Here is a 56,225-nt window from a genome sequence, read left to right on the forward strand (position 1 = left end):
TCGTCGCGACCACCGTGATCTCATCGAAGCTTTCGACATCGAGCACCATCGTATGGCCACCCGAAATGAGCAGCACCAGCATCGGGAAGATCGCCTCTTTTTCGATGAAAAGCGAGTAGATATGCGCCTTGAGATGGTTGATCGGGATGATCGGCAGTCCCTTGGCAATGCTGAGTGCCTGTGCCATCGCCACCCCTTCGAGCAGTGTCACCGACAGGCCCGGGGCGTTGGTGACGGCCACCGCTTTGAGGTCGTCGAGATAGGGTTTCGCCTCCTCCAGAAGTTTCGGCAGATCGACCGCATGCAATCGACTCGCAAGCTCCGGTACGACACCACCATATTTGGCGTGTTCCGCCTCTTGGGAAATTTTCCGGTGAAAGAGAATCTCTTTCGTAACGATATCGGTCACGGCGATCGAACTGTCGTCGCAGCTGCTTTCGATGCTTAAAATCATCTATTTACACCTTCTTCCTCGGAGCATATCATGCCCGTTTGTAGATACTCCAGAATCCATGGCCACTCCCCGTAGCCGCTTTCGGCATTGATATGGCCGGCGTTTTCGATCACCTTCATGGGAATGCCCAACGCCTCCTGTAACCTCCACGCCTCTTCGAGAGGCATATAGGGATCGTTCGTCGAGACGACGAGCGTGGCGCTTTTGGCGAAAAGGTTTTTCGGGGCTTCGACCGGAAAGAAACTCTTGATCGTCTCGATTTCGCAGTCGAGCCTGGGCGGTGCGACGAGAATCAGCTTTTCGACCGGTTCGATCTCGCCTTCGTTGCAGAGGTGAAACCAGAGGGTGTTGGCGAGCGAGTGGCAGATGACGGTATGCGGCCTGAAATCCGCCAAATACGCCTTAACCTCTTTTTTCCAGCGGTTCAGGTGTGGAAAATGGGGATGCTGAATAAGCGGAAAACTGACAGTGCCGTACGCTTTGGCCAGTTCACCGGCCAGCCACGCCTGCCAGTGCGGATAGTCGCTGCCGCCCCAACCATGCAGAAGCAGTCTCTTATCGCGTTTCACACCATCTCCTCACTTCACGGTCGATTTCGAAAACCTCATCGATACTCTGCGGGTCGACACCGCTGAAGTGTTCATACGCAGCAATCGTAAGCCTAGGCAAATCGCCGAAAGCGATCCTCCCCTCCACAAATTTCGTGATCGCCGCTTCATTGGCGGCATTGACGACGACACCCCGTTTGGGGTGTTTCAGCAAATCCTCTTTGATGGCCCAGATCGGGTAGCGGTCGGGGATGATTTCGCGAAACTCCAGCGAACCGACCCTGAGCAGATCGACCGGTTCGAGCACCGGAACGTTCACCTCCTGCATCAGGGCGTAGGCGATCGGCAATTTCATGTCCGGATGGGCCATCTGCGCCGTCGTCGCACCGTCGGCAAATTCGACGAGGGCATGAATGACCGATTTGGGCTCGATGATCGCATCGACGTTTTCGCAGCCATACAACCAGCGTGCCTCGAGGAGCTCGAAGAGTTTGTTGGTCATCGTGGCGCTGTCGATCGTAATCTTCGCCCCCATACTCCAGTTAGGATGTTTCAGGGCGTTTTCGAGTGTCGCATGCTCGATTTTTTCGATCGGCCAATCACGGAAGGCGCCGCCACTGGCGGTAATCGTCATCTTTTTGGGTATTCGGCCATTCAGCAGGTACCAAAGACCGAAGTGCTCGCTGTCGATGGGGCGCAGATGTTTGGGATCGATAAAAGCTCCCGCCGCCACCAACGACTCTTTGTTGGCCAGTGCCACCGTCTTGCCCTCTTCGATCGCGACGATCGTCGGACGAAGGCCCAGGAAACCGACCAGTGCATTGACGACGATGGACGAACTGCTGTTGCGGATCGCCTTTACGATCCCCTCTTCACCCCAGAAAACTCTGGGATGGTCGATCTGTTCGGCCAACTCTTTGGTCGCAACCGAGACGAAACAGGGCTGAAATTTCACAATCTGCTCTTTGAGCAGTGCGATGTTGTTGCCGGCGACCAAAACTTCGACACGGATGTTGAACCGCTCCGCCACCGCCAGTGTATTGACCCCGATGGAACCGGTCGAACCCAACAGTACCACTTAGATGAGCCCCCTCAGCAGCAACACCATCACAATACCGCCAAAAAGATAGCCGTCGACACGATCGAGCGCACCGCCATGGCCCGGCAAAAGGTCGCCGCTGTCTTTGACACCGGCCTCCCGCTTGAGGTAGCTTTCGAAAAGGTCGCCGAAAATCGACGCCACCGAAACGCCAAGCGAAATAAGCAGCGCCTGTGGCCAGTCGACAAGCACACTGCCTGCGAAAAAGCCCGCGAAAGTGGCGATCAGCACACCGCCGACCACCCCTTCGATCGTCTTGTTGGGGGACGTGGGACAGAAAGGGCGACGGCCGGCCAGCTTACCGGTAAAGTAGGCGCCGATATCGGTTAGCGCCACGACCACGAGAAGCCAAAAGAGCGATCCGACGCCGAAATCGTGGTAGAGAGCCAGCAGAAAGAGAAACGACGCCGTCGGATAGAGAAAGGGCAAAAAGAGTTTCTTGTCGAACTCCCTGGTATAGGCCAGCAGCGAAGCGAAAATGACGGCGATAAGAAAAAAGAGGTCGTCGGGATTGGGGTAGATGAGCGCCAGAAGCCATATCGCCACGGCATAGGCGTACATCTGATTGTCACTCTCTACACCGAAGAGACGCATCGCCTCGTAAAAGGAGAAGAGATAGACGATGCCCAAAAAGAGCCATATCAGGAAAAAGTTGTCGATCAAACCGATCGAAACGACGACCGCGACAAGCACGGCCCCTGTCAGAAAGCGTGTTTTGTTTTCGGAAACGATGGAGAAAAGACCCATAAAGCACCCTTTTTCAATATGCTTTTAGTATATCGGATAAAAGGTTAAACCGACGTTACGCACCCTATGGCAGTCAAACGTGAATATCGAGATGCGGGTTTCCATCCTCGTCGATCGTGAAACCTTTGTCTTTATGGGTTTTGGGTTTTTTCTTCGCGGCTTTTTCCCGTTCGCGTTCCTGCGCTTCGGCTTCCTGACGCGTATGTTCACGCTCTGGGTCGATGTTATGCAGTTCTTCGGCCTGGCGGGTCTCCTCGATCGTTTTCTCTTTTTCGTTGACCATCGCCTGCGCCGCGACATTCTGCATGTCGTACCGGTTGAACTGCATATTCTGCACCGATGCCGCGACATGCATGTTCTGGTTGACGAAGATGATGTTGGTAAGCGGAGAGATGGCCATCGGGTATCCTTCTTACTCTTTTTGGACCTTTATCGTATCGTAGTTGACATAATTGACATGCGCACCTTTGACGATTTTCACATTGCGCCTATTGGTAACATCGACCAGATAGCTGCCTGGTTGAGTGACGCTTGTCTCGACACAGATTTTGGCCGCCTTCTCGATCACCTCTTTGGGCACCTGCTTTCGTCCGCCGCTTTGGACAATGCAGTGCGAAGAGGGACGGTCTTTGAGATGGAGCCAGATGTCGCCGGCTTTGGCGTTTTTCAGGACCCACTCGTTCTCACGCTCGTTGCGCCCGACCATAACGCGAAACGAATCGATCCAGAAGATTTCGCACTGTGCTTTGGCCTGCCGTTTTTTCCGTTGCTGTTTCGGTGGAAAGAGCAGCGAAATCTCCCCTTCGTTCCGCGCCCGCTGCAGGTTCTCCAAAAGCCTCCGGTAGAAGGCGATACGGCTTTTGAGATTCTCCTCTTCGATATGCAGATGTGCCGCCTTGTTGGCCGCCCGTTTCGAAAGGGCGTAAAAGTGCTCCCCTATCCGCTTTGGATTCGGAAGCGCCGGAAGCTCGATCGCCACAGGGTTTCCTTCGAAATCTTCGGTCCGCAGCTCTGTATCGTATGGCTTGATCTCATGAAGGTGCGCCAGCACGATCGAAGCGTACATCGCATACATCTGCGCCCTGTTCTCCAGTTCCGCTTTGTCGGGAAGGTGCTGCAACGCCTTCTCGAGACGTTCGATCTTTTTTTCGAGGGTCTGGGCATGGCGCGCTTTGAGCTGAACGAGACGCCGTTCGCTTCGCACTCTTGCACGCTCTTCGAGCCATGCTTCAACCTCCACGATCTCACCTTCTGCACGCTTGCCACGGTAGGGCACCAGCGGCTTGAGCTCCACCCCTGGCTTGACGATCCGGTAGCTTGCATCGCTGTCGACATGACGCAGCGCTTCGAGAACCACCCCGTTTTCATCCAGAATGATCGCATTCGTATGACGGCCGGTGAACTCGAGTTGCAAAAAGCTTTTTTGCGCCTTGTAGGCTCCTTGCAAAGAGGCTTCGATACGAATGATCTTATCATCCTGCGGCATATCGACCCGAATGATCTTCGCACCGTTGAAACGCTTTTTGAGCATCGTGTCGAACGGCGCATGGTAACTTCGAACAGCCGCATTCACTCTCGCCGCAAAAATTTCGCTGCGGCCACGCGAAAGGTCGAATCCGACAGCATCTTCTCTCTTGAAAACCAGCCGGATGACATTGTCGTCGATGCGTTCGGCAGATCGTATCTGCCCAAAACCGTTCAAATATGTCGCTATGGCTTTCAATTCATAAAATTTCATACGCTCTTCGCTTGATTTTTTCTCTCTGGCCTATTTATAATTTCTTATATTCACCGATTATAGTGACGTATAGAATCCCCCTTTACAGGAAGAACAAAACATATGAAAACGACTCTCGCACTTTTTAAAACGATCCGCGCCAAATTCATCGCGAATCTTGTTCTGTCGGTCATCGCCATCTTTATCAGTATCATTGTAGCATACTCTCTCGCCGTCAAAGATGTCGATACGATCATGAAAACCGACATCGGTTCCGTTGCGGACGCCCTGCAGCAGGAGACGCTCTACATCGCCGAAAGAGATCCGAAAGGGTACCTCGACCCTGCCTTCAAAAAACATATCTACGACATTAAAATCGGAAAGAGCGGCTATGTCTATCTGATGGACGAAAAGGGGACGTTCGTCGTACATCCGAAAAAAGAGGGGAAAAACTTCGCCGGCCACGACTATGTCGACAAAATCCGCCAAGACAGAAGAGGCGGTTTCCTCGAGTACACCTCCGCCGCCACGGGCCAGGAGAAGATCGTCGCCTATCGATATATCGCTCCGTGGAGACTCTGGATCGTCCCGGGTGTCAACAAAGCGGACTATTTCGAAAATATTCAAAAAAGCTTCATGCTGTGGTTCAGTATTCTCGGGATCGGGATGGTCGCACTGCTGACACTGCTCAACTACATCACGGGAATGAGTATTCTTGGCCCTATCCGGGAGCTCGACGACGTCGCCAAAGACCTGGCCGAAGGTGAAGGCGACCTGACCAAACGCCTTCCGATCAAAAGCGACGACGAGATCGGACTGGCCGGCCGCTACGTCAACCAGTTCATCGAGAAGATCCAGCAGCTTGTCAGACAGGCAAAACGCAGCGGCCTGGCGACGATCGAAAAGATCGCCATGCTCGGCAAGAAGATCGATGCGGTGACGAAAAGTGCCCAGGAGACCTCCGAAGCGACGGCACAGACACAGCATCTGGCCGACGAGATCCGCCGAACCGTGGATGCATCGTTGCATCTCAGCAGAGAGACCAAAGAGCGGATCGACACCATCGCGGGCGAGATGCATCTGGTAACCGAATCGATCGACCGCATCAACAACCGTATCAGCGAAACGGCCCACATCGAATCGGATCTGACGGTTCAGTTTGCCCACCTCAAGGACCAGGCGGGGTCGATCACCGAAGTGTTGCAGATGATATACGAAATCGCCGACCAGACCAATCTTCTGGCACTCAACGCCGCGATCGAAGCGGCTCGGGCGGGGGAACACGGACGCGGCTTTGCCGTCGTAGCCGACGAAGTCCGAAAACTGGCCGAACGGACCCAAAAGAGTCTGAGTGAAATCAACGCCACGATCACGGTCGTCACGCAATCGATCGCAGATGCGGGAACACTGATGGGCAGGAATGCCGCGAATATCGAAGCGCTGCTCCAGCAAAGCGGCAATGCCAAAACGACCATCGAAGCTTTCTACGGAAAACTCGACGAAACAGCTAAAATGAGCGACACCAACTTCGAAAGTACCCGGACGATCGTAGAAAAGATAGAGAAGATTCTGCAGAGCATCGATCGGATCGATTCGCTCTCGTCCGCCAATAGCGAAGAGGCGGAACAGATGCGCCGTATCGGGCAAGAGCTGGAGGCCCAGGCAAAAGAGCTGCAAACCCTGTTGGATACCTTTAAAAGTTAATCAGCCCCTTTTTGCTATAATCGCGCCAGTTTACTCTAATGGCGCGTTGCGCCTTCCAGAAGGATTTTCATGGGACAGACCATTACCGAAAAGATTTTCAGCGAGCATATCGGACGCGACGTCAAAGCGGGCGAGATCGTTCGCTGCGACATCGACATGGTGATCGGCAACGACATCACGACGCCGATCTCGATCCGTGCGTTCGAAGAGAGCGGCGCGACGAAACTGGCCAATCCCGACGGCTTCTCGATCGTCATGGACCACTTCATTCCGGCCAAGGATATCGCCAGCGCCAACCAGGCGAAGATCAGCCGCGAATTCGCCTACAAGCATGACCTCAAACACTTTTTCGACGAGAAGGATATGGGGATCGAGCATGCGCTGCTGCCTGAAAAGGGGCTTGTCGTACCAGGTGACGTCATCATCGGTGCCGACAGCCACACCTGCACCCACGGCGCACTCGGCGCTTTCTCGACCGGGATGGGATCGACCGACCTGGCCTTCGCGATGATCACGGGCGGCAACTGGTTCAAAGTGCCCGAGACGATCAAGGTCGTTTTCACCGGAAAACCGGGCGAGCACATCTATGGCAAAGACCTGATCCTGGAGCTGATCCGCATGATCGGTGTCGACGGCGCGCTCTACAAGGCGCTCGAGTTTACCGGCGACACCATCGAATACCTCAGCATGGACGACCGCTTCAGCCTCTGCAACATGGCGATCGAAGCGGGTGCGAAGAGCGGTATCATCGCTGTGGACGAGGTTACAAAAGCGTTTCTTGCCGACAAACCACTGGCGCGCGAGCCGAAGTTCCACTACTCCGACCCCGATGCCAAATACTGCCAGACGATCGAGATCGATGTCAGCAAGCTCGAACCCGTCATCGCCTACCCGCACCTGCCGAGCAACGGCAAGCCGATCAGCCAGGCCGTCGCGGACGATCTGAAGATCGACCAGGTCTTTATCGGAAGCTGCACCAACGGGCGCCTCGGTGACATCAAAATCGCGGCGGAAATCGTCAGAGGCAAGCGTGTCGCACGCCATACCCGCATGATCGTCACGCCCGCAACCCAAAAGATTCTCAAAGCAGCCGAGAAAGCGGGCTACATCGACACACTGATCGATGCAGGCGCCGTCGTTTCCAACCCCACCTGCGGCGCATGCCTGGGGGGCTACATGGGAATCCTCGGCGACAATGAGCGCTGCATCTCCACGACCAACCGCAACTTCGTCGGCCGCATGGGCGCGCGAAGCAGTGAGATCTACCTCGCCAACTCCGCCGTCGCAGCCGCCAGCGCGATTGCGGGAAAAATCGTCGACCCACGCGATATCTAATGCCCCGGATCCCTCTCCCCTGCGTCATCTTCGCCGGCGGCAGGAGTTCGCGCATGGGGGAGGACAAGGCACTGCTCCCCTTCGGCGGTTACGCTACACTCGCCGAGTATCAATACCGACGCGTTTCACCTCTTTTCAAGCATACCTGCATCAGCACGAAAACCGATAAATTTCCCTTCAAAGCAACACTTGTATTCGATAGCAAAATGCGCCAGACCCATGCCCCGACCTCCGGGCTCATCGCCGTATTCAAAACACTCGAAGAGGATGCTTTCTTCGCCCTTGGCGTCGACACCCCCTTCGTAGACGAATCCGTTATAAAAAAGCTTGTCGAAGCGTATGAAAAAGAGGAGGCCGATGCCATCATCGCCAAGAGCCCCAATGGCATCCACCCGATGTGTGGCATCTACACGAGAAAGATGTTACCCAGACTCGAAGAGATGGTCGCGAACAACCAGCATCGGCTAGGCTATCTGCTGAAACTCTCGAATACACTCTTCGTCAATTTCCAAACGGACGAACCGTTCTTCAACCTAAACTACCCGGAAGAATACAGAACGGCCCTGAAAAAATCCCGATAACCGTGATGGAAATATATATGGAGCGAGGGAGCGCTGTCAGCGCTCCAATATCTTGCCCAGCTGCATTCGCGTAAAGTAGATAAACTTGTTGAGTAGAGAAGTTTTGTATTTGTCTTTATGGTAAATCAGAAGAAACTGCCGTTCGAACCTCAGTTTTTTGATCTTCACCTCGAAGAGATCTTCGCGTTCGAGCTCTTTCATCACACTGATACGCGGCAGACAGGTGAGACATTTGCCACTCTGGATCAGCATATTTTTGATCGATTCCGGGTGCCCGAGCTCCAAAAAGAGGTTGAGCTGTGTCGCCATGTCGCCAAGATGGGTCAAAAAGACTTCCCGCGTTCCGGATCCCTCCTCCCGAAGGATCCACCGTTTGTCCAGAAGTTTGTCGATATAATACCCCTCCTCATTCGAGGCGAGCTCTCTGTCTCCCGTCACGACGATCAGTTCGTCGAGCCCCACAACCTCCTGTTTGATCGAGGTCGAATCGACATTCCCTTCGACGAATCCCAAGTCGATGGCACCGTTTTCGATCATCTCCACGATATTTCTGGTATTGCCGATTTTCAGATTCACTTTCACCCGCGGATAGCTCTTCATATAGTCGCAGATGATCGGAGGGATCAGGTAATCGGCGATTGTCGTACTCACCCCGATCAGCAGCTCACCGTTATTTTCGTCGTTTTTGAACTCCTCCTCGATATCGTTGAGCTTGCTGACAAGCGGCGCGATCGCCTCCGCGAAGGCCCTTCCCTTTTCATTGAGCGCGAGTTTCTTGTTGATGCGGTCGAAAAGTTTGTACCCGATGATATTTTCGAGCTCCTTGATCGACATCGACACCGCCGACTGACTGAGCCCCATCTTTTCGGCTACTTTGGTCAGATGGCCGGTATGAGCCACCTCGAGAAAAATCTCCATTTGGCGCAGTGTTGCTTTCATTTTTCTTATCCGTTCTCTCACTAATGTCAAATTTTTTTATTATTGTATCATATTTTGTTTATTTTGTTTATAAGTATTTTTATACTATAATAATGAGTGATACTTATCTCAGTCCAATAATTCCAACAGTAATCCTGATAAATAACACCTCCAACAGACTGAAAGGATCGACATGGCATTTTCACCCGAAAAAAGAAAAGGTACCATCAGCGGCATCATTTTCGTCGCACTCGTCGCAGCCTCCGCAACCTACATCGCAGGTCTCGGGCCGGTACAGAAACTCGGCATCTCCCCGCTTGTCGTCGGTATCGTCATCGGTATCTTCTACGCCAACACACTCCACAACCATTTCCCCGCGGCATGGGAGACGGGTATCGTCTTTTCAGCCAAGAAGATTCTTCGCTTCGCAATCGTTTTCTATGGGTTCAGGATCACCTTCCAGCAGATCGCCGAAGTGGGTATCGAAGGGTTCATGGTTTCGCTCATCATGCTCTCGACCACCTTCATCATGGGAACATGGCTCGGCCACAAAATCTTCAAACTCGACCGCGACACGGCGATGCTGACCGCATCGGGTGCCTCTGTCTGCGGTGCTGCCGCCGTTCTCGCGACCGAACCCGTACTGAAAGCCGAAGAGCACAAAGCCGCCGTCGCCGTCTCTATGGTCGTACTTTTCGGTACGATCGCGATGTTCCTCTACCCGGCACTCCTGAAAGCAGGTATCTTTCATATGACACCGCAGGAGTTTGGTATTTACGCCGGTGGCACCATTCATGAGGTGGCGCAGGTCGTCGCCGTCGGTTCCATCGACGGCCCCGATACCGAAATGGCCAAAGCCGCCGTCATCGTCAAGATGACCCGTGTCATCATGATCGCCCCGATGCTGATACTATTGGGCATCTACCTCTCCTATACTGCGAAGAAAACGGGTACTGAAGCTGGCGGTGTCAAACTGGTCATACCCTGGTTCGCCGTCTACTTCATCGGAATGGCAGGCGTCAACTCACTGATCCAGGGATATGTCGAAAGCGGCGCATCCGAAAGTATGGCACAGACGATCCAAAGCACCATCGCCAACATCAACGCCATCGATACCTTCCTCCTCACGATGGCGATGACGGCACTCGGAATGGGTACCCGCTTCGCCAAATTCAAAGGGCTTGGCCTCGCACCTCTCTACGCCGCCAGCGCCATGTTCGCCTGGCTCGTCATCGGCGGCTACTTCATCACGAAGTGGGTCGTGGCGGTCTTTTAGGATAAAAAGATTTCGTTTCCCTTGAACGCCATCCCGCTCCCCTGCGGGATGCTTTCATAAAGCAGCGGACTGTCCAGATCCGCATAGCGTATCGTTTCAGGATACGCCATCGCCAATTGAAGCGCCGCCTTGATCGAGGCGGGGCTTTCGAGCATCGAGCCCATCATGCACTTCACACCCCTCGCTTCACACCACTCCACTATTTCCCGTGCCTTGTAAATGCCGCCGCACTTCATCAGTTTGATGTTGATCATCTCGGCCGCTTTCGTTCCGATAACCCGTTTGGCATCTTCGAGGGTGAAGACCGACTCGTCGGCGAGAATGGGGATGGGGCTTTGCGCGGTGACGGCCTGCATCCCCTCGAGATTTTCGGCCGGCAGAGGTTGTTCGATCAGCTCGATGCCAAGATCCGAGACAGCACCGATCATCTTCAGCGCTTCGGTTTCGCTCCATGCCTGGTTGGCATCGACGAGAAGCAGGGCATCGGGTACGGCCCTCCTGACACCTTCAAGTCGTGCGATGTCCCGACCGTCCCTGCCGCCCACTTTGACTTTGAGAATGTCGAAGCCCTCGGCGAGAGCTATCCTTGCATCGGCAGCCATCGTACCGGGATCGTTCAGGCTGATCGTGACGTCGGTTTCGACGGAACGGTTTTCACCACCGAGGAATCGGTAGAGCGGCTGGCACGTCTGCTTGCAAAAGAGATCGTAAAGTGCGATGTCGACGGCTGCTTTGGCACTGGTTGCGCCTTTGCAGCTTGTATGAAGGATCTTTTGCACCTCTTCCATCGTTTCGAAAGGTTTGTGCAGCATATTCGGCGCGATCTTCGCCTCGATGGTCGATCGGATCGATTGAAGATTTTCCCCCGTAATCACTTCGGTGGGCGGCGCCTCGCCGATACCCTGCAGACCGCCGTCCGTGCTTAGCGTCACACGGACCGCTTCGACATTTTCAACACGCCGCAACGCCGTGACGAAAGGCGTCTTGAGCGGTATTTCAACGGTTGAAAAGACGATATCCGTAATCGTCACGATGCGATCCACCGCAGCGTATAGCCGACCAACAGACCGCCGAAGGTACCGATGAGATACCCCATTATCGCCATCAGCACGGCGATACCGATGAGTGCACGATTATAGGCGCCGGCGAGAATGGGAGCCGAAGCGACACCACCGATGTTGGCGAGCGAAGCGACGGCAATACTGAAGAGATCGAGCTTGAACTTTTTGGCCACGATGGCCATCATAAGTGCATGCAGCGCGAGAATGGCAGCGCCGGCAGCGATGTAGCGCGGCACTGCACCAAAGTCGGCAAAATCGGCACGCGAACCGATCAGGGCGACCAGAAGAAGGAGCATCGTGGAGGCCAGCTCGTTCGAGCCGTTGATACGTGAAAGCGGTGTATAGGCACCAACGAGTCCGGCGAAGGTGGCGACGAGTACCGTCCATGTCGTCGTGCCCAAACCTCCGAGATGCATGCCGACGAACTGCGAAACGATGGCGACGGCGAAGGCGGTGCCCAGCAGCAGCCAGTAGCGTTTGGGGCCGATCGTACAGGCGCATCCGAGATCGGAGAGCACAACCGAACTCTCCACCGCGCCACTCCAGCGTGCAAAAAGCGGGGCGATACGCACGAGAGAAAGCAGCAGCATCACCCAAAAGGTATAGTCTACGGCATCGACGACGAGGGTATAGCCCATCATCGTTTCGTTGACATTCAGAGCACTTCCGACGGCGAGCATGTTGGCTGTACCGCCCATCCAGCTGCCGCATAGTGCACCGAAAAGACCCGCCTCATCCCGGCCAAATCCAAAACTCCAAAAGACGAGGAAAAACGCGATGCCAATGGAGAGTGTCGCAGCGACGTAGGCAATGAGCAGCGGCCGGCCGAGTTTCAGAAAACGGCGCAGGTCGACGTGCAGAAGCATCAGAAAGAGCATTGCCGGCAAAAGGTTGTTTTTGGCGGTTTTGTAGACGGCGCCGATCGCTTCGTTGCGTTCCCAAAGTCCCGTCTGCGCCGCAACCATCGCCGCCATGTAGATCAAAACGATGGCAGGCAGGTAGGTAAAGTAACGCCGGGTACGATCGAAGCGTTCGGCAATGCCGAAAACGGCGGCGATCGAGGCGATAGAGACGAGATAGAAGAGCGGCGAGGCGATCATGGGGCCGGTTTGAGTGATGGAAAATGGCGGCGAAGGGCTCGCATGAAATCGTTTCCCGGATCGCTCTTGCGTGTACGGTACCCCGCATCTTTCTCACGCCAGAGCGGGTGCCCTTCGAAACGGCGATACTCATGGTGCCCGATCAGATACTCGATGGTCGGGTATTTTTTCATCAGATAACGCACCAGCTCGATATTCGCCTTCAGCTGCGCCGGCGTCAGATCGCCGGGACCGTGAACGCCTCCGACATTTTCGATGCCGATACTGCAGTGGTTGAGACCAATGACATGGCGCGCCATCGTCGTCTCATCCATCAACTTGTAGACGGCCCCGTTGCGATCGACAAGGAAATGGGCCGAAACGTTGAGTGACGAAGCTCCGGCGATGTCGCCTCGGCCCCCGGACAATCTTTCGTCGACGAAACAGCGATAGGCTCCCTCCAAATCCTCCGTCGCCGTATAATGGATGACGATGATTTTAGGGATGATCCCGATCTCTCCCATTTGAATGCCGTAATGGGTTTTCATATAGGCTTTGGTGAGCGCGACGCGTTCCGGACCGAATGCGATGGGTTTGTCGACGATATCGAGCGCAAACAGCGAGACAAGACAAAGAAGCCAAAGCAGCGGGAACCTCAATACGCTACCCTCTTCTTCTGAAACTCAGCGCCTCCAGAAGATGCGCCTTTTCAATGGAATCGCTTCTCTCCAGATCGGCGATGGTGCGCGCCACCTTCTTTACGTTGGCCACGCCGCGGTGGCTCAGGCCGAAACTGTGGACCGCTTTGTGCAAAACCGCTTCCGCTTCACCCTCGAGACGGCAGAAGCTCTCGATCTCCCGCTCCTCCAGCTTGCCGTTAAGACGCCGCTGCCCCCGCTCCATCTGCCGACAGAAGGTGTCGATCACCTTTTGGTGCATCGATGCGGAATCGACCGAAGGCCGGTCGTCCGGGCCACTCTCCTGCATCTGGACGTAGATTTCGATCCGATCGAGCAGCGGGTCGGAGAGGCGCTGTTTATAGCGTTTGATCTCGATATCGCTGCAGCGGCAGGGTTGCACGGAGCTGAGCAGATTGCCGCAGGGACAGGGATTCTGTGCCGCGACAAACATGAAACGGGTCGTATACGCCACTTTACTGTTGACGCGCGAAATGAGCACCCTGTGATCCTGCAGCGGTTCGCGAAGCGCTTCGAGAACGGTTTTGGAGAAGTGGGGAAATTCGTCGAAAAAGAGGATGCCACCGTTTGCGAGGGCAACCTCCCCGATACGCGCCTGGCTCGATCCTCCTCCGAAGACACTCGGTTTGCTCGCCGAGTGGTGCGGGGAACGGAACGGGCGCAGCGGCTTGAATGTGGGCTCTTCGTCTCCCAGCAGCGCATACTGGTTCGCCTGCAGAATCTCATCGAGCGACATCGGCGGTAAAATATGACACAGGCGTTTGGCGATCATACTCTTTCCGCAGCCCGGGCTCCCCTCCATCAGCATATTGTGCATCCCCGCCGCAGCGATCAGTGCAGCCCGCTTGGCCACCTCCTGTCCTTTCACGTCGTGAAAATCTTCCGGGTACTCTCGCAGAAAGTGAAACCTCTCGGGGCCGATTTCGACCGAGTCCCCCTCGATGGGTGTCGCTTTCACCTCTTTGGGGGCCTGTTCATTTTTGCAGACGGCAACCGCCTCCGAAAGCGTCTCGACACCGATATAGGTAATGCCTGGAATGAGCGAGAGTTTTTCAAGCGATTCCACAGGCACCATGGCCTTGGTGACGAGGTTTTGATTTTTAAGAGAAAGCAGGATGGGAAAAATGGAGCGGGTATCTTTGAGCCTGCCGTCGAGCCCGAGCTCGCCAAAAACATAGAGGTTGTCCAGCTCTGTCGGATCGTTTTGAAGCGCGATGACAAGGGCGATGGCCAAGTCCATATGGCTGCCCGTTTTCTGAAGGTCGGAAGGACTCAGGTTCACGGTGATTTTGAGCGGAGGAAACGAAAAACCGTTGGTCAGAAGTGCAGCCTTGACCCTCTCTTTCGCCTCCTGTATAGAAGAACTGGCCAATCCGACGATGCCGAATGCCGGCAGCCCTTTCGTAAAGGTCGCTTCAACGTCGACGGGCTTGGCATCGATGCCGTCAAGCGTCGCGGAAAGCAGCTGCTTCACGCTACTTCTTTTTCTCTTTCAGCTCTTTCAGCTTCTTTTTCCACTCTTTCTCGAACTTCTTGCGCTTGAGGAAAGAGAGCTTTTCGATAAAGAGGTGCCCGTCGAGGTGGTCCATCTCGTGCTGAAAGGCGATGGCAAGCAGCCCGTCGGTTTCGATCTCCCGGCGTTCGCCATGGCGGTCGTAAAACTCCACCTTGACCCACTCGGCACGCTCGACATCGTCGTAGTACTCCGGCACGCTCAGACACCCTTCCGTATAGGTAGTGAAACCCTTCTTCTCGAGAATCACCGGATTGATCACCTCGATCAGGTTTTCGGGGTACTGGTTTCCCTCCTCATCCGGAAGGTTGATCAAAAGGGCGCGCAGCGGCACGCCCACCTGGATGGCGGCCAAGCCGATACCGTTGCTAGCCATCATCGTTTCGTTCATATCGTCGAGCAACGTATGCAGCGTCTCGTCGAACGCCATCACCGGTTTGCTCTGCTGCTTCAGCCGTTTGTCGGGGTAGACGACTATCGGTCGTATCATTTGTTAAATCTCCACATCCTGCGGGCAGATGCCACACGATTCTTCGGTTTTTTTCGCAATGTCAAGTCCGTCGAGTGCACAGACGATCGTCTGCTCGCTCGAGCGGTCTATGTCGATCCGCGCGATTCCGATATCGACATCGAGCATGATCTCCTGATCTCCTACAAAAAAGTTGGTATTACCGACAAGGTCTTTGAGTCTGTCGGCTGCCTGTTTGGCATTCTGTAACGATGTGTGGCGCATGAGAATCGCGAAAATTCCACCCTCGTAATGGGCAACGAGATCGCTTCTGCGTGAAGTTTTCAGCAACAGCCTCGCTACGGTACGAAGGACGAGATGCTGAACCTTCGGGCTACCCACTTCGCGTAAAACTTTGTCGCTGGCACGTACCATCATAAGCGTACTATCATGCCGGAACTCCTGGATTAGCTTCTCTTCCTGATGGATCTTTTTGAGCAGATAGTGCTTTTTATAGACCCCATACTTCTCTTCATGAATGGCATGTTCTTGAACCTCCGAAACGAGTTCGCTCGTTGCTTCGTAGGTCTCTTTCAGCTCCCCCGCCTCTTTTTTTATGATCTTCGTCATCGTGTTAAGATCTTTTTTCATCGCGTCCAGAAGCGTCGCCATTGCACTTTTGTCTGCAATCGCTTCGGCTTCGAACTGGCGCTTTTCAATCACGGTTTCGAGATGGCGAAGATTTTTATAAAGAAGGTTGATATGCTGAAGGAACTTTTTGACATTGACAAACGCATCTTTGAGATACTGCTCAAGCACGCCCTGATGGTCGTCTTCCCCGCCGTCTTCAAGCTCGAGAAGCTTCAGAATACGTTTACGAAACGCAGCGGGCTTGTCATCGAGGAGTTTGTCGAAATAGGCATCGAAGTTGGAAGGCGTGGGCGGAACGCCTTCGCGGATCATCGCTTCGAGAACCTCTTTCGCATAGGTTTCGAGTTCATTGGTCGGCTCGCCAAGGTTCCGTACGCGATATCTTCCGCCCCGCTCCATCTTCGCCTACTTGAAACTGCGCGTCAGTACTTCGTCGATCAGACCGTACTCTTTGGCCTCTTCGGCACTCATGAAGAAGTCGCGTTCCGTATCTTTTTCGATGGTACGGACTGTCTTTCCGGTACGCTCGGACATGATTTTGTTGAGATACTTCTTCAGGCGCAGAATCTCCCTCGCCTGAATCTCGATGTCGGTCGCCTGCCCCTGTGCACCGCCGAGCGGCTGATGGATCATAATACGCGAACTCGGCAAGGCATAGCGCTTGCCGGGTGCGCCGCACGTAAGCAGAAACGCGCCCATCGACGCCGCCTGCCCGATGCAGATTGTAACGATGTCAGGCTTGATGTAGTTCATCGTATCGTAGACACTGAATCCGCTTGTGATCACACCGCCCGGAGAGTTGATATAAAGGTAGATATCTTTGTCGGGATCTTCCGCTTCCAGAAAAAGCATCTGCGCCACGATCGAAGATGCGACAGCATCGTCGATCGGACCGCTCAACATTATGATGCGGTCTTTCAGAAGCCGTGAATAGATGTCGTACGAGCGCTCTCCGCGTCCGCTCTTTTCAATGACGAATGGAACGTAACTCATGCTTCTTCTTTTTCGGTAGTCTCTTCTTTGTTTTCACTTTTGTCGTTTTTGTCGTTGAGCAGTTTGGTCAACAGTCTGTCTTCGATCATCGCCATCTTGATCGCCGGCAAAAGGTTCTGTTTCTGATAGTATTCGAAAGTCTGCTGCGGATCCTGCCCCATGCTCATCGCTTCGTAGTAGATCGTCTGCATCATCTCCTGATCGTTCACTTCGATCCCCTCTTTTTTGGCAAGAGCGTCGACGATAAAGGTCGCTTTGACACTTTTGGCCGCATCGCCGCGAAGTTCGTCGCGAAGCGCTTTGACCTTCTCCTCGTTTTCACGAAGCTCGCCCAGCTCCTCTTCGCTCATCTGTTGGACCTTGTTGCGCAGCGCCATCTCGATCTCCTGCTCGACGACGCTCTCGGGCAGGTCGAACTCGAACTGCTCGACCAGCGCCTCGACCAGTTGCGGCTTCAGCTCCTCGTTGTAGAGTTTGCTCAATTTTTCACTTCGGATCTGCTCTTTCACCTCTTTTTCGAGCTTTTCGAGCGTTCCGTTTTCATCGCCCAGCAGTTTTTTCGCCAGTTCGTCGTCGATTTCGACCGGCTTCTTGGCTTTGATCTCCTTCAGCTTGATCTTGAACTCGACCTCTTTGCCGGCAAGCTCCTTGTTGCGGTAATCTTCGGGAAAGGTGACTTTGATCGTCTTCTCTTCGCCCTTCTTCATCCCCATCATCTGCTCTTCGAAGCCCGGAATGAACTGTCCACTACCGATACGAAGCTCGAAATCTTCGGCTTTGCCACCTTCGAACGGTTCGCCGTTCAAGAACCCTTCGAAATCAAAGACTGCCAGGTCGCCCTCCTGAAGGCCACGATCCTCTTCGACAGATTCAAAAGGCGCCTGCGCTTCGGCAAGCTCTTTGATACGCTCTTCGACCTCTTTTTTAGTCACGCGCGGCGTTTTGACTTCCGGGATGATGTCACTGATATCGCCGATCTCGATCTCGGGGCGGAGGCTCAGTTTCAGTTCCACTTCGATGAACTCTTCGCCACGGTCGAATTTCGTCACAGCAGGCTCTCCGATGATCTTTTCGGCATCGAGTTCCAGCTCTTTGGAAGCTGTGTTGAGCACTTCGCGAAGCGCTTCGGCTTCAGCATCCTGAACCAGGCGGTCACCGAGACGTTTTTTGACGACCGATACCGGCGCTTTTCCCGGACGGAACCCGTCGATCTTCATCTGTTTCGCCGCCTGCTTGGCGATCTTCTCAACTTTCTTATCGATGTCGGTTTTGGCGATTTTCGCTTCGACACTTACATTGGCACTGTCGGTTTTTTTGGCAGTCACTTCCATAAATTCACATTCCTTCGAAAAAATTAATGCATTATTTTACCCAAAAGTGGCTTCATAAGTCTACAATCATAAATAGAGCTGTTTTTTTACCCAAAAATCGATATACTTAAAGCAAAAAAGCGAGTAGCGTATGTCAAGTGAAAAAGCGAAAAAATTTGAAGAAGCGGTCAAAACGATCCTGGAACTGATCGGAGAAGACCCGAGCCGCGAAGGGCTCGTCAAAACACCGCACCGTGTCTACAAAGCCTTCGACCATCTGTGCGAAGGGTATCGGATGGATCCCAAAAAAGTGCTGAACGACGCTTTGTTCGAGAGCAGCAACGACGAAATGGTTCTGGTTCGCGACATCGAGTTCTATTCCATGTGTGAACACCATATGCTTCCAATCATCGGACGGGTACATGTGGCCTACATTCCAGACGGGAAAGTGGTAGGACTCAGCAAAATCCCGCGCATGGTCAATATCTTTGCACGCCGGTTGCAGATTCAAGAACAGATGACCGAGCAGATCGCGGATGCGATTTTGGAGACGATCCAGCCCAAAGGGGTCGGCGTCGTCGTCGAAGCGCGCCATATGTGCATGGAGATGCGCGGTGTGGAGAAGATCAACTCCACAACGGTAAGCTCGGCACTGAGGGGACTCTTCAAACGCGATGCCAAGACGCGCGAAGAGTTTATGAGCATGGTCAACGCACCCCTTCGCCCACGCTACTGATGCCACTCAAATCACTTCGAAAGCGCATCAAGAGCACGGCGCTCTCCCCTGCATACGGGATGATTCAGAGTATCAACGCCAATGCCATCGTCGCGACGGGACTGAAAGTGAGTATCGGGCAGAGCGTTACGATACTCGCCGGCGACGAACGGCGCCTTGGGATGGTGACCTCCCTGGGAGCAGAGAGTTTTACGATCACTCCGTTCGGTTTCATCGAGGGCATGAAAGTGGGCGATCGCGTCCTTTTGAACCGAAGAAGCCTCGATATCCCGGTCGGCGAGAAGCTTCTAGGCCGCGTCGTCGACCCGTTCATGAATCCGATCGACGGAAAAGGAGCGATCCATCTCGACGATTATGAGCCGATCATGAAGTCACCGATGGATGCGATGAAACGCGGACTCATCGACGAGCACTTCAGTGTCGGTATCAAAAGTATCGACGGGCTGCTAACCAGCGGGAAAGGACAGAAAGTCGGGATTTTCGCCGGCAGCGGGGTCGGAAAGTCGACGCTGATGGGAATGATCGTCAAAGGGAGTGAAGCGACAATCAAAGTGGTGGCGCTCATCGGGGAACGGGGAAGGGAAGTGCCCGAATTCATCGCCAAAAACTTGGGCAACGACCTGACCAACACCGTCATCGTCGTCGCGACGAGCGATGACAGCGCACTGATGCGCAAATATGGCGCCTTCAGCGCGATGAGTGTCGCGGAATACTTCAAGCGCAAAGGCCATGACGTTCTTTTCATGATGGACTCGGTTACCCGTTTCGCGATGGCGCAGCGTGAAATCGGTCTCGCGCTCGGCGAACCGCCTACCTCCAAAGGGTATCCGCCCTCATCTTTGACACTGCTGCCCCAGCTGATGGAGAGGGCTGGAAAAGAGGATGGCCAGGGTTCCATCACCGCCTTTTTTACAGTACTCGTCGAAGGAGACGACCTCAGCGATCCAATCGCCGATCAGAGCCGCAGTATTCTCGACGGCCATATTGTACTCAGCCGTGAACTGACCGACAGAGGTATCTATCCGCCGGTCGACATCCTCTCCTCAGCTTCACGGGTCATCGACGACGTCACGACGCCGGAGCACCTTGCAGCCGCCAGAAAATTTCGGCATCTACTGGCACTGCTCAAAGAAAACGAGATGCTTGTCCGCATCGGCGCCTATCAACGCGGCACCGATCCGCAGCTCGACGAAGCGCTGGCGAAAAAGGAACGGATGGAGGATTTTCTGCGTCAGAGTGCACAGGAGGTACTGCCTTTCGATCAAACCGTCGAAATGCTGAAAGAAGTCGTCAGCTGAGGCGTTCCCTCAGCCGTTTCTCGAAAGGTGCGAAATCGGGAAGTTCGAGTGTTCCCGCCCTTTGCTTTTTACCCCACATCGGCTCCGGGAAATAGCTGTCGTTTTCAAACCGTGCCATCACGTGAATGTGGACCCGGGGCACGTAGTTTCCAAACGAAGCCATATTGATCTTGCTTGGATTGAAATAGTCGATCATCTCTTTTTCGACCACCTCGTAGATGTTCCACAGCTTTGCACGCAATGGCGCGGGCACGTCGGTCAGCTCTTTGTAGGGCTCTTTCGTAAAAATCTTGATCCACGGAATCTCGCTCTCTTCCCATTCAAGATAGATATCGGCATCTTCATAGATCATGATCAAAGCAAATCCCTGATGCCGATGGCATACCAGACAATGACGAGATTGAGCAGAAAGATCAACATCGAACTGCCGCGCGAAACGATGTTCTGGAGTGTTGTCCGCTCGACATTATGCGTTTTGAAGGCAATCGCCATATGGATGATCGTCAGACACGTCAAGACGCCGACGATCATCAGTTTCACACCCATCAGCCTGGCCAGGTCCGAATCGGAAGCATGGGACATTACGTCATCGATACCGAAATGAAAAAACATCGTCAGCCCCGTTGCCCAGAGCAGCACGAGCCAAAAGGTTTCGAAATAACCGTAGATAGGGCCAAGATGGGCATATACGTTTTTCTGTGCCTGCTTGTCCCTCAGCAGGATACCGAGCGCAAAGAGCAGCAGCGAGCCGCCAACCCATGCCGTCGCAGAGAGGATATGGACATACAAAACCGCTTTAATCAATAGAGCCGCCTTTTCGGGTTGTTCATGATATCTTCTGGTTTGATACCGGTCCATTCACGTATTTTTTCCCGATCTTCGGGTGAAAGTTTTGCCTGAGGATGTGCCTGCACATACATACCCAGGGGCATCGCGAGACCGATAGCTGTGAAGATCATCTCTTTCAACTTCTTTTTCTTCGCTTCGTCGTAGCTCTCCCACTCACTGAAGTTGAGCCACTGCCGCCCCACTCTTACATCACGTGCGATGAACCATTTCATCGGTGCGATGTTGCTGTACCAGGGCCAGCGGGTTTTGTTGGAGTGGCAATCGTAGCACGACCGTTCGAAAATTTCCTTGACTTCGGTCGGGGCTTTGATTTCCAATGCCGGATCGCTTTTCGGATTGCTTCGTTCGACCGGAATCAGCTGAATCATGGAAAATCCGATCAAAAATATCAGTCCGAGCATTTTTCCTGCAGACATTTCTCTCCCTTTTATCTCTTTTTATAGGTGCTATTGTAATGAAAACCATAAAATTTTGTGAACAAAATTAAAATTTGTCTCCAACTTTTAGTTAGACCTAAATTTCCGCTCCGTGAATACCTTGAAGTCCTGTGTACAGCATTTACCCTGTGGATTGCGAAGCGAACAGTTGCATCCGGCGGTTTTCGTCTTTGCATTGCGTGCCTCGAACGAGTCGGGCGTGATATTGCCTTTCGTATAGCCGAAACAGTAACAGATACAGGCATCTTCGGAACTGTAGCTTTTGACTCCGATTTCACGTATCATCTCGTCGTGTAGAAACTCATTTTCAAGACTGAAATAGACCACTTCACACTCGGGCGTTCTACAGAAGAAGTACTCCGCGTCATCGAGTTTTGAAAGATCCTTCACATGAACGGCCATCGTCTCTTTTTTAACGCCGCTCCCTTTCCCTTTACACCGGGGGCATATCCCCGGGGCTTTGAAAACAAACATCGCTATAACTTCCTTTCACATAGCTGCACAACCGGACATTCGCTGCAGATCGGTTTTACTGGTCTGCATAGTACCTGCCCGAAACTCACAAGCAGCTTATTCAACCCCTTCTGTTCAGCCGGAGTGAGTTTTTCTTTGAGTATTTTGAGACTCTCTTCCGGTGTTTTCGTGCTGACGAACCCCCACCGGTTCAGAATGCGGTGAACATGGATGTCCACCGCCACGGTTTCCACTCCGAAAGCCGATTCGAGGATGATGTTGGCAGCCTTCGGGCCGATTCCCTTGATTCCCAGCAGTTCCGCCTCGCTTCGGGGTACCTCTCCTTTGAATCGTTCCAAAACGGTATGCGAAATATCCAGAATCGTCTGGGCCTTTTTACGATAGAACCCGACAGGATAGATCACTTTTTCGATCTCTTGCCGGCTCAATTTCACCATCTTTTCAGGCGTGTCGGCCAGCGCGAAGAGCTTCTTGTCCGCAGCCAGCGTCACCTCGTCTTTGGTCCGAAAACTGAGAACAACAGAGATCATGATCGTATAGGGCGTTCGTCTGTATCCTCTCTCGAACCGTTTGGCGGGGGCATCCCAATCTTCATAGGCTTCCTCGAGAAGCTTTACCGCTTTAGCAAAATTTATCTTATTCATAAACGCATTATAATTCAGCTTTAATAAATATTCTTGTAACATTGGAGCAAACGGGGAGAGATTTCTATCGAAAAGGGAATATTATGGTAAAAAAAACGGTACTGGTTCTGGCAGTCGGGAGTCTGCTCTTTACGGGGTGTGCACAGAAAAACCTTGAAGGTACGGCCATATCGGGAAGCGGAACGGAAATGATGATCGAAAAGCGGTTGGAGCACCGTGTCGATGCGGAAAAACTCAAAAATGCCATCGTCAAAGCGGCCAAAAGTATCGGTTGGATGACGACACCGCTGGGTGAACGCAAAATCATCGCCGAAAAGTATTTCAGTGAAACCAAAAACATCGCTGCGGAGATCAGTCTCGGTGCCGAAGGCTACACGATCGAATACAGCAGCGGACAGAATGTTGAAAGCGAAGCGGCGGACCTTCTCGAAGATCTCGAAAATGCAATCGAGAAGGAACTGAAAAAAGAGAGTGAACACGGCCACTGAGAAAATCTCAGTACACCTTTTGATACTCTTCATGGTTGACCGCGACCTTGTAGGTCGGGTCGTCCTCTTCATAGGTACAGTATTTGCCCGCACGCTTGAGCAGCTTCTTGCAATCGTCACTCAGATGGCGGATCGTAAGCTTCTTGCCTGCTTCCTCGTAGCGGCGTGTAATCTTGTCGATCGCCTCGACACCACTTGAGTCCATGACGCGGGCGCGCTTGAAATCCATCACCACTTCATCGGGATCGTTTGCTACATCGAACTGATCCAAAAAACCCTGAACCGAACCGAAAAAGAGCGGACCGTCGAATTCGTAGATTTTGCGCCGTCCCTCGACATAGGTACGCGTATAGACACGCGCATGCTGCCATGCAAAGACGAGCGCCGAAATGATGACACCGATGATGACGGCCATCGCCAGATCGGTGAAGATCGTGACGATCGTGACGGTGGCGAGAATAAAAGCGTCGGTTTTCGGCATCCGGCGCAACCGGTCGATACTCGCCCACTCGAAGGTCTCCACACTCACCATAAACATGATCCCTACGAGTACGGCGATCGGAATCTGCCCGATATAATCGCTCAGCGCCACGACAAAGAGAATGAGTAAAACCGCCGCCGTCACCCCGGAAAGGCGCCCACGTCCGCCGGAAGTGAAGTTGATGATACTCTGTCCGATCATCGCACAGCCCGCCATACCGCCGAAGAGACCGCAGGTTGCGTTGCCTGCACCAAGTGCCACTGCCTCTTTGTTCGCGTTGCCTTTCTCACCGCTCATCTCATCAAGTACCGAAAGGGTCAACAGCGACTCGATCAGGCCGACAGCCGCCATGACCGCCGCATAGGGGAGCACAATCTTGAAGGTTTCGAAACCGAGCGGAACCTCCGGCCAGTGAAAACTCGGAAGGTCCCCTGCAATGCTTCCAAGGTCGGCCACACGTTTGGTATCGAGGTCGAAGATAACGGTGATGAGGCTCAAGACGATGATCGCCACCAAACCCGCCGGGACCGCTTTCGTGATTTTGGGCAAGAAAACCATCGTCGCCATCGTCGCGAAGACGAGGATATACATCACCGGCCCTTCCCCTTCGAACATCGGCAGCTGCGCCAATGCAATGACGATCGCCAGGCCATTGACGAACCCGAGAATCGCCGGCTGCGGTACGAGCCGGATAAATTTGGCCAGCTTCATCAGCCCGAACGCCACCTGGATAAGCCCCGTCAGAATCGTCGCGAAAAAAAGGTACTCCACGCCGTGTGACGCCACCAGTGCGACCATAACGACGGCGACACTACCTGTCGCACCGCTGATCATCCCCGGTTTTCCGCCAACAAGCGCGGTAATGAGTCCCAACAAAAAGGCCGTATAGAGCCCGACAAGCGGAGATACGCCTGCAATCAGCGAAAAAGCGATCGCTTCGGGAACCAGCGCAATCGCAACGACAGCACCCGAAAGAACGTCGTTTTTGACACTGTGGCCCGAATAGGCTTTGAGTAGTTGTGCGAACATGGAAAACCTTTAATGAGTCGTCAGCCGCAACTTTTTCCGAAAGATTCTTGCGACCTGGGGTATGCCGGTGCCGTGCTTGCGACTTGTGGCTAAAATAGGCGCGATTATAGGCTAAATGCTCTTAAAAAGGCTTAAGCTGATTAATGTATAATTATACCTCTCCAAAGGCTCCGGAATCATTATACTTTATAATTCAGCAAATCTTAAACAAACTTGATTTATCATGCAGTAAGTTAATTAAGACAAAAATTGTCCTAATTAGAATTTAGGAGTTTTTATTATGATGAAAGTCTATCTCGACAACAATGCGACCACAATGGTCGATCCCGAAGTCAAAGCTGCGATGGATCCCTACTTTACGGAGATCTATGGCAACCCGAACTCGCTGCACGATTTCGGAACCGCGTGCCATCCGGCATTGCGAAAAGCGATGGATCATATGTACGAGGCACTCGGCGCACGCGACGAGGATGACATCGTCGTCACCTCCTGTGCAACCGAGTCGAACAACTGGGTCCTCAAAGGCATCTATTTCGACCTGATCAAAAATGGCGAAAAAGATCACATCATCACGACGGAAGTCGAGCACCCTTCCATCACTGCGGTCTGCCGATGGCTCGAAGAGCAGGGTGTGCATGTAACCTATCTGCCGGTCAATCAGGACGGTATCGTCGAAGCGCATACGGTTCGTGACTTCATTACCGACAAAACGGCACTCGTGTCCATCATGTGGGCGAACAACGAAACGGGAGCGATCTTTCCGATCGAGCAGATTGCCGAGGTCTGCAAAGAAAAAGGTGTCCTGTTCCACACGGACGGTGTGCAGGCAGTTGGAAAGATTCCCGTCGACGTCATCAAAGCGGGCGTTGACTTCATGAGCTTTTCGGCCCACAAATTTCACGGACCTAAAGGAGTCGGCGGCCTCTACATCCGAAACGGGCATCCGCTGACATCGCTGCTGCATGGGGGAGAACATATGGGCGGACGCCGCTCTGGAACGCTCAACGTTCCGGGAATCGTCGGCATGGGAAAAGCGATGGAGCTTGCGACCTACTACCTCAAATTTGAAGAGGAAAATGTCCGCCGACTGCGCGACAAACTCGAGGATGCGATTCTGGAGCTTCCGGACATCTACAGTGTCGGGCCGCGTGAAAACCGAACACCGAATACGATTCTCGTCTCCGTTCGCGGCGTCGAGGGCGAAGCGATGCTTTGGGACCTCAACCGTGCCGGTATCGCGGCGAGCACCGGAAGCGCGTGTGCGAGCGAAGACCTGGAGGCGAACCCGATCATGACGGCCGTAGGCGCCGACAGTGAGCTGGCCCATACCGCCGTCCGTCTGAGTCTCAGCCGATTTACGACGGAAGACGAGGTAGACTATACGATAGAACAATTCAAAAAGGCGGTCGAACGACTTCGATCGATTTCGAGTTCGTACGCCTATATGCCCGAAAGCATGAAAGATAAGCAAGGAGAAGGAGCGACACATGGCTAAGCAAGATTTGATAGGCGGTAGCATCTGGGAAGAGTACAGCCAAAAAGTACAGGATTTGATGAACAACCCCAAAAACCAGGGGGAACTGACCGAAGAGGATGCCAAGCGTCTCGGCGGCGAACTGATCGTCGCCGACTTCGGAGCAGAAAGCTGCGGCGATGCCGTACGCCTCTACTGGATCGTCGACCCGAAAACCGACAAAATCCTCGAGGCGAAATTCAAGAGTTTCGGTTGCGGTACCGCGATCGCGAGTTCCGACACGATGGTCGAGCTCTGCAAGGGCAAGACAGTCGACGAAGCGGTGAAGATCACCAACATCGACGTCGAGAAAGCGATGCGCGACACACCTGAAACACCGGCCGTTCCACCGCAGAAGATGCACTGTTCGGTTATGGCGTACGACGTCATCAAAAAAGCGGCGTCACTCTACAAGGGTGTCGACATGGAGAGTTTCGAAGACGAAATCATCGTCTGCGAATGTGCACGCGTCAGCCTGCAGACACTCAAAGAAGTGATCAGACTCAACGACCTCAAAACCGTCGAAGAGATCACCGACTATACCAAAGCGGGTGCATTTTGTAAAAGCTGTATCAAACCGGGCGGCCACGAAGAGCGCGAATACTACCTCGTCGACATTCTGGCCGAGACCCGCAAAGAGATGGAAGAAGAGAAGCTCAAAGCGACAGCCGACAAACAGGCCAGCGGCGAAGAGATCTCATTTAACGATATGACGCTCGTTCAAAAGATCAAAGCGATCGACAGCGTCATCGACGAGAGTGTCCGCCAGTACCTCATCATGGACGGCGGAAACATGGAAGTTCTGGACGTCAAACAAAACGGCCAGTACACCGATGTCTACATCCGCTATCTGGGTGCATGTTCCGGATGTGCCAGTTCGACAACGGGCACCCTCTATGCGATCGAGTCGGTCCTGAAAGAGAAACTCGACCCGAACATTCGCGTTCTGCCGATCTAACAAACCTTCCGAAGGTGGAGTTTTTCTCCGCCTTCGGCCCCTCTTTTTCCACTATAATACTCCAGATGGAATACCCACGCTTTTTACCGACATCACAAATCTCGCCTTCAGGCGAAATTTCAGTGAAAGGAATTGCTTCGTGGACACTTGTCTCCGTGAAGAGAGGAGAGACCAAACAATGAAAAAGAATATAGGAATTTTTTTGCTATTCGCCAGCATGGCGCTTTTCTACTGGGGCTATCACGAGTCGCAGCTTGTCAGCGAACCCGTTGCCGGTCTTTTTCAAAAGGACAACGGGACACGACATATTCTCTACATCAACATGCTTGCCATAGCTGTTCTGCTGGTAGGGGGCTACCTGTCGATGGATGAATACAGGTAAACCGTTTCACCCCTGATAAAAGTTGAGTACCATCTTCTGCATGATCGTGATGAGACGGGTCTGCTGCAAGGCGATGTAGCTCTCGATCTTCTGTTTGAAAAAGTGGTTGGGATAGATCGAAAAGATGAGCTGGCCATCTTTTTTCGCCCGAAGGAGCGCCGAAATACGGATATGCGTTTTTCGTTTTTCGCGTTCGGGTAGATCGAACGACAGAACGACATGCCGGTTCTCCTCCTCAAAACATAGCTTTGCCAGATTCTCATCCTCCAGCTTGACCGCGACGGAGTTGACCGCCAGAGAGTGGACGGTTCCGATAAGCTCCTCCCCGTTGGCGCACTCGATCGAGACCTCGATCCGCTCATCGGGCGTCACGCGGATGTTTTCGCGGTCCACAGGCGATTTATCGATAAATCTCAAATTGGTCAGCACGACCTCCGCACGATTGGGAACGGCATTGACGATATCGGCTTTGATCGTATCGGGCAGCAGCGGATGTTTTAGAAAGGTAAAGGGTTCACTCTTCAAAAAAGCGGCCCTGGCAAGCGACGTTTTGATTCGAAGCACCCCGTTTTGATAAGAGAGCACCTTCACCTCTTCGCTGAGCGGCATGCCATTGTAGAAGTTGTAGAGGGTTATGGCGTCATACTCGTCGAAAAAGTTGGCAAATATCTCCTCTTCCCCTCCTTCGGTGCAAAAATCATATTTCGCCGTTCCATAGCATATCTTGCCATTGCCGATCGCTTCGGCCCGGGAGAGATAACGCCGAAGACGTGCGATCAACGCGTCATAATCGTCCTGCTTGTCGATCATCGTCAACGCGCCGTAGGCGATCCCGACATCGAGCTCTTTTTTCAGCATCTCCTGCAGATTCTTTACCATCTGCACACACCGGTGCAGCTGCATATCTTTGATGAACGTCAACAGCGTTCCTTCGTCACAAAGCATAAGCGGTGCAAAGTCCGTCTGCTCCTGGAGTATCATAACGAGACTTTCGACCCTCTCATCCGAGAGTTCAGGCAGGGCCGGCGCCAAACACAAAAGTGCCATCGGAACGCCGCTTTTTTCGACGAATCTCAGATGGGATCCGATAATCCCCCGCTCCATAGCTTTTTGGTTTATGCGCGCCACCCGGTTCATATCGGTTTGACCACCACCATGATGACGATAACGATCATCAGTATGGTCGGGACCTCGTTGTAGGCACGGAAAAATTTTCCGCTTTTGGTGCATGTGCCTTCATGCAGACGCTTTTTGAGCCAACCGAGCGAAAAGTGGTAGGCCACCAGCAGCAGCGCCGCCGTCAACTTCACATGCAGCCACATCCCGGTTTGAAAAAGCTCCGGTGCCAGTGCGATCATCGCGCTTCCGCTAACAATCGTCGCCCACATCGCCGGAACGCCGATAAAGTGGTAGAGCTTGTTCTCCTGGATCTTCACCACTTCGATAAAGCCTCCGTTGTCGGCATGCTCCCGGTGGTAGACATAGAGCCGCGGCTGATAAAAGAGCATCGCCATCCAGCTGATGAAACTCATCACGTGAAATGCCAATATCCATGTATAGTATTCCATCTACTTTTCCCTTTCCAATATCTTCCCGAGAAGCCCGACAAACAGACGGATCATCAGCAGAAGCAAATAGACACCGGCCGTGATATAGATCGGATGCAGCACTCCCAGAGGGCTTCCCGACAACGCGCTCAGGTGCGCAACCGGATGGTCCATCCACTCCTTGAAGTGCATCCCGAGCGCGAGAAGTACAAACAGCCCAAAAAAGACAACAAGCTCTCTTTTCAACCGCTTCATTCACATCCCTTGGTCAATGATTTTTTATACGGTAGCATTTAGCGCGTTAGTTTCTCTTGAATCGATTAAAGTACTCTACCGCCATTTAGGATAGATGTGCATTTTGAGCGCATCTTTGAAGGGAACATCCGGCAGCCGGATGGCATCGTCTTCGATACGGCCTTTGAGAATATCCGGATGGCATGCGTCACAGCTGTACTTCGAATCGACCGCTTTCGATTTGAAAACTTTTGTGGGAATCTCTTTGTGCCGCTTTCTCCAATAGGGTGTCCGTACGATCGAAAGTACGTTTTCTCTGCCTTTTACCGAGGCGAGAACCTTGACGGCCGCTTCCCGTGTGGAGCGTTCGGCACTGTGCCGAAGAAGATAGGCACGGATCGTTTCGGCATCTTCGGTATCGAGATCGAGTTCCTCTCCATAGTGATCCTCCGGTGTATCCATAATGATTTTCCATGACTTTTCCGGAAGAAGGTAGGCAGGAAAGACGATATGGCAATCCCCGCACTCCAGCGCCAGTACAGGTTGCGCCTTTTCATAATCGATATCCGCAAAGCGGCTTTTCACCAATGCATTGTCAGGGGTATGAACGATATAGTAGTAGATCCATACCGAGCCGAAAAGAAAAAAGGCGGCAAAAAAATTCTGTTTCCAGTCGAGATGGACATCGATTCCCTCGGTATCGTACTTGTATCCCGTGAACATCGACCAGATGATCCCCGTATGGTGATAGAGTTGCTCGAAGACCACACCCCCGATATGAATCATCACGACCGCGAGCAGAAGGTAAGCCGAAAAGGTATGGATCAGGCCAATCTGATCCATATAACCGAAAAAGTAGGGGTTCAGAAACGATACGATGCCTCGCCCTTCCTGAATCCCATAGAGCAGAAGTCCGGTCATACCGAGAAGAAACCCCAATACCAGCATCACCATCGCACCCCAGCTCGAGGCAGGATTGTGTCCGGGTGTCTTCTCCTTCTGGCCGAAAAGATGGAGTATGTAGTTGACGAGATGATCGCCTTGGAAATCGAAACAGCGGAAGTTGGAATAGAGTGGACCTATGATGCCCCAGGAGAGCCGGAAAAGTGCCAGAAGTAGAAAGACCATGCCGAATGCCACATGCAGTGTCAAGAGGTTTTCGAACCAGACCAACACGAATGCGGCAAAGAAAGAGAGGGCATAGAGCCAGTGAAATGTACGGATACATAGCGGCCAGACATAAATCTTTCGTTTCAATCACCCTCCCTCGCCGATCTGGCAGATTGTGTAGATTATTCCAAATCCTCCGGTGCGGGGAACTCCACGACGATCGCTCCGCGCAAATCGCCGGAATGAAACCCGTACCCTCTGTCTTGCGGATATTTTTTTGCGAAATAGTTTACAATTTTGGGATCAATCGCCGCTTTGTCGCCATGGCACTTTTTACAGGCTCGGCTATTCATTATCAAAGGAGCATAAAGTTTGAAACTCCCGTCCTCTTTCGCTTGCACGACAGTTTTCGGCATGAACGCTCCGGCTTTCGCCATCATATCCAATGCCTTGAGCATCATCTCTTCATCCTTTTTCGGCGCATTTTTCGGATTTCTGTTGCCAAAACTGATGCGTTTGACATGCAGATCGATTCCATATTTTTCCCCAATGGCTTCAATATCTTTAAAAGAGTTTTCGGCACAATATTCGGCCATCGCTTCGAGCCCGCCGCTCTTTTTAGCCTTTTTCAATTTGCGTTTCATCGTCTTTTTGATCTCTTTGACAATTTTCCCGCCAATCTTCTCGACATCCTTCAGCGAATACTCCGTCGCGCCGGCGATACCGACAATCAACACCGAAAAAAGCAACAGCCGTAATAATCCTCTCATTCCTACTCCTTCAGGCCGACCCACCCCAACAGGAGCCGATCGGCGATATTCATTAATGGTGTTCCGGCATGCTGTCCAGATCGAAAAGTTTCGTGCCCAGGAAATAGAGAATCAGACACAGACCGATCCCTCCGAATCCGATCATCATCTCGGTCAATGACGGAAAATAGTCGACAAAGGAGGGCGGCAGTTGATACTCTCTGATTTTCAGCGTCTGCATCGGAAAGAGCTGCGCATCGTGCACCAGGTCGTAACGCATATAGAAGATCCCGATCATTCCGATGAACGATGCCCAGACCATGCTTTTGATCGCCGTACCCTTGCTCTTGAGAATGACCAGAAAAGGTATCACCATACCACACAGAACCTCTCCGAGCCAGAACGATTTGGTATGCAGAATATGCATGATGGTATCGGCACGCTCAGGCATTCCACCATAGACTCCAGTCAACATTTTCCATGTTTCGAAAAACATCAAAATTGCGAGTAGCAACCCCTGTATTTTAGCGAAATTCGTCAAAGCTTTCGCTACATCTTCAGGGAACGGTTGCCCGCGATATTTGTATCCGTACATCAAAAAGATCAGATAGATACCGGTGATGAACGCCGTCAAAATGAAATAGGTCGGATAGAAAACACCGTTCGCGACAACACGCGCATTCAGGAAACCGAAAACACCTCCGAGGTTGGAGTGTGCCGCAAGACCGACCAGCAGCCCGATCAAACCAAAGATTTTCGCACGCTTCATATCGTTGCGCATCAGGAAGACAAACTCGATGACCATGAAAGTGAGGTAGATACCGTAGAGTGTACCCATCCACCAGATGGCCGATGTAAGGCCCGGACTGATCACATTGTAGATCATCATTCTGACCGGATGCCCGATCTCGAACGCGATGACGGCAAAGCCGGAAAGGATCGTGATGATCGATCCGAAAATCGCACGTTTGCTGACGGCCATATAATCTTTGAAACCGAAAACGTCACCGAACGATCCGACGATACAGAGCCCCGTACTCGAAACGACGAAAAAGATATACATCGCGATCAGAAGCCCCCATGGATGCTCACGTGTAACACCATAGGCGTGATGTCCATGCACCAGATAGATCATGACACCGATCAGAAAGAGCGCCGTAAGCACAATGGCGACCAATGCCATAAATTTATTTTCAGGTACCAGCAGCTCTTTGAGAGACAATTTTCTATACGGAATAATTTTTTGCAAATCCATTATCCACCCCTTAAATCAAATAGAAGAGTTTGGGTTTGGTACCCAGATGGGTTTTGAGCGTAAAATGTTCTCGCTCCCTTAAAACCTGACTGATTTCGCTGTTCGGATCGTCAAGATCACCGAAAATACGTACTTTTGTCGGACAGGTTGCCTGACATGCCGTCGTTACCTCTCCGCGAGCCAAACGCGTATCCGAGCAGAAGTTACATTTGTCGACCGTAACAGTACGGTCGTCGACATAGCGTGCATCGTACGGACAGGCATTCATGCAGTAGCTGCAGAGAATACATTTATCACTGTCGACCCGGACAACACCGTTTTCATCGTAGTAGGTCGCATGCGTTGGGCATACCTCTTCACACGGAGCATTGTCACAATGCTGGCATTGGCTCGGCATGAATGTATTGGAAGCGATGCTCAGCAGAGGAAACTCCCCTTCGATCTCCTTGACACCAACCCAGATGCGGTGTTTATCCGCTCCGAGCAACACACCGTTCTCCTCCTTGCATGCCACTTCGCACGCCTTGCAGTTGATGCAGTTTTTGTAATCCAGGGCCATTCCATATCGTGCCATTTCTTACACCTTTCTTATTTCAACATTGGTTTCATGCATTGCCGCACCGCCATACACCGGTTCTACGGCATCTTCAATCACGGCATTGTCGTTACCGCCACTGCGATACGCCCAGGTCAGAGCCTCCGACTCTTCACCGAAGCCGTGAATGAAAAAGACCTGATCGGGTGCGATCTTCTCCGTCGGATACGCTTTGATGCGCGTTTTTCCGGCACGACTGGAGACTTCGATCAGATCGCCGAACCTGATCCCCATCTTTTTCGCGACACGTTTGTTGATCCAGATGTAGTTTTCATGGATCAGGTCGTGCAGCATCGCATTGTTGGCCGTACCGCTCTGCGTGAACTGTGCATGACGCCCCGTCAGCATCCTGAATTTTCCTTCCGGGACGGTGTATTCGTACTCTTTGCGCCAGGTCGGCATCGGGTCGACACCCTTCTTGGCTATACTTCTGAGATTGCACTCCACCTTTCCTGAAGGCGTTTTCGGTGCACCGCCCTGAACGGAGTAGGCTTTTTTCTCCTCCGGGTAGTAGACATGTTCATTGACCGAAACCTGCTTGAAATACTCTTCGATTTTCGGGTAGAAGACACCGTGCTCTTTCAACGCTTCGTAGGCGCCGGGATAGCCGGAGACCGCATGCTCGTTCAACTCTTCCTGGCTCTGCTTGAACGGAATCGTCAAGTCGTACTCTTTGTAGACATCCTCTTCTCCCCTATCGGCAATCTCGTCCTGCACATCCTCATCATACTTTTTCGTAATTTCGAAGAGCGGTTTGGAGATCTTTTCAGTCAATCCTCTCAAAATCTCGATGACCGGCTTGGTTTCGAACATCGGATCGATCACTTTGTTTCGCACAGCGATCGCCGGTTCGGCACCACCGAACGTTTTGACAGGATCGGTTCGCTCGAGATAGGTGCACTCCGGCAGTACGACATCGGCGTACATCACAGTATCGCTCGGCATCGTATCGATCGTAACGATTAGATCGAGCCCTTTGAGGAATTTGGCGGTCTTCGCGGTATTGGGCATATTCATCATCGGATTGTGTTTGTAGACGAACAACCCTCTGACGGGATAGAGGCTTCTGCCCTCCAACACCCTGTTTCTGAAAGGAACCCATCCGCCGCCGCCGGAGACGATGGCGCAGTCGGCATATCCCGGTTTGCCTTTGGTACGGTCGACATCCACGCCCTCTGCCTGTGCGTACATCGGTGCGACCGTTTCATGCCCTTTGAGAGGAAGTTTCTTTCCGAAAATCAGTCCCCCTTTCGTATCGATACCGCCACCGAGTGCCTGGAAAATCGCCATGGCACGTCGAAGCTGGAAGTCATTTTTCGCAAAGGTACTTCGCCGTCCCGGATAATAGACCGCTTTTGGTGCATACGCCATGAAGTCACGTGCGATTTCATAGATATCTTTGGCGGCAATTCCCGTAATCTTCTCTGCCCATTCCGGCGTATATCCTTCGGCATAGATATGGTTTTTGTAAACATCGAAAGATTTGAAATATTTTTCGACATACGCTTTGTCGTAGAGTTCTTCGTTCAAAACGACATAGGTAAGCGCGAGAACGAACGCCAAGTCTGTACCCGGTTTGATTGGAAGCCACTTGTCCGCTTTCGCCGCAGTATTGGTGAATCGCGGATCGATGCAAATCAGTTTGGCACCGCGTCCCTTCGTCCGCTTGAAGAAATCCATCGTGTCGGGTGTAACGATCGCTTCGGCACGGTTGGCTCCCGCCATGATGATATACTCCGCATTCTCGAGATCCGCCTGAGGGTACGTTCCCAGTGTGACGCCATAGCCTGAAACCACGGTCCTGAGACAGAGCGAGGCATGATTGAGCCAGTTGGAGGAGCCGAAACCTGTATAGAAGTTTTTAAAGGTATGTTCCGCCATACCTTCACCGGCACAGAAGACAAATGTCGAACGGTTGTCCTTCTCTTCCTCCAAAATCTGCTTCATCCCTTTGAACTTGTCGGTACCATTCCAAATCGCATCGTACGCTTCATCCCACGTCACGCGTTTGAATTTTCCCTCTCCTTTTTCGCCGATACGGATCATCGGGTACTTCAGCCTATCAGGGTCATAAAGTGCCTGGATACCGGCATTCCCGCGTGGACAGAGCATATTGCGCGACTTCGGGAACATCGGATTGGGGTTCAATTTTGTGACAACACCGTCTTCGACACGTGCAATCGCCGCACATTTGTTGACACACATTTCGCACAGGGTCGGAACGAGCACAGCCTTGCCCGTTCCTGTCTTCGTTGTAATAGAGAGCTCACCCTTCTCTTTCTCGTTGGAAAAAAGGTTGCTCGGCGCCATCGACATCCCGCCCAGTACGGTCATGGCGACGCTTCCTTGCAGAAAGCGTCTTCTGGAAACTTCGACCGCCATATCTCCTCCTTTTTAATAATTAAATAATAAATAAGATATATTTAATCTTATTTATAATCTCAACTTAAATTTTAGTACAAATAAGCTTATACTATTCTTCTTATAACTTTTATCAAAAAAATTGATTATATAGAAAATTATTCAAAAGAATTCTTGATCAAAAGAATGACAGTTTTCAAAATTATTTATGAATAAACCGATATCAACGAAACATCATCGCTTTAAACTCGAAAAGAAACCGTTGGCGACGAGGCGAATCTTCGCGAAGACGGGCCACTTGTCGTACATGCATGCACTCTCTATCAGAACATCACGTCAAGAATGTGCGAATGAGGATGATTTTTAGTAAATGGTATGTATTCCGCTACGACGTCCGGATACTCTCAAAACTACCGGTAGTATCCACCGCATAACATAAAACATAAATAAAAATAAACGCGGCAGTTCATCAGGACTGCCGCTGGTTGAGGGAAAATCGTTATTTCGCGTGGGGATTGAAAGAGTAGTAGAGATATTTTGCCATGGACTGAGGATCGACTTTGATACCCTTCTTTCTTTCGAGTACTTTTAAGTTATGGGCCATTGCTTCATGCTGGGTGCCCTCAAAACTTTTCTCTTCGACATCCATCAAATCGTCGAAGAGTTCATTGATATCCTTGTCGTTGAGTGCCGGTCCTTTTTTTGCCGGATTTCCCTCTCCGTTTGAACCATGGCATTTTTTACAGAATTTCGCATAGATCTGTGCATTACTCATCTCGGCTGCCATCGCGCCGGCACTCAGTGCCGTCAAACATGCAACCGCTCCAACTATTTTACTGATTCGCATCTTTTCTCCTTCTTCGGAAATATTTTTCATTTTAACGTTCAATCGTGTAATCATCGTGAATGATGTTCTCTTACATCAAGCCCCGCATCATCAGATTCCAATACATCGGCTTGAGCATATAGAGGTCGAAAGCCCACCAAATCCATCGCGGTTCGCTCGGGTCGAGAGGGAAAGAGGGAGCAGGACCGTCATAGTTGAACTCCGCCAGCATGATTTTGCCATACTGTGTCTTGAGAGGGCAGACGGTATATCCATCAAATTTGGCAGTCGGTTCTTTGCCCTCCATCACGGCGATCAGGTTGTCTTGCAGAACCGGTCCATGGTGACGAGCCGATCCACCCGTTTTTCCGAGAGGAATTCCCAGAATATCTCCGATTCCGAAAACATTTTTGTATTTGATGTGCTGGAGCGTGTAGCGGTCCGCCGCCATCCATCCTTTTGCCGTTCCCTTCTGCCATCCGATCGGAGAATTCGCGACGGCGTCCACCGCTTTCATCGGAGGAACGATATGGATAAAGTCATATTTCATCTGCACTTTTTTGACCATCGGGATAACCTCGAACTCTTCGAGGTCCTCGTCCCACTCCCCTTTTTCGAGATAGTGGTAATTGTATGTCGCCATCTTTTTATCTGCGTCGATTCCGATCAGGTCGTAGCCGAATGCATCTTCGATGTTGCCGTAATCGACGGTGAGTTTCAGAAGTGTCTGGTTGTAGGATTTGATACCGAAAAGCTTTCCACCCTTTTTCGTAAAGGTGAATTTCGCATTGTCGTGGATATCCTTTCCTCCGAGCGGGCTGTTGCCGCGAAGCATATCGTCACACAGATAGAGGATCTTCTGGGGTGCACCACCACACTTGATCGGCGTACTCGGCTGCGTACAGATGATCTGCAGCGGGTTGCCCGAATCTCTCTTTTCGGCCGCAGCGCGTACCTGCTTGAACCACTCCCATGTTGCGGTACCCCCTTTTGCCGTTCCGGCTTTCGGATCATTGAGGTAGACACTCGAAATCCCTTTCTGGCCGACGAGCTCGGGAGACATTCCCTCGATACGCTCGTAATCGTACTGCAGGCCCGTCGCGACCACGAGAAAATCGTAGTTTATTTTTCCGTTTTTCGCCGTTTCGACCAGATTGCTGTCAGGATCGAACGTTTTGACTTCGTCTTTGACCCATTTCACACCATCGGGCATCAGATCGCTGTTGGGCTTCTTGATATCCTCTTCCGTATAGAGGCCGGCCGCCATGAAGACCTGGCCCGGCTGGTAGAGATGAACGTCGTTCGGAGCGATCAGAACGATCTCGGCATTGGGAGCCGCTTTTCTCAGACGTGCCGCCGCCATGATACCGCCGGCTCCGCCACCGACGATAACGATTTTGGCCTTCTTGTCGCTGGAAGCCATCGCCGCCGTCGCCGCACTCGCGGAAGTGGGTGCCGTTCCCATCATAGTCGCCGCACCGCCGAGTCCCATCAGTTTTAGAGCGTCACGCCGGCTCATGCCATCTTTTTTCATGAGTTCCTCGATAACCTCTTGGCTATGTTTTAACATTTTTTTATCCATACCATAACTCCTGTTTTTGTAACGAATGTTAATATTATATTCATACTAGGTAAAAATTATCTTATTTCTTCATCAATGTATTTTATCGATGAGCATCTGAACCGACCGTTTGTTGTTGAATTCATTGATCTGCAAAGAGCCCGTAACTGCGACTTTCTGACCGATTTCGACCATTTTTTCGTATCCAAATTGAATCGCCTGGAGCTTTCTATCCGAACTTCCGAGAATCAGTTTCAGATGATTTTTTTCTGCACCGATCACTCTTGCATCAATTATACTGATATCTTTAATAAGAAATCTTGGCTTGATATTGGCCTCACCATAAGGCTCGAATCTGGAGAGAATCTCCATCAACTCCCAATCCACTTCGGTGATGGGGAGTTCTCCCATCAGATGCTCTTTCGGAAAGAAGAGTTCCGGATCGAGCGCAGAAGCCGTTTTACACAATGCGGCACGGAAAGCATCCACCCTCTCGGCATCGAGCCTCAATCCGGCCGCCATTTTATGCCCTCCGAAACCATCGAGATATCCGCTGCAATCGTCGAGAAGGGAAAAAAGGTCGACCTCGCCGATACTTCTGCCGCTTCCTTTGGCCACACCATTCTCTATGGAAAGGACGATGGCCGGCTTTTTGAAACGATCCACCAGTCGGGATGCCACGATACCGACGACACCGTCGTGCCACCCCTCCCCTGCCACGACGATGACAGAATCGGACGGATTGGCCATGGCGAAAGCTGCTTCGGTCGTCTCCGTTTCGATTCGCCTTCGCATCTGGTTGAGATTGTCGAGCTCCATCCACTCCCTGCTCGCATCGCTGAGCGTTTTGGCTCTCAAAAACCTCAGCGCGATCGACGCATCCTCCATTCGTCCTGCACTATTGATGCGGGGAGCGATGCCATAACCGATATCTTCTGCACCGAAACGGCTCTTGCCAAGATAGGCGCGTACCGCTTCGAAAGCGGGGCGCTGCGATATCGAGAGCATCTCGATCCCCTTTTTCACGAGTGGCCGGTTGATCGATGTCAGCGGCATCACATCGGCGACGATCGCCAATGCGAGCAGATCGAGAAATCTCCCCATCCTAAGATCGAGGCCCAACCGCTGTTTCAGCGCACCGATCAGAAACCATGCCACCTGCGCCCCACAGATTTCGGGATAGGCGAAACTGCACTCCTCTTTTTTTGGATTGACGATGGCATAGGCATCGGGAAGCGTTTCGGAAGGGGTGTGGTGGTCCGTAATGATCAAATCGATACCGCGCCTTCTGCAAACCTCCGCCGCATCGATCGCGGTGATGCCGTTGTCGACAGTCATCACGACATCCGCATCGACCCTCTCCAGGATTTTCGGAGAAATGCCGTATCCGTCACGGAACCGGTTGGGGATAATCACTTCGACCGGATATCCGATGATTTCGAAAAACTCCTCCATCAGTGCCGAAGAGACGACACCGTCGACATCGTAGTCGCCAATGACGACGATGCGCTCTTTGCGTTCGATCGCCTTCACGATGCGTTCGGCGGCACGTTCCATGTCGTGAAGTTCGAAAGGGCTGGGGAGCTCTTTGAGGGTTTTGAAGCCATCATCGAATCGCGCCGCGAGAAGTGCGGCGATCTTCGCTTTTGTCAAACGCGGCAGATTACTCATTCTCGGCGTTTTTCGCCGTCAATGCCGCATTGGCAAATGCGAGGATGGAAGGGTTGGGATTTTGCAGGCGCGAAGTGAATTCGGGATGAAACTGCACACCCAGGAACCATGGATGCTCTTTCACTTCCACAGCCTCGATCAGGCCGTTGGATTCACCGGAAACGATCATGCCCGCATTTTCGAGTCGCTCGCGGTAAGCCGGGTTCGCTTCGTAGCGATGGCGGTGGCGCTCGTAGATGATCTTTTTGCCACCGTAAGCCTCAAAGAGTTTCGTCCCCTCCTTGATCTCGCATGGGTAGGCACCCAGACGCATCGTGCCACCAAGCGGGCTTTTGTGGGTACGCACCTGTTTCTCTCCGGACTGGTCGATGAATTCGTCGATCAGATAGATAACCGGCTCTTTGGTTTCGGGATCGAACTCGACCGAGTTGGCCTCTTCGATACCGAGGACGTTGCGTGCGTACTCGATAAGGCTGAGCTGCATGCCCAGACAGATTCCGAGATAGGGAATCTTGTTCTCCCTGGCATGGCGAATCGCCATTATCTTTCCTTCGACACCCCGAACACCGAAACCGCCGGCGACCAGAATGCCGTCCACTTCGCCGATCGTCTCCTCGATCCCCTTCTCCTCGACATCTTCACTGTCGACCCAGTGGATGTTGATTTTCGTATCGAGTGCCGCACCGGCATGGATCAGCGCTTCGGTCAAAGATTTATAAGACTCTTTGAGATTCAGATATTTGCCGACGAAAGCAATCGTGATCTCGTCACGCGGCGCGATGATACGCTTGACCAGAATGTCCCACTCTTCCATATTGGGTTCTTTGTCGGCCAGGTGGAAACGTTTGGTCAGCGGATGCATAATCCCGTCTTTGAGGAAGTTGAGCGGCACCTGATAGATCGTCGGCGCATCCATACACTCGATGACGCTGTCCATATCGACGTCGCAGCTCATCGCGATCTTGCGGCGAAGCTCTTTGGGCAGCGGTTTTTCACAGCGCGCGATGATCATATGCGGGGTGATACCGATACGGCGGAGCTCCTGCACACTGTGCTGGGTCGGCTTCGTTTTCAGTTCGCCCGCCGCTTTGATGTAAGGCACGAGCGTGACGTGGATGTTGATGACACGTTCACTACCGAGTTCATGCTTGATCTGACGGATCGTCTCGAGAAACGGCAGCCCCTCGATATCGCCGACCGTTCCGCCGAGCTCCACGATCAAGACGTCTTTGCCTTTTCCGGCATCGAAGATGCGCTGCTTCACTTCACCGACAATGTGCGGGACAACCTGGATCGTCTTGCCCAGATACTCCCCTTTGCGCTCCTTCGTCAAAACGGTATGATAGATCTGGCCGGTCGTGAAGTTGTTCTTTTTGCTCAGATCGACGTTCAAAAAGCGTTCGTAATGCCCCAGGTCGAGGTCTGTCTCCGCGCCGTCTGCGGTGACGAAAACCTCGCCGTGCTCAAGTGGGCTCATCGTGCCCGGGTCCATATTCAGATATGGATCCATCTTCAGAATGGAGACATCGAGTCCCGTCTGCTTCAGAAGCGTTCCCACGCTCGCTGCCGTGATCCCTTTTCCAAGAGAGCTGAGAACCCCACCGGTTACAAAGATATATTTGGTCATGTACGCCTCGCCATAAAGTAGTTGGGTTATTTTAACAAACCGCCACTAAGAGACGCCTTGCACAAAAAGCAGCCAGTAGACGCCAAGCCCCATCAGCGATGTAAGGGCCATGCCGACAAAAACCCACCGGCCGATACGTCTATGGGCAGCGAACATCGGCTGCCGCTGTCGAAACGTTTTGAGCGAACGGATCACCAAGTAACCCCACGCGACAACGGCAACCAGTGCAACGGTGACATGGACGACCATGTAAAGTGCCATGGCCGTTTCGGGTATCGATGTCCGGGCGATGTAGTATCGATATCCGCCATCGATGCGCACGCCCACTTCGAAAAAGAGCACCATCGCCATTGTCGCTGCGAACAGTGCTGTCTGCATATGGGCATGCAGACGCAACCGCCGTCGGACCGCAAGCATGACAGCACCGCCCATCAGCAACGGAAGCAGTGTAAAATAGAGTGTCGCCAAATCCATGTAAAACGGTGCAGCGGTACCGAAAAATCCCGTTTCGAACATCTCAACTCTTCGGCTGCGCGATGCCGAGCCGGCACCGCATCGCTTCGGCAACGAGCAGCCTCGCCATCTCCCTGCTTTCGACAAGGATATGGTCGATATTCAAATCACGAATCATCTCGGCTTCCTCTTCGCAGTGCACCTTGACAACGACATTTGCATGTGGCGCGACCTGCATCAGCGCTTCGCAGATAAGACGCAGATGCCGGATATGGTCGACGGCGACGATCACGGCGCTCGCACGTCCCACGTCGAAATGTTTGAGAACCTCTTCGTTCGCAGCATTGGCGAAGAAGATCGGTTCGCCCATCTTCCGTCCCCACTCCATTCTCTGAATGTCATGCTCGAGAATCAGGTAGGTCACCCCCTGGCGCTTCAGTTCCACCGCCACCTTCCGCCCCAACGGTCCGAACCCGCAGACGATGACATGGTCGGAAAATCCCGTCGATTCAACCTTGACGATCTCCGGTTCCGGTTCGGGGATGAACCTGTCCGCAATGTCACGGACACGGCTCAGAATGAAGACGGAGAGGATCATCGAAATCACGACGGCACTGAGCAGGATCTGCGTCTGTGTATTGCCGATGAGCCGATTCGCCTGCGCCAGGGCGAAGACCGCCAGGGCGAATTCGCCTACCTGTGCCAGTGCCAGCGCCGTTTTGAGCGCGACACGGGGGCGTGTGAAAAAGCGCATGAAAAGAAAAATGACCCCGAATTTCACGACCATGACGACAAGTGCCACCAGAAAAATTGTGACGATGCTGTGTGCGACCTCCTGCAGATCGATCTGCATACCGACCGTAACGAAAAAGAGTCCCAGAAGCAGATCACGAAACGGCACCAGTTCCGCTTCGATCTGGTACTTGTAGTGTGTCTCCGCCAGCATCATCCCCGCCAAAAAAGCGCCAAGCGAATAGGTGAACCCGAACAGATGTGCCAGCTCCGCCGATCCGACCACGAGAAAGAGTACCGTGCCCAGGAAAATTTCCGACGAATTGGCCCGCGTCACCCACCCGAGCAGCCATTCGATCATATACTTCCCGACCAGGTAGATGATGATCCCCACGACCACCGCATCGAGCAGGATGGTTTTGAGCATCGCGAAGATATCGCTGTTTTCGGAGGAGAAGATCGTCACCGTCAACAAGATCGGGATAACGGCCAGATCCTGAAAAATGAGAATCCCGACCGCTTTGCGGCCATACGGGGTCTGCACATCGCCGCTTTCGTTCAGTGCCTTCAGAACGATCGCCGTGGAAGAGAGCCCAAGCGCCAATCCCGTAATGATCGCACCCTCGGCAGCCATACCGAAAAGATGGGCCGCCAGCCCAAAGAGCAGAGCACTGAAACCCATCTGAAGCGAACCGTAGAGCATCACCTCTTTGCGCATCGCCACAAGCTGGCGGAACGAAAACTCCAGCCCGATCGTGAACATCAAAAAGACGATGCCGAATTCGGCGATCTCGCTAAGTTCATGATAATGGTCATGATGAAGAGCGAATACCGCAGAGATTGCGATACCCGTCGCGATATAGCCGATGACAGTGGGGATACCCACGCGTTTCAAAAGAGAGTTGATGGCCACCGAAAAAAAGATGCCCGCGAGAATGATCGGTAGATAGGTCACGACACGCCTTTTTGCTGAGGATATCACTCTTTTGATCGATTATATCAAAGGTGGCGCAAAAGGGTATGCAAAAGGTCGTTCAGTCCGCCGAAAACAAGCGGACCGAAAAAGAGGAGTCGAAAAAATTTTGGAGAACGGATCAGGCGTTTTTGAGTGCTTTCGCCCATGATTCCATCGCATTGTTCGCCTGCGGATTGGGCGCTTCCATGAAGATGACGACAAATTTGTCACCCATATCGCTGACGCCGATGGAACGCGGGCGCACAGCCATCACTTCCGGCGTCGGAAGCTCCTTGCCAAAGCAGAAGACAATGTTTTTCGCCCCTTTGATCTTTTCGTTGATCTCGCCTTCGGCCAAACCGCTGGTATGGGCATAGTGATCGAATGTCGCGATGTAAGCCGCAACCGGATGCTCCTCGATTTTCGCTTTGAAGTAGTCGATCACATCATCGACCGTTTTGCATGTCGTCTCCTCTTTGTCGATGATCAGTTCGAAAATCGGATACTTCTCTTTGAATACTTTCTGGGTCACTGGTAGCTCCTTCTATTTGATTTTGGGGAGTTTATTCTATCCTTATCTATATTCAAAGAAAATAATTGTCATAAGTTCGTTTTTTAATCTTCAGAATTGCCTTTGGCTGTTTCCGCCCTGAAAATCATCGGGTGGAAGGCTTTGGAGACGATCTGGATCCGGCTGCCGATACGCAGTCCTTCGCGTTCACGCTCTGTAGCCATGATTTTGACGATCTGCGTTCCGACGGCAACGGTCAGCAGATAGACCATTTCGCACGGTTCGATGGCGAGCACTTCACCAACGAATTTGAAGCTGCTGCTGATGCGCTCTTTGACAAAGACCTCCGAAGGGGTGCCCACCTCTTTTATCTCTCCGCGCTCGAGGCGATAAACGCTCCCGCAGAGGCGGAAGATTTCGCTCGGATCATGACTCACAAGGATCGTTGTCAGTTTGAACCGCTTATGGATCTCGGCAAGCTCGTCCTGGAGTCTGATACGCATCGCATGATCGAGTGCCGAGAGCGGTTCGTCGAGCAGAAGCAGGCGGGGGCGGCGCACCAGTGCACGCGCCACCGCAACACGCTGCTGCTGGCCGCCGGAGAGCTGTGAGGGGAGGCGATCGGCGAGCTCACGCAACCCAATCGTTTCGATAAGCTCATCGACAATCACGGGATTCTCCCCTTTTTGCAAGGCAAAGCGAAGATTCTCCGCGACCGTCATATTGGGGAAGAGCGCGTAATCTTGAAAAACGAATCCTATTTTGCGTTTTGCGGGCGGCAGGTCGATCTTTTTTCGACTGTCGAACCATGTTTCGCCGTCCACGACGATGCGGCCGGCATCGGGTGTTTCGAGCCCTGCGATCATCCGCAGTACCGTCGTCTTTCCGGCTCCGGACTCACCGAAAAAAGCGACGAACTCGCCATTCTCGATGGTTGTCTTAATGCTGAGCTCCAGCTCTCCTTCGGTAGAGAGCAGCTTTTTTTTGAGTGCAAGTTCTATCATCGTTACATCTTTTGCATGAACGAACGGTTCACGAGATAGACCACCAGCAGAATCGAAAAGGTGACTGCAAAGAGGATCAGTGCGTAGTGGTTGGCGATATCGTAGTTGAGTGCCTCGACTTCGTCGTAGATGGCGATGGAGGCGACGCGCGTTTCGCCGGGGATGTTGCCGCCGATCATCAAGACCACGCCGAATTCTCCGACCGTGTGGGCGAAGGTGATGACGATGCCCGTCAATAGCGAGGGTTTGATATTGGGCAGCAGCACGCGAAAGAGGATGGACGTGCGGGATTTGCCGAGCATCTGCGCCGCTTCGGTGAGCGATTTGGGCAGATTCTGCAGGCCCGCCTGGATCGGGTGCACCATAAAGGGAAGACTGAAAATAGCCGAACCGAGCACTAGTCCCTCGAAAGTGAAGGGGAGACGAAAACCCAGCACCTCTTCGCAGAATTTTCCAAAGGCGTGTTCGCTGCTGAACGCCACTAGTAGATAAAAACCCAGTACCGTCGGCGGCAGAACCAGCGGCATACTGACGACGGTTTCGATGATCGGCTTGAATCGTGAGCGGGTCGAGGCGAGAAAATAGGCGAGCGGCACGCCGATAAAGAGCAGAATGATCGTCGTGACGACGGCAAGCTTGAACGTCAACGCCATCGTCGTCCAAAACTGTGCATCCATCAATCACTCTCCATCAGCGTTATTTCGTTGGCTTTGACCAGCGCCGTGACGCGGTCACCGACTTTCAGTTCCATCGCTTCACAGGCGCGGCGGCTGATGATCGAAACGATCGTATCGCCCGCGTAAGCCAGCGTCACCTCCGCCAGCAGATCGCCGAGGACGATCTTTCCGATACGACCCTCAAAACGGTTACGAAGACTCAAGGCCCCGCTGAAACCTTTGGCGAGCGCCACTTCGCTCTCCTTGAAAAGCACCCAGACATCGCTGCCGACCGCCACACCCGGATTTTCGTTGGGTTTCCCGAGCATAAACGCCGTCAAACCCGTGTTGCCGCATGCGATATCCACCTGTGAAAGTTCGCCTGAACATTGTATCGCGGTGACGCTGCCTTTCAAGCGGTTCATGGTGTGATATAGCCGTATGTTTTGAAAATTTTTCTGCCTTGTGGGCTGAAAAGAAAGTCGTAAAAGGCCCGGACGGCGTTGGGATGGTTTTTCTCGCCGTGCTTGAGGATCACGACGCCCTGCTGGATCGGGGAGTAGAGTGCGGGATCGACATCGACAAAGCTACCTTTGCCTGCCACCTTGGGCGAAAGCACGACCGATTTGGCCGTCATACCGATATCGGCGGCTTTGGAGACGATGTACTGATTGGTCTGCGATACGCTCTCCGCATAGATCAGTTTGGATTTGACTGCATCGTAAACACCTGCATTCTGCATCGCTTTGAGTGCCTGAATGCCGTAGGGGGCGTTTTTGGGGTTGGGGATGGCGATGCGTTCGGCCGCAGGATTCGTCAAAGATTTCAGACCCGCTTTCGTATCGATCGGTTTGAGCGTCCAGATGACCAGTGAACCGTAAGCGTAGACCCTGGGTTCGGTGACGGCGAACCCATGTTTACGCAGGTACTCGGGATACTTCATATTGGCGGACAAAAAGAGGTCGAAAGGCGCGCCGCTTTTGATCTGTGCGGTCAGTTTCCCCGAAGAGGAGATGACGGTACGGACCGTAATCCCGGTCTCTTTCTCGAATGTTTTTTGCAGTTCGGCCATGGCGAACTGGACGTTGGCCGCCGTGGCAACGGTGATCTCTTCGGCGACGGCACCCATGGCGGCCAGTGAAACCAAAAATAGCAACAGACTCTTTTTCATGATATCACTCCTTGTCGGTTGCCAGAATGACGCTGCCGGCTTTAAATACGGCACAAACTTCGCTGCCGCCCTCGATCTTCATGGCCAAAGCCGATTCGCGGGTCACGATTACGCTGATGACGTCGCCGTTGGCTGTTTGCAAGATCACCTCGGTATTGACTGCCCCCTCTTTGACGGCACTGACGGTCCCGCAGATTTTGTTGCGCGCGCTGATCGAACGGACGGACGGTTCGGCCAGCATAATCCACGACGCTTTCAAGATCGCCAGGCATGGTTTGCCGGGGGCGAGCCCGAGAGATTCCGCGCTTTCATCGGTGATGATGGCACACAGGGGCGTTCCATTCTCGAGCGCCATTTCGACTTCAGTGTTGACCGCGCCCCGTTTCAGGCCGGTCACGGTGCATTTGAACGCATTTCTCGCGCTGATTTTCATGGAACACTCCTTTTAGAAAAGGTAGTTCGGTCGAAGTTGCAGATGCATAAAAGAGCCCCTGAAAAAATGGAACCATCGATCGTTATATTTAAATATATACAACGAAATTGTAATAATCTGCTACATAATTTTCGCTTAAAGCCATCTGTTTCAGCGCGCCAAAAGCACGTGTGAGGATTGAAAGACGGCGTAGGCTGTATCGCCTTCGCAAAACTTCAGTTCATTGAGCGATTCGGAGGTAATGACGGCGGTAATGGTATTGTCGCCTTGAAGCTGGAGTGTGACTTCGGAAAGCAGACCGTCGTTTTGGATGCTGACGATGGTGCCCTTCAGGCAATTTCTGGCACTGAGTGTCGGCGGTTCGGTCGCCAGAAGCACCCAGTTGCTTTTAATGAGCGCGAATAAATCTGTGCCGACGTCGATTCCCATGGCTTTGGCGCTTTTATGGGTGATTGAGGCATAGATGGTCTCTTTTCCGCCAAGCGTCAATTCGACTTCACACGTCACGGCGGAACTCTTCATTGAAGTTACCGTGCCGTGGTATTGATTGCGCGCACTGGTCTGCAGGGTCAAACGGCGTCCGAATGACAGAAGGTTTTCAAGGGCGTCTCCTTGTTCACCGAGCAAGTCGAAGAGCTTTTGCTGCAGTGTGGAGATCTCTTTGTACATACGGATATACTCGTGCCCCTTGGCGGTTAGACGCGTACCGCCGCCCCCTTTACCGCCGGTTTCTCGGACAACGATCGGCTCCGCACTGAGATTGTTCATCTCGTTGACGGCATCCCATGCGGCTTTATAGCTCATTTTCATCGCTTTGGCCGCTTTGGAAATCGACCCATAGCGGTCGATCTGCTCGAGAAGTTCGATGCGCCCTTTTCCGAAAAAAGCCTTTTGTTCGTTTTCGAACCAGAGGTTGCTTTTGATTTTCATGGGGTCATTATAGCCTTGCAACCCTTCAAAAGCCCCACGTGCGCGGAGCCTTCGATCAAAAAGAGTTACATTCCGGGGATACGCGGAATTTTGCCCAGTTTGGAGTTGCGGCAGTACCAGCCCCACCCTTTTTTCAGCCAGTGGCCGATCACGGGCATCGGAATCATTTTGCCACCCTTGTTGTCGCGGTAAACAAACGCGGCACCGTCCCCACTGTCCATGACGCAAAGTATATTGAGATGATCGAGATACCCTTTACGCTCTTCGCTCCCCTTTGCGATCGCATCGATGTTGAACGCGACATTGCGCGCCATCACTTCGGCGATATGCCCCTGTTTCGCACGCCAGTCCGGACCATCGAGCGCGACCGAGTCACCAATGGCGAAGACATTGTATTTTTCCGGTGTCTCATCGTAGTCATGCATCACTTCACAATAGTCGTTGACTTTGATCAGCCCCGCTTCGTTGAGCGGCAGATCGGAGTTTCTGAAAACGGGATGGCCGTCGCCCGCGGGAATGAACATCGTAAAATCGCTCTCGAGTTTGCTATCGTCTTCGAAAACGATACCGTCCGCTTCGAAACGCTTGATCTTTTTGCCAAAATGTTTATGAATATTGAGTTTGTTGAAAAACAGATCCATCATTTTGAGAGCCTGCGGCCCCATCCGCGCACCCGGTTTTTCCATCGGTGCAAAAAAAGTCAGCTCGAACTTGTCCCGAATCCCTTTCTTTTTCAATTCGTTATGGACATTGAAAAGCACTTCGAATGCCGGACCGCCCCGCACGTTGCTCGGATCTTTCGGATTGCCGCCAAATCCCATCGCGATCTTTCCACCCCCTTTTTCTATCAACGCATCGATACGCTCCTTGATTTCGAGCGACTCTTCGGGTTTACCGCAGATCGAGAGGAAATGCTCGCTCCCTTCGTGTTTCACTTTGCCGCTACCGATTGCGATAACGAGATACTCGCAGCGGTATTCGCCGTTGGCGCAGACAACACGCCGCTCTTTGGAGTGGATCTCCTTCACCTCATCGATGATCAACTCGAATCCATGAGCCTCCTGCAGATCTTTGAGCGGAACGCAGATATCTTCGAACTCCGCTTCACCCGTTGGGATCCAGATCGATGTGGGATAGATGTAGAAATAGTCCCTATCGGAAATCAGAGTCACCGAATACCCTTTTTTGCGAAGAAAAATCGCCGCTTCCACACCAGCGAATCCTCCACCAAGAATCAAAACCTTTTTCATCGCACTTCTCCTTTGTCAGTGATGCGTAAACCGCATGACATTTTCGATCGTAATCTCTTCAAGTTCATCGTTTTTCAATTTATCAAGGGCTTCCGAAACGAGGATGCGCCCCTCTCCCGGGTAGTAGAGGCGGACACCCGCATCCTTCAGAAACATGAATGGATTGCCCCCGATATGAGGGGTGACGATCTCTTTGACACCATTTTCGATAAGCCAGGCAACCGTCTTCGGCCCGGCACCCGCGAAGGGGTTTTCACGAATCACGACCTTTCCGTTTCCATCGGCGAAGACAAACCACTTCGCCTTCCCGAAAACCGTGGTCAGCGGCGGATCCTCTCTGTTCATCTTTACCGGCATCGCGACCATGAGGCTACTCCGCCTTTTTCAAATGTTTTTGCGCGATGTCCCAACGGGGATAGACGAAGACTGTATGGCGTTCGACGACGATCTTTTCGGGATCGTCCACCGCATAGGCTTTGATCGTGATCGGAATCGGCGTATCTTTTCGCGTATCTTTCGCCAGCGGCTTGGTCGCCTCCAGCTGTACGATCTTTTTCGCTTTCTTGCCTGCCGCCAGTTTGAACGGCTTACTCGGCTTGACGATCTTGATCTCCGGGTGTCCCTCCACTTCGAAGTAGTACGTGTGCTCTTTGCTATCCGTATTCTGGAAGAGGAACGTATAGTCGTTGACGATCCTTCCGTCATGGGTGAACCGGTAGAGTTGTGCCGTCTTGTTGATATTGAGCAGCATATGCTCTTTTTTGGTCCCCATCACCAGCAGCGCGACGAAGACGATCGTCAGGGCCACGGCGTACGCGATCGTCCGCGGCCGTATGTAGTGGGTCTTTTCACCCTGTTCGATCTCTCTCGGGGAACTCCACACCACGAGGCTCGGTTTACCCAGTGCGCCCATCACTTTGGTACAGGCGTCGACACATTCGAGGCAGTTGATACATTCAAGCTGCATCCCCTGGCGGATATCGATATGGGTCGGGCAGACCTTCACGCAGCTTTCACAAGCCGTACACTCCGCCTCGGGCTCTCTTTCATGCAGCTCTTTGACGTTGTGAACCAGCTTTTTCGCATCCTGCCCCTCATGGTCGTAGATATGCCCTCCGCGGTGCACATTGTAGATCGCCATGATCGTATCGTCGTCGTACATGACCGACTGCACCCTGCTGTAGGGGCAGATATAGACACAGAAATTCTCTTTAAGCCACACCACATCGACGATCAGAAACAGCGCGATACCGATCCAGAAGCCGATGAGCACGGGGTGCTCACCGGGGTTCTGGATATACTGGAAAAAATCCTCCGGCGGAACGAAGTACCAGACGAAGTCCGCGGCCGCAATGAGGGCCAGCACGGACCACAACCCGATCGCGATCGCCTCTTTCGCCTTGTTCTCCGGTTTGGACCAGTCGGGCTCTTGCTGTTTGTTCGTGATACGTTTACGCAGGTGCAGCAGTTTCGTCTCGAACAGGTCACGGTAGATGACGCGGAAAATCGTCTGCGGGCACGCCCATCCGCACCAGACGCGTCCTCCGAGCGTCGTCATGAAAAATATCCCCAAAAACAGCAACATCAACAGAAACGGCATCAGGTAGAGCTCCTGCATATCGAAGCGCACGAACAGAAAATGGAGCTGCTTGTGGTCGAAGTTCAGCAGGAAAAAGTGGTTGCCGTTGATCTTGATGAACGGCAGCACGAGTGCAACGATCGTTACGATACCGAAGAGCCAGTACCGCTTTATTCGGTACGGTACCCAGTTCTTCAGGTACTCTTTGGCTCTGTTTCTCTTTTTTGGTGCGGCGGCACCGGTAGTTGCTTGCATCAGTTGACTCCTTTTTGTTTTGTTTTGTTTTGTTTTTTCTGTTCAAACGGACAGATCAGCATTTCATCGCTGATAATGTCCGTTTGCAAAGGTTTGCCTATCTCTACGAACGTATTGTCGACAAGCTCTTTCAGCGAACGTGATTCGATATAGTCTTTCAGCGAACTGCGGCTGACACCGAGTTCTCTTGCGATCGCACTCACACTCTGCCCCTCTTTGAGCATCTGTAGGATTTTCGGCTGAAGGGCATCGAATTTCGATCGGGATTTGCTCCCCTTCGGCCGTCCGACACCGCCTCTTTTCTCCTGGGACTCCTCGCGCAATTCGTTCAAGAGCGGCATCACCTGCCCAATGGGTGTCTCTTTGGTAATCAACACCCCCTGACTCGCTACAAAAAGATTGATTTTCCGACTCATCGTACAGCACAGTATCTTGATAAGTTCATCGATCCTGTTGCTGAGCGTCCATATTTCGTCGACGATGAGATTGTCTCCCTCTTCCATCGAATGCATAAACTCTTCGAACTGTTTACGCTCTTCGATCGGACGGTTTTTACTGGAATGCTCGACAACTTCTTTATCGATCTCAAGTCCCTGTCCCAAGGCGTAACCAATCACATCTTTCTGCTGCAGCGTCAGATTTTTCGTACCCGGTATCTGTCTGAGATATGCGTATGTCATAAGCCTCCCATATATTTTTCATAATAGTACCTCATAATGACGATTAAAGTCAATTAAATTTTTATTAAATCGTCACTCTATTGTATATTTACGTCACTCTTTCAATATTTTCGTCATATCCTGAAAATTTTATGCTAAAATAAAAGCCTTTACAGGGTTTTCAGAGATGCCCTAAAAATAAAAAGGATGCAAAGCAGTGGATATCAATCTGACACATCTTGATGAAAACGATCGTCCCAAAATGGTCGATGTAGGCGCCAAAGAGCCGACGAAACGAATTGCCGTGGCAAGCGGCATGATAAAAATGAGCAAAGAAGCCTATGATGCCGTTGTCCACAACACGGCGAAAAAGGGGCCCGTACTACAGACTGCAGTCGTCGCCGCCATCATGGGAACCAAAAAGACACCCGAACTGATACCCATGTGCCATCCGCTTCTTCTGACGGGAATCGACTGTGATGTCGAGGAACTCTCCGATCTGCCCGGATTCAAACTGACCGTGACGGCGAAACTGAGCGGAAAAACGGGTGTAGAGATGGAGGCGCTCACAGGTGTCGGTATCGGCCTTCTGACCATCTACGATATGGTCAAGGCGATCGACAAGGGTATGGAAATCATCAATATCCGACTCGAATCCAAAGAAGGAGGGAAAAGTGGAAGTTATCAACGACATGGATAAAAAGGTCGAAATCGAATACCCCTGTGAATGGAAATACAAAGTGATCGGCGAAGAGAAAGCGAAAATCGAGGAGGCCGTCAAATCGGTGATGGGAGGACGTCCGCACGCTTGCACATTCTCCAAAACATCGAACAAAGGAAATTACCACAGCTACGAGCTCAAAACGCTGGTGCACAACGAAGACGACCGAACGGAAATTTTCCATCAGCTCAAAAAACATGACGACCTCAAAATGGTCTTGTAAGGATCGATATGGAACTTGAAATCAGAGCCTACTGCGACAAAGCCCTTGCTTCGGGACAAGAGAAAGACAAGGCCATAAAAGAGGGAATAAAAAAAGCGATCGAAGCCGCGGTTCATCTGCATCCGGGCATGTCGGCACAAAACCTCAGTGAACAGATCGCAGCGGCACTCTATGAAGAACTGGCTGCTTTGGAAAAAACGGATGAAGCACTTTTGCAATACGCCTTCGAAATCCTTATCGATACGGTTCAAAAACCGAAAGAGAAGGAGATCGAACACCTCATCATCGAAATCGACCGTCTGCGAAGGCACCTCAGCACGGAGGAGGAAGAGCTTCAACGCTCCCTGCGTGGACTCTTCATCGGAATCGAGCGTGCCGCCGAGAAACTCGAACCATCCAAGCGCCGGCAATGGGAAGAGGCACTGGAAAATACCGAACTCGAACATGTCGAAGGGCTCGGAATTTTGAACGAAACGGTCGAAGCGGCACTCATTGCGGCACTCGAGGAGGCTGAAGAGATCGAAAGCGCAATCCGCGAAGTGATCCGCCAAATCACGCACAAAGCGCTAAGCGAAGGGCTGCTCAGTGCGGCACGTGTGCATGCCATCCTCACAACGATTCTGATGAAGGCATCCGAACTCGCCGAAGCGACACCCACAAAAGCGAAAGAGATCATTCACGGAACCGTCTACGGTATCAACGACGCACTCATTACGACAGTCAAGCAACTCAAAGAGCAGCTCAACTTCGCACCCGAAGAGATCAAAGCGGGCCATATCGTCAACTGGGAGGAGCTGATCAAAATGCTTTCACGCAGTGACGAACTCTACAAAGAGATTATCGACGATGTGGCCGCGAAGAGTACCCCCTTTATACGAGAAATCCTGAATGAAAGCGCCGGTGTCGTCGGTGACCAGTTCGCCGAATTGAAACGTATCAGCAACGAAACGATCGAAGTCGCGAAGAAAAAATTGACGCTCCTCGCCAAAGAAGCGGCAACCAAAGGAGCGGAACTCAAAGAGCAGCTGACCAACGAAGCGAAAAAGCTGGGAACAAAAGCGTGGAAAAAAGCCGTCGAAATGGCAGAAGCTTACAAAAACAGAATCGAGAAGTAAAAGGAGCATAGCGCTCCCCACCTTCTCACTTCTCACTTCTCACTTCTCATTTAAAAATTACTCCATATCCCTGGCCATCGTAAAGAGGTCACCATGGTTGGCACGGAAATCTTTACACCGGTCACACACTCTCTCCCCGCCGCGATAAGGAAATGCCACCTTGCACTCTTCACAGATTTCCAGCGTATGCTTGACGAGCAGCTGCATTCTGTCGAAAGTAAATGTCACCAGATCGAATGTTTTGTCGCTATGGATGGAGCCGGGCTGGCAGACATCATCGCAGATGGAGCAGGCGATACATTTGCCCATCTGGAAAATGATACCGGTATTGTCCTGCAGGATCGAGAGCGCTTCAGTAGGACAGAACATCGCACACTCCTGACAGTTGGTACAGGTCTGCGCATCGATCGTCTTGTTGACGACAAACGAAAAATCGGCTTCAACCGTTGTCTCTTCCGAGAACTTCTCTGCCGCCATTTTGAGAGAGTTTTTCAAAAGAATCCGTTTCAACGGCTGTTTTTCGCCACTGAGATTCATCAGTTCGGTCATCGTCGTCTCTTCGTTGACCTCGTTGGCGACATTGACCAGTTTTTTCAAGAGCCCGCGACGCCCGGTTTCAGGCGCATCATCCGGAAGTTCGCGTACTCTTTCGATACGTTTCTCGCTTTCGAATATTTGCAAAAACCTTTCTGCCTCGTCTATCATCGTCTCGATCGTTTCCAGGATGCGATTATCCCTGTTGATGGAGCATCCCTCGCAATGGGCCAGATCACAGAAGATTTCACCCTCTTTTCTCAGTGCTATTGTAATCAGATGTTCACTCGATAGCGCCGCGAGACACGGGACATTCTCTTTACACGAAATTTTGGGATTTTTCTGTTGCGAAAACTCGAGAGCAAAGCGATTCGGATCAAAGGTTTCACTTATCAGCGCTTCCGTGGGGCAGCTTCCCACGCAAGCGGCACAGGCCGTGCACACCTCGGTATCGAGTGTCAGTTTGGTGCGGTCAAAAACCATCGCCCCTTCGGGGCAGAGATCGATACAGATACGGCATTCGTTCTTCGCGAACTCGCTGCGAAGGCATTTGAAATAGTCGAACTTGAAAAGATCTCCTGCTGTCAGACTCTCGTTACGCATCCACCTCTCCTACCTCTTCGATCAAAGCCGAATAATCCGAGAGAAGAAACTCGACGGTGAAGTCACACAAATCCCGATAAAACGGAGTCTCCGCCATCGGCTTGACGGCAACGAGAAACGGAACGATCCACTGTAGAAGGTGTTTGTGCAAAAACTCCGCCTGCGTGGCCTTGTCGTTGCCGCTGATCATACTCTGCATAAAACCGAACTCGATGCCGGCATGATCGGGGACATAGAGCTTCGAACTCTCGAGATTGAGCTCATATCCATGGCTGAAATAGAACTGCATGACGGGGTTTTGCAGTCCGACGAGAATTTCGTTTTTACTGTCCATGACGGCCGACTCGATCGGATGATTGTTGATCCCAAAAAGCGAGTTGTAGTCGATATTGAGCTCTTCTTTGAGCGTTTCGAAGTCGTTGGCCCTGAACCATGCCAGTGCCTCTTCTCCTATCGTCTCGAGCAACGCCTCGTTTTCAGACAGATCTCTCAACGCCTTGTCATCGAGCTCTTCCGTAAAAATACGCGACAAAAATGCGTAAATATAGAGTCTTGTTTTATCATCCATAAAAAATCCCTTGAGGTTATCGGTGGAAAAATAATAGCAGAAATGTGGATACTCAATATTGAATTTCAGAACCTAATCCAAAATCCATCATTCAAAATCCATCATCGATTTTCGCCCAAAAGGGCGAAAATCTTAAAGACAACCTTTGAAAAAAGACTTTTTCGGTGGCGGCGGAGCTTTGAACTCTCTGACGTGAATCACGTTGTTTTTGGCATCGTATGTCCCTGTCAGCGTAACTTCGTTCCTGTTCATCGCCTCATCGAGCTCACTGCGCTCGAGATGACCGAGATCGACTTTGTAGTACTTTCCGTCATCATGGACATAGAGTACCATCTCTTCTTTGATCGGGTCACCAAATTCCCAGCTTTGATTGCAGCCTTCGTAACCGCAAACCGCGGTTTCGAGACGGCAATCTTTGAACATATCGTTTTCTACACACCATTTGGTCGTCAGAAAGCCTTTCTTTTCAAATCCTTCACTGCTCGCAGATGCGGCGACCGCCAGCATCATACCGAGTAGCATTGCAGCCAGTTTTTTCATCATTTCACCTCCGCTTTGAGGGTTTTCAGATAAGCGACCATATCGTCCAGACTCTTATCGTCAAGTGGATATGGAGGCATTGTAGACTGGCGCTTGCCATCTACCTCATTGTACCACGGCGTATTCGGATGCGCGTTTCGGTTATATCCCGGGACAACGACGGCATTCGGATCAACCATCGATTCACGCAGATAGGCCGCAGTCGAATAGCCGCCAATATTTGCAAGACCCGGAGCCATATAGCCAGGCTCACTCATGCCCGGAATATAGTGGCAGCCCATACAGCCGTTTTGCATCACGAGGTTTTTACCGTTTTCGGCATCGCCTTTGACGGGTGCACTCAGCTCCGATACCAGTTTCTCTCCACCACTCTGGC

Annotated in this window: 63 protein-coding genes (2 of these 63 cut by a window edge); 13 read left to right on the plus strand and 50 right to left on the minus strand. The window is 52.1% G+C overall.

Features of this window, described 5'->3' with window-relative positions:
• The 6 genes from tsaD to QUD54_RS06600 all read right to left on the minus strand — a co-directional run.
• On the minus strand, positions 1-454 hold the 5' end (the start) of the coding sequence (gene tsaD, locus QUD54_RS06575) for a tRNA (adenosine(37)-N6)-threonylcarbamoyltransferase complex transferase subunit TsaD (RefSeq protein WP_286335923.1). 539 nt of this gene lie to the left of the window's left edge; only the first 454 of its 993 coding nucleotides appear in the window; its start codon is at positions 452-454; the stop codon falls past the left edge of the window.
• Positions 451-1,023, minus strand: coding sequence for an RBBP9/YdeN family alpha/beta hydrolase (locus tag QUD54_RS06580; protein ID WP_286335924.1), 573 nt, complete (start codon positions 1,021-1,023; stop codon positions 451-453). The genes tsaD and QUD54_RS06580 overlap by 4 nt, the downstream gene beginning before the upstream one ends.
• On the minus strand, positions 1,010-2,080 hold the full coding sequence (gene dxr, locus QUD54_RS06585) for a 1-deoxy-D-xylulose-5-phosphate reductoisomerase (RefSeq protein WP_286335925.1): 1,071 nt from the start codon (positions 2,078-2,080) through the stop codon (positions 1,010-1,012). The genes QUD54_RS06580 and dxr overlap by 14 nt, the downstream gene beginning before the upstream one ends.
• Complete coding sequence (locus tag QUD54_RS06590) at positions 2,081-2,848, minus strand: phosphatidate cytidylyltransferase (protein WP_286335926.1); 768 nt, start codon at positions 2,846-2,848, stop codon at positions 2,081-2,083.
• Between the two features lie 73 nt (positions 2,849-2,921).
• Positions 2,922-3,248 (minus strand): hypothetical protein, encoded by a 327-nt coding sequence (locus QUD54_RS06595; RefSeq protein WP_286335927.1) that lies wholly within the window; start codon positions 3,246-3,248, stop codon positions 2,922-2,924.
• Positions 3,249-3,260: 12 nt separating this feature from the next.
• Entirely contained in the window at positions 3,261-4,586 is a 1,326-nt protein-coding gene (locus tag QUD54_RS06600) for an NFACT RNA binding domain-containing protein (RefSeq protein WP_286335928.1), read from the minus strand.
• A 102-nt stretch (positions 4,587-4,688) separates the two neighbouring features.
• Here QUD54_RS06600 and QUD54_RS06605 point away from each other — a divergent pair, with 102 nt between their 5' ends.
• From QUD54_RS06605 to mobA, 3 genes are all read left to right on the plus strand, one after another.
• The gene (locus QUD54_RS06605; RefSeq protein ID WP_286335929.1) at positions 4,689-6,269 is read left to right on the plus strand and encodes a methyl-accepting chemotaxis protein; all 1,581 of its coding nucleotides are present in this window, start codon (positions 4,689-4,691) and stop codon (positions 6,267-6,269) included.
• A 69-nt stretch (positions 6,270-6,338) separates the two neighbouring features.
• Positions 6,339-7,604 (plus strand): 3-isopropylmalate dehydratase large subunit, encoded by a 1,266-nt coding sequence (gene leuC / locus QUD54_RS06610; protein ID WP_286335930.1) that lies wholly within the window; start codon positions 6,339-6,341, stop codon positions 7,602-7,604.
• On the plus strand, positions 7,604-8,185 hold the full coding sequence (gene mobA, locus QUD54_RS06615; RefSeq protein ID WP_286335931.1) for a molybdenum cofactor guanylyltransferase MobA: 582 nt from the start codon (positions 7,604-7,606) through the stop codon (positions 8,183-8,185). The genes leuC and mobA overlap by 1 nt, the downstream gene beginning before the upstream one ends.
• 36 nt (positions 8,186-8,221) lie before the next feature.
• Here mobA and QUD54_RS06620 read toward each other — a convergent pair whose 3' ends face one another.
• Positions 8,222-9,124, minus strand: coding sequence for a LysR family transcriptional regulator (locus QUD54_RS06620; protein ID WP_286335932.1), 903 nt, complete (start codon positions 9,122-9,124; stop codon positions 8,222-8,224).
• 172 nt (positions 9,125-9,296) lie between these two features.
• Between QUD54_RS06620 and QUD54_RS06625 the strand changes: the two genes are divergently transcribed.
• Complete coding sequence (locus QUD54_RS06625) at positions 9,297-10,379, plus strand: YeiH family protein (protein WP_286335933.1); 1,083 nt, start codon at positions 9,297-9,299, stop codon at positions 10,377-10,379.
• On the opposite strand, the gene QUD54_RS06630 is transcribed toward QUD54_RS06625, so the two are convergent.
• The 8 genes from QUD54_RS06630 to tig are packed head-to-tail and all read right to left on the minus strand — an operon-like array spanning position 10,376 to position 18,153.
• Positions 10,376-11,410 (minus strand): dipeptide epimerase, encoded by a 1,035-nt coding sequence (locus tag QUD54_RS06630; RefSeq protein WP_286335934.1) that lies wholly within the window; start codon positions 11,408-11,410, stop codon positions 10,376-10,378. The two genes, QUD54_RS06625 and QUD54_RS06630, sit on opposite strands and share 4 nt — an antisense overlap.
• Positions 11,407-12,540, minus strand: coding sequence for a DUF819 family protein (locus QUD54_RS06635; RefSeq protein WP_286335935.1), 1,134 nt, complete (start codon positions 12,538-12,540; stop codon positions 11,407-11,409). The genes QUD54_RS06630 and QUD54_RS06635 overlap by 4 nt, the downstream gene beginning before the upstream one ends.
• Positions 12,537-13,178, minus strand: coding sequence for an N-acetylmuramoyl-L-alanine amidase (locus tag QUD54_RS06640; protein WP_286335936.1), 642 nt, complete (start codon positions 13,176-13,178; stop codon positions 12,537-12,539). Before QUD54_RS06640 ends, QUD54_RS06635 begins: the two co-directional genes overlap by 4 nt.
• Before the next feature lie 4 nt (positions 13,179-13,182).
• On the minus strand, positions 13,183-14,691 hold the full coding sequence (locus QUD54_RS06645) for a YifB family Mg chelatase-like AAA ATPase (RefSeq protein ID WP_286335937.1): 1,509 nt from the start codon (positions 14,689-14,691) through the stop codon (positions 13,183-13,185).
• A 1-nt stretch (position 14,692) separates the two neighbouring features.
• On the minus strand, positions 14,693-15,220 hold the full coding sequence (gene def, locus QUD54_RS06650) for a peptide deformylase (protein ID WP_286335938.1): 528 nt from the start codon (positions 15,218-15,220) through the stop codon (positions 14,693-14,695).
• A 3-nt stretch (positions 15,221-15,223) separates the two neighbouring features.
• On the minus strand, positions 15,224-16,228 hold the full coding sequence (locus QUD54_RS06655) for a diguanylate cyclase (RefSeq protein WP_286335939.1): 1,005 nt from the start codon (positions 16,226-16,228) through the stop codon (positions 15,224-15,226).
• A 6-nt stretch (positions 16,229-16,234) separates the two neighbouring features.
• The gene (gene clpP, locus QUD54_RS06660) at positions 16,235-16,822 is read right to left on the minus strand and encodes an ATP-dependent Clp endopeptidase proteolytic subunit ClpP (RefSeq protein ID WP_286335940.1); all 588 of its coding nucleotides are present in this window, start codon (positions 16,820-16,822) and stop codon (positions 16,235-16,237) included.
• A complete protein-coding gene (tig, locus tag QUD54_RS06665) occupies positions 16,819-18,153 on the minus strand; it encodes a trigger factor (RefSeq protein ID WP_286335941.1) in 1,335 nt (444 codons plus the stop codon). Before tig ends, clpP begins: the two co-directional genes overlap by 4 nt.
• Positions 18,154-18,283: 130 nt before the next feature.
• Here tig and folE point away from each other — a divergent pair, with 130 nt between their 5' ends.
• Together folE and fliI are read left to right on the plus strand one after the other, a co-directional pair.
• The gene (gene folE, locus QUD54_RS06670; protein ID WP_286335942.1) at positions 18,284-18,868 is read left to right on the plus strand and encodes a GTP cyclohydrolase I FolE; all 585 of its coding nucleotides are present in this window, start codon (positions 18,284-18,286) and stop codon (positions 18,866-18,868) included.
• Positions 18,868-20,166 carry a flagellar protein export ATPase FliI gene (gene fliI / locus QUD54_RS06675; protein ID WP_286335943.1) on the plus strand — a complete coding sequence of 433 codons (1,299 nt, stop codon included), beginning with the start codon at positions 18,868-18,870 and terminating at the stop codon, positions 20,164-20,166. Before folE ends, fliI begins: the two co-directional genes overlap by 1 nt.
• Here the strand turns inward: fliI and QUD54_RS06680 are convergent.
• The 5 genes from QUD54_RS06680 to QUD54_RS06700 form a co-directional block, all read right to left on the minus strand.
• Entirely contained in the window at positions 20,159-20,518 is a 360-nt protein-coding gene (locus QUD54_RS06680) for an HIT family protein (protein ID WP_286335944.1), read from the minus strand. The genes fliI and QUD54_RS06680 overlap by 8 nt on opposite strands.
• Before the next feature lie 2 nt (positions 20,519-20,520).
• Entirely contained in the window at positions 20,521-20,970 is a 450-nt protein-coding gene (locus QUD54_RS06685; RefSeq protein WP_286335945.1) for a hypothetical protein, read from the minus strand.
• Positions 20,967-21,431 (minus strand): heme-binding domain-containing protein, encoded by a 465-nt coding sequence (locus tag QUD54_RS06690; protein WP_286335946.1) that lies wholly within the window; start codon positions 21,429-21,431, stop codon positions 20,967-20,969. Before QUD54_RS06690 ends, QUD54_RS06685 begins: the two co-directional genes overlap by 4 nt.
• 87 nt (positions 21,432-21,518) lie before the next feature.
• Complete coding sequence (locus QUD54_RS06695; protein ID WP_286335947.1) at positions 21,519-21,926, minus strand: hypothetical protein; 408 nt, start codon at positions 21,924-21,926, stop codon at positions 21,519-21,521.
• Positions 21,927-21,928: 2 nt separating this feature from the next.
• Positions 21,929-22,570: an endonuclease III domain-containing protein gene (locus QUD54_RS06700; protein ID WP_286335948.1), complete on the minus strand. Its 642-nt coding sequence runs from the start codon at positions 22,568-22,570 to the stop codon at positions 21,929-21,931.
• An 83-nt stretch (positions 22,571-22,653) separates the two neighbouring features.
• Between QUD54_RS06700 and QUD54_RS06705 the strand changes: the two genes are divergently transcribed.
• Positions 22,654-23,058, plus strand: coding sequence for a hypothetical protein (locus QUD54_RS06705; RefSeq protein ID WP_286335949.1), 405 nt, complete (start codon positions 22,654-22,656; stop codon positions 23,056-23,058).
• A 7-nt stretch (positions 23,059-23,065) separates the two neighbouring features.
• On the opposite strand, the gene QUD54_RS06710 is transcribed toward QUD54_RS06705, so the two are convergent.
• Positions 23,066-24,568 carry a SulP family inorganic anion transporter gene (locus QUD54_RS06710; protein WP_286335950.1) on the minus strand — a complete coding sequence of 501 codons (1,503 nt, stop codon included), beginning with the start codon at positions 24,566-24,568 and terminating at the stop codon, positions 23,066-23,068.
• Between the two features lie 283 nt (positions 24,569-24,851).
• Here QUD54_RS06710 and QUD54_RS06715 point away from each other — a divergent pair, with 283 nt between their 5' ends.
• The 3 genes from QUD54_RS06715 (at position 24,852) to QUD54_RS06725 (ending at position 27,421) form a co-directional block, all read left to right on the plus strand.
• Positions 24,852-26,063, plus strand: coding sequence for a NifS family cysteine desulfurase (locus QUD54_RS06715; protein ID WP_406600588.1), 1,212 nt, complete (start codon positions 24,852-24,854; stop codon positions 26,061-26,063).
• On the plus strand, positions 26,056-27,039 hold the full coding sequence (locus tag QUD54_RS06720; RefSeq protein WP_286335952.1) for an iron-sulfur cluster assembly scaffold protein: 984 nt from the start codon (positions 26,056-26,058) through the stop codon (positions 27,037-27,039). Before QUD54_RS06715 ends, QUD54_RS06720 begins: the two co-directional genes overlap by 8 nt.
• Positions 27,040-27,217: 178 nt before the next feature.
• Positions 27,218-27,421 (plus strand): DUF3185 family protein, encoded by a 204-nt coding sequence (locus QUD54_RS06725; RefSeq protein WP_286335953.1) that lies wholly within the window; start codon positions 27,218-27,220, stop codon positions 27,419-27,421.
• A 6-nt stretch (positions 27,422-27,427) separates the two neighbouring features.
• Here QUD54_RS06725 and QUD54_RS06730 read toward each other — a convergent pair whose 3' ends face one another.
• The 25 genes from QUD54_RS06730 to QUD54_RS06850 all read right to left on the minus strand — a co-directional run bounded on the left by QUD54_RS06730 (position 27,428) and on the right by QUD54_RS06850 (position 51,566).
• Positions 27,428-28,525 carry a hypothetical protein gene (locus tag QUD54_RS06730; RefSeq protein ID WP_286335954.1) on the minus strand — a complete coding sequence of 366 codons (1,098 nt, stop codon included), beginning with the start codon at positions 28,523-28,525 and terminating at the stop codon, positions 27,428-27,430.
• A 29-nt stretch (positions 28,526-28,554) separates the two neighbouring features.
• On the minus strand, positions 28,555-28,989 hold the full coding sequence (gene hemJ / locus QUD54_RS06735) for a protoporphyrinogen oxidase HemJ (RefSeq protein WP_286335955.1): 435 nt from the start codon (positions 28,987-28,989) through the stop codon (positions 28,555-28,557).
• Positions 28,990-29,223, minus strand: a complete 234-nt coding sequence (locus QUD54_RS06740; RefSeq protein ID WP_286335956.1) for a hypothetical protein — start codon at positions 29,221-29,223, stop codon at positions 28,990-28,992.
• Between the two features lie 75 nt (positions 29,224-29,298).
• The gene (locus QUD54_RS06745) at positions 29,299-30,459 is read right to left on the minus strand and encodes a cytochrome b/b6 domain-containing protein (RefSeq protein ID WP_286335957.1); all 1,161 of its coding nucleotides are present in this window, start codon (positions 30,457-30,459) and stop codon (positions 29,299-29,301) included.
• Positions 30,460-30,494: 35 nt separating this feature from the next.
• Entirely contained in the window at positions 30,495-31,082 is a 588-nt protein-coding gene (locus QUD54_RS06750; RefSeq protein WP_286335958.1) for a Tll0287-like domain-containing protein, read from the minus strand.
• A gap of 52 nt (positions 31,083-31,134) precedes the next feature.
• A complete protein-coding gene (nrfD, locus tag QUD54_RS06755) occupies positions 31,135-32,316 on the minus strand; it encodes an NrfD/PsrC family molybdoenzyme membrane anchor subunit (protein ID WP_286335959.1) in 1,182 nt (393 codons plus the stop codon).
• 10 nt (positions 32,317-32,326) lie between these two features.
• Positions 32,327-32,890, minus strand: a complete 564-nt coding sequence (locus QUD54_RS06760; protein WP_286335960.1) for a 4Fe-4S dicluster domain-containing protein — start codon at positions 32,888-32,890, stop codon at positions 32,327-32,329.
• Positions 32,891-32,893: 3 nt separating this feature from the next.
• Entirely contained in the window at positions 32,894-35,293 is a 2,400-nt protein-coding gene (locus tag QUD54_RS06765; RefSeq protein ID WP_286335961.1) for a molybdopterin-dependent oxidoreductase, read from the minus strand.
• Positions 35,294-35,771: 478 nt separating this feature from the next.
• Complete coding sequence (locus QUD54_RS06770) at positions 35,772-36,119, minus strand: c-type cytochrome (RefSeq protein ID WP_286335962.1); 348 nt, start codon at positions 36,117-36,119, stop codon at positions 35,772-35,774.
• Positions 36,120-36,189: 70 nt separating this feature from the next.
• Complete coding sequence (locus QUD54_RS06775) at positions 36,190-37,668, minus strand: NAD(P)/FAD-dependent oxidoreductase (RefSeq protein ID WP_286335963.1); 1,479 nt, start codon at positions 37,666-37,668, stop codon at positions 36,190-36,192.
• Between the two features lie 84 nt (positions 37,669-37,752).
• The gene (gene recJ, locus QUD54_RS06780) at positions 37,753-39,330 is read right to left on the minus strand and encodes a single-stranded-DNA-specific exonuclease RecJ (protein ID WP_286335964.1); all 1,578 of its coding nucleotides are present in this window, start codon (positions 39,328-39,330) and stop codon (positions 37,753-37,755) included.
• Positions 39,323-40,957, minus strand: a complete 1,635-nt coding sequence (gene pyrG, locus QUD54_RS06785) for a glutamine hydrolyzing CTP synthase (RefSeq protein ID WP_286335965.1) — start codon at positions 40,955-40,957, stop codon at positions 39,323-39,325. The genes recJ and pyrG overlap by 8 nt, the downstream gene beginning before the upstream one ends.
• 45 nt (positions 40,958-41,002) lie before the next feature.
• On the minus strand, positions 41,003-41,473 hold the full coding sequence (locus QUD54_RS06790; protein WP_286335966.1) for a DUF420 domain-containing protein: 471 nt from the start codon (positions 41,471-41,473) through the stop codon (positions 41,003-41,005).
• Position 41,474: 1 nt separating this feature from the next.
• Positions 41,475-43,097: a cation:proton antiporter gene (locus QUD54_RS06795; protein ID WP_286335967.1), complete on the minus strand. Its 1,623-nt coding sequence runs from the start codon at positions 43,095-43,097 to the stop codon at positions 41,475-41,477.
• Between the two features lie 139 nt (positions 43,098-43,236).
• Entirely contained in the window at positions 43,237-43,629 is a 393-nt protein-coding gene (locus tag QUD54_RS06800; RefSeq protein ID WP_286335968.1) for a DUF6858 family protein, read from the minus strand.
• 83 nt (positions 43,630-43,712) lie between these two features.
• Positions 43,713-44,612 (minus strand): sulfate/molybdate ABC transporter ATP-binding protein, encoded by a 900-nt coding sequence (locus QUD54_RS06805; RefSeq protein WP_286335969.1) that lies wholly within the window; start codon positions 44,610-44,612, stop codon positions 43,713-43,715.
• A gap of 2 nt (positions 44,613-44,614) precedes the next feature.
• Positions 44,615-45,289: a molybdate ABC transporter permease subunit gene (modB, locus tag QUD54_RS06810; protein WP_286335970.1), complete on the minus strand. Its 675-nt coding sequence runs from the start codon at positions 45,287-45,289 to the stop codon at positions 44,615-44,617.
• Positions 45,289-45,693 (minus strand): TOBE domain-containing protein, encoded by a 405-nt coding sequence (locus tag QUD54_RS06815; protein ID WP_286335971.1) that lies wholly within the window; start codon positions 45,691-45,693, stop codon positions 45,289-45,291. Before QUD54_RS06815 ends, modB begins: the two co-directional genes overlap by 1 nt.
• Entirely contained in the window at positions 45,690-46,439 is a 750-nt protein-coding gene (gene modA / locus QUD54_RS06820) for a molybdate ABC transporter substrate-binding protein (RefSeq protein WP_286335972.1), read from the minus strand. Before modA ends, QUD54_RS06815 begins: the two co-directional genes overlap by 4 nt.
• 4 nt (positions 46,440-46,443) lie before the next feature.
• Complete coding sequence (locus QUD54_RS06825) at positions 46,444-46,872, minus strand: TOBE domain-containing protein (RefSeq protein WP_286335973.1); 429 nt, start codon at positions 46,870-46,872, stop codon at positions 46,444-46,446.
• A 150-nt stretch (positions 46,873-47,022) separates the two neighbouring features.
• Positions 47,023-47,802 (minus strand): TOBE domain-containing protein, encoded by a 780-nt coding sequence (locus QUD54_RS06830; RefSeq protein WP_286335974.1) that lies wholly within the window; start codon positions 47,800-47,802, stop codon positions 47,023-47,025.
• Positions 47,803-47,867: 65 nt separating this feature from the next.
• Positions 47,868-49,052, minus strand: coding sequence for an NAD(P)/FAD-dependent oxidoreductase (locus tag QUD54_RS06835; protein ID WP_286335975.1), 1,185 nt, complete (start codon positions 49,050-49,052; stop codon positions 47,868-47,870).
• Positions 49,053-49,067: 15 nt separating this feature from the next.
• Positions 49,068-49,418 carry a NifB/NifX family molybdenum-iron cluster-binding protein gene (locus QUD54_RS06840; RefSeq protein ID WP_286335976.1) on the minus strand — a complete coding sequence of 117 codons (351 nt, stop codon included), beginning with the start codon at positions 49,416-49,418 and terminating at the stop codon, positions 49,068-49,070.
• Positions 49,419-49,422: 4 nt separating this feature from the next.
• Positions 49,423-50,886, minus strand: a complete 1,464-nt coding sequence (gene ccoG / locus QUD54_RS06845; RefSeq protein WP_286336018.1) for a cytochrome c oxidase accessory protein CcoG — start codon at positions 50,884-50,886, stop codon at positions 49,423-49,425.
• Entirely contained in the window at positions 50,886-51,566 is a 681-nt protein-coding gene (locus QUD54_RS06850) for a recombinase family protein (RefSeq protein ID WP_286336019.1), read from the minus strand. Before QUD54_RS06850 ends, ccoG begins: the two co-directional genes overlap by 1 nt.
• Before the next feature lie 202 nt (positions 51,567-51,768).
• Between QUD54_RS06850 and moaC the strand changes: the two genes are divergently transcribed.
• From moaC to QUD54_RS06865, 3 genes are read left to right on the plus strand one after another with little or no spacing between them, the layout of a single operon-like run.
• Entirely contained in the window at positions 51,769-52,245 is a 477-nt protein-coding gene (moaC, locus tag QUD54_RS06855) for a cyclic pyranopterin monophosphate synthase MoaC (RefSeq protein ID WP_286338022.1), read from the plus strand.
• A complete protein-coding gene (locus QUD54_RS06860; protein ID WP_286336020.1) occupies positions 52,220-52,489 on the plus strand; it encodes an HP0495 family protein in 270 nt (89 codons plus the stop codon). The genes moaC and QUD54_RS06860 overlap by 26 nt, the downstream gene beginning before the upstream one ends.
• 8 nt (positions 52,490-52,497) lie before the next feature.
• Positions 52,498-53,604: a DUF6781 family protein gene (locus QUD54_RS06865; protein ID WP_286336021.1), complete on the plus strand. Its 1,107-nt coding sequence runs from the start codon at positions 52,498-52,500 to the stop codon at positions 53,602-53,604.
• A gap of 57 nt (positions 53,605-53,661) precedes the next feature.
• Here the strand turns inward: QUD54_RS06865 and QUD54_RS06870 are convergent, their stop codons facing one another.
• The 4 genes from QUD54_RS06870 to QUD54_RS06885 all read right to left on the minus strand — a co-directional run.
• The gene (locus QUD54_RS06870; protein WP_286336022.1) at positions 53,662-54,741 is read right to left on the minus strand and encodes a 4Fe-4S binding protein; all 1,080 of its coding nucleotides are present in this window, start codon (positions 54,739-54,741) and stop codon (positions 53,662-53,664) included.
• Entirely contained in the window at positions 54,734-55,309 is a 576-nt protein-coding gene (locus tag QUD54_RS06875; protein WP_286336023.1) for a TorD/DmsD family molecular chaperone, read from the minus strand. The genes QUD54_RS06870 and QUD54_RS06875 overlap by 8 nt, the downstream gene beginning before the upstream one ends.
• A 132-nt stretch (positions 55,310-55,441) precedes the next feature.
• Positions 55,442-55,852, minus strand: coding sequence for a hypothetical protein (locus QUD54_RS06880; protein ID WP_286336024.1), 411 nt, complete (start codon positions 55,850-55,852; stop codon positions 55,442-55,444).
• Positions 55,849-56,225: the end of an ethylbenzene dehydrogenase-related protein gene (locus QUD54_RS06885; protein ID WP_286336025.1), read on the minus strand. The gene runs 820 nt beyond the window's last position; 377 of the gene's 1,197 nt are visible here — the last part of the coding sequence; the start codon falls outside the window, past its right edge; the stop codon is at positions 55,849-55,851. Before QUD54_RS06885 ends, QUD54_RS06880 begins: the two co-directional genes overlap by 4 nt.

Source organism: Hydrogenimonas cancrithermarum (genome assembly GCF_030296055.1).
GTDB classification, from domain to species: domain Bacteria; phylum Campylobacterota; class Campylobacteria; order Campylobacterales; family Hydrogenimonadaceae; genus Hydrogenimonas; species Hydrogenimonas cancrithermarum.

What these genes read in the sequence shown, in the direction of transcription:
- QUD54_RS06590 (WP_286335926.1), bottom strand. Translation starts at nt 2,848, where the DNA reads ATGGGTCTTTTCTCCATCGTTTCCGAAAACAAAACACGCTTTCTGACA.
- QUD54_RS06595 (WP_286335927.1), bottom strand. Translation starts at nt 3,248, where the DNA reads ATGGCCATCTCTCCGCTTACCAACATCATCTTCGTCAACCAGAACATG.
- QUD54_RS06600 (WP_286335928.1), bottom strand. Translation starts at nt 4,586, where the DNA reads ATGAAATTTTATGAATTGAAAGCCATAGCGACATATTTGAACGGTTTT.
- QUD54_RS06605 (WP_286335929.1), top strand. Translation starts at nt 4,689, where the DNA reads ATGAAAACGACTCTCGCACTTTTTAAAACGATCCGCGCCAAATTCATC.
- leuC (WP_286335930.1), top strand. Translation starts at nt 6,339, where the DNA reads ATGGGACAGACCATTACCGAAAAGATTTTCAGCGAGCATATCGGACGC.
- mobA (WP_286335931.1), top strand. Translation starts at nt 7,604, where the DNA reads ATGCCCCGGATCCCTCTCCCCTGCGTCATCTTCGCCGGCGGCAGGAGT.
- QUD54_RS06620 (WP_286335932.1), bottom strand. Translation starts at nt 9,124, where the DNA reads ATGAAAGCAACACTGCGCCAAATGGAGATTTTTCTCGAGGTGGCTCAT.
- QUD54_RS06625 (WP_286335933.1), top strand. Translation starts at nt 9,297, where the DNA reads ATGGCATTTTCACCCGAAAAAAGAAAAGGTACCATCAGCGGCATCATT.
- QUD54_RS06635 (WP_286335935.1), bottom strand. Translation starts at nt 12,540, where the DNA reads ATGATCGCCTCGCCGCTCTTCTATCTCGTCTCTATCGCCTCGATCGCC.
- def (WP_286335938.1), bottom strand. Translation starts at nt 15,220, where the DNA reads ATGATACGACCGATAGTCGTCTACCCCGACAAACGGCTGAAGCAGCAG.
- QUD54_RS06655 (WP_286335939.1), bottom strand. Translation starts at nt 16,228, where the DNA reads ATGGAGCGGGGCGGAAGATATCGCGTACGGAACCTTGGCGAGCCGACC.
- clpP (WP_286335940.1), bottom strand. Translation starts at nt 16,822, where the DNA reads ATGAGTTACGTTCCATTCGTCATTGAAAAGAGCGGACGCGGAGAGCGC.
- tig (WP_286335941.1), bottom strand. Translation starts at nt 18,153, where the DNA reads ATGGAAGTGACTGCCAAAAAAACCGACAGTGCCAATGTAAGTGTCGAA.
- folE (WP_286335942.1), top strand. Translation starts at nt 18,284, where the DNA reads ATGTCAAGTGAAAAAGCGAAAAAATTTGAAGAAGCGGTCAAAACGATC.
- fliI (WP_286335943.1), top strand. Translation starts at nt 18,868, where the DNA reads ATGCCACTCAAATCACTTCGAAAGCGCATCAAGAGCACGGCGCTCTCC.
- QUD54_RS06680 (WP_286335944.1), bottom strand. Translation starts at nt 20,518, where the DNA reads ATGATCTATGAAGATGCCGATATCTATCTTGAATGGGAAGAGAGCGAG.
- QUD54_RS06690 (WP_286335946.1), bottom strand. Translation starts at nt 21,431, where the DNA reads ATGTCTGCAGGAAAAATGCTCGGACTGATATTTTTGATCGGATTTTCC.
- QUD54_RS06695 (WP_286335947.1), bottom strand. Translation starts at nt 21,926, where the DNA reads ATGTTTGTTTTCAAAGCCCCGGGGATATGCCCCCGGTGTAAAGGGAAA.
- QUD54_RS06700 (WP_286335948.1), bottom strand. Translation starts at nt 22,570, where the DNA reads ATGAATAAGATAAATTTTGCTAAAGCGGTAAAGCTTCTCGAGGAAGCC.
- QUD54_RS06705 (WP_286335949.1), top strand. Translation starts at nt 22,654, where the DNA reads ATGGTAAAAAAAACGGTACTGGTTCTGGCAGTCGGGAGTCTGCTCTTT.
- QUD54_RS06710 (WP_286335950.1), bottom strand. Translation starts at nt 24,568, where the DNA reads ATGTTCGCACAACTACTCAAAGCCTATTCGGGCCACAGTGTCAAAAAC.
- QUD54_RS06715 (WP_406600588.1), top strand. Translation starts at nt 24,852, where the DNA reads ATGAAAGTCTATCTCGACAACAATGCGACCACAATGGTCGATCCCGAA.
- QUD54_RS06720 (WP_286335952.1), top strand. Translation starts at nt 26,056, where the DNA reads ATGGCTAAGCAAGATTTGATAGGCGGTAGCATCTGGGAAGAGTACAGC.
- QUD54_RS06725 (WP_286335953.1), top strand. Translation starts at nt 27,218, where the DNA reads ATGAAAAAGAATATAGGAATTTTTTTGCTATTCGCCAGCATGGCGCTT.
- QUD54_RS06730 (WP_286335954.1), bottom strand. Translation starts at nt 28,525, where the DNA reads ATGGAGCGGGGGATTATCGGATCCCATCTGAGATTCGTCGAAAAAAGC.
- hemJ (WP_286335955.1), bottom strand. Translation starts at nt 28,989, where the DNA reads ATGGAATACTATACATGGATATTGGCATTTCACGTGATGAGTTTCATC.
- QUD54_RS06740 (WP_286335956.1), bottom strand. Translation starts at nt 29,223, where the DNA reads ATGAAGCGGTTGAAAAGAGAGCTTGTTGTCTTTTTTGGGCTGTTTGTA.
- QUD54_RS06750 (WP_286335958.1), bottom strand. Translation starts at nt 31,082, where the DNA reads ATGAGAGGATTATTACGGCTGTTGCTTTTTTCGGTGTTGATTGTCGGT.
- nrfD (WP_286335959.1), bottom strand. Translation starts at nt 32,316, where the DNA reads ATGGATTTGCAAAAAATTATTCCGTATAGAAAATTGTCTCTCAAAGAG.
- QUD54_RS06760 (WP_286335960.1), bottom strand. Translation starts at nt 32,890, where the DNA reads ATGGCACGATATGGAATGGCCCTGGATTACAAAAACTGCATCAACTGC.
- QUD54_RS06765 (WP_286335961.1), bottom strand. Translation starts at nt 35,293, where the DNA reads ATGGCGGTCGAAGTTTCCAGAAGACGCTTTCTGCAAGGAAGCGTCGCC.
- QUD54_RS06770 (WP_286335962.1), bottom strand. Translation starts at nt 36,119, where the DNA reads ATGCGAATCAGTAAAATAGTTGGAGCGGTTGCATGTTTGACGGCACTG.
- QUD54_RS06775 (WP_286335963.1), bottom strand. Translation starts at nt 37,668, where the DNA reads ATGTTAAAACATAGCCAAGAGGTTATCGAGGAACTCATGAAAAAAGAT.
- recJ (WP_286335964.1), bottom strand. Translation starts at nt 39,330, where the DNA reads ATGAGTAATCTGCCGCGTTTGACAAAAGCGAAGATCGCCGCACTTCTC.
- pyrG (WP_286335965.1), bottom strand. Translation starts at nt 40,957, where the DNA reads ATGACCAAATATATCTTTGTAACCGGTGGGGTTCTCAGCTCTCTTGGA.
- QUD54_RS06790 (WP_286335966.1), bottom strand. Translation starts at nt 41,473, where the DNA reads ATGTTCGAAACGGGATTTTTCGGTACCGCTGCACCGTTTTACATGGAT.
- QUD54_RS06805 (WP_286335969.1), bottom strand. Translation starts at nt 44,612, where the DNA reads ATGATAGAACTTGCACTCAAAAAAAAGCTGCTCTCTACCGAAGGAGAG.
- modB (WP_286335970.1), bottom strand. Translation starts at nt 45,289, where the DNA reads ATGGATGCACAGTTTTGGACGACGATGGCGTTGACGTTCAAGCTTGCC.
- QUD54_RS06815 (WP_286335971.1), bottom strand. Translation starts at nt 45,693, where the DNA reads ATGAACCGCTTGAAAGGCAGCGTCACCGCGATACAATGTTCAGGCGAA.
- modA (WP_286335972.1), bottom strand. Translation starts at nt 46,439, where the DNA reads ATGAAAAAGAGTCTGTTGCTATTTTTGGTTTCACTGGCCGCCATGGGT.
- QUD54_RS06825 (WP_286335973.1), bottom strand. Translation starts at nt 46,872, where the DNA reads ATGAAAATCAGCGCGAGAAATGCGTTCAAATGCACCGTGACCGGCCTG.
- QUD54_RS06830 (WP_286335974.1), bottom strand. Translation starts at nt 47,802, where the DNA reads ATGAAAATCAAAAGCAACCTCTGGTTCGAAAACGAACAAAAGGCTTTT.
- QUD54_RS06835 (WP_286335975.1), bottom strand. Translation starts at nt 49,052, where the DNA reads ATGAAAAAGGTTTTGATTCTTGGTGGAGGATTCGCTGGTGTGGAAGCG.
- QUD54_RS06840 (WP_286335976.1), bottom strand. Translation starts at nt 49,418, where the DNA reads ATGGTCGCGATGCCGGTAAAGATGAACAGAGAGGATCCGCCGCTGACC.
- ccoG (WP_286336018.1), bottom strand. Translation starts at nt 50,886, where the DNA reads ATGCAAGCAACTACCGGTGCCGCCGCACCAAAAAAGAGAAACAGAGCC.
- QUD54_RS06850 (WP_286336019.1), bottom strand. Translation starts at nt 51,566, where the DNA reads ATGACATACGCATATCTCAGACAGATACCGGGTACGAAAAATCTGACG.
- QUD54_RS06865 (WP_286336021.1), top strand. Translation starts at nt 52,498, where the DNA reads ATGGAACTTGAAATCAGAGCCTACTGCGACAAAGCCCTTGCTTCGGGA.
- QUD54_RS06870 (WP_286336022.1), bottom strand. Translation starts at nt 54,741, where the DNA reads ATGCGTAACGAGAGTCTGACAGCAGGAGATCTTTTCAAGTTCGACTAT.
- QUD54_RS06875 (WP_286336023.1), bottom strand. Translation starts at nt 55,309, where the DNA reads ATGGATGATAAAACAAGACTCTATATTTACGCATTTTTGTCGCGTATT.
- QUD54_RS06880 (WP_286336024.1), bottom strand. Translation starts at nt 55,852, where the DNA reads ATGATGAAAAAACTGGCTGCAATGCTACTCGGTATGATGCTGGCGGTC.